Source organism: bacterium, assembly GCA_016124905.1.
Classification (GTDB): Bacteria; Pseudomonadota; Alphaproteobacteria; order Rickettsiales; family RI-342; genus RI-342.
In genome coordinates this window covers 56563-111960 of sequence record WGMV01000006.1, presented here as the reverse complement: position 1 = coordinate 111960, position 55398 = coordinate 56563, and the positions used below count along the sequence as shown (strand labels likewise).

The 55398-nt window shown below is 58.2% G+C and carries 59 protein-coding genes and 2 tRNA genes (2 of these 61 cut by a window edge); 24 read left to right on the top strand and 37 right to left on the bottom strand.

What is annotated here, in order from left to right:
• The 4 genes in view from ispH to GC177_01825 are tightly spaced (at most 1 nt apart) and all read left to right on the top strand, a layout consistent with a single transcriptional unit that may run on beyond the window.
• A protein-coding gene (gene ispH / locus GC177_01840) for a 4-hydroxy-3-methylbut-2-enyl diphosphate reductase (GenBank protein MBI1274695.1) crosses the window boundary here: on the top strand, positions 1–664 show its 3' portion. The gene continues 329 nt to the left of window position 1, outside the view; 664 of the gene's 993 nt are visible here — the last part of the coding sequence; its start codon lies off the left edge, out of view; its stop codon occupies positions 662–664.
• A complete protein-coding gene (locus GC177_01835) occupies positions 661–1209 on the top strand; it encodes a DsbE family thiol:disulfide interchange protein (protein MBI1274694.1) in 549 nt (182 codons plus the stop codon). The genes ispH and GC177_01835 overlap by 4 nt, the downstream gene beginning before the upstream one ends.
• 1 nt (position 1210) lies before the next feature.
• Positions 1211–1585, top strand: a complete 375-nt coding sequence (locus GC177_01830; GenBank protein MBI1274693.1) for a cytochrome c-type biogenesis protein CcmH — start codon at positions 1211–1213, stop codon at positions 1583–1585.
• A complete protein-coding gene (locus tag GC177_01825; protein MBI1274692.1) occupies positions 1582–2193 on the top strand; it encodes a hypothetical protein in 612 nt (203 codons plus the stop codon). Before GC177_01830 ends, GC177_01825 begins: the two co-directional genes overlap by 4 nt.
• Before the next feature lie 9 nt (positions 2194–2202).
• On the opposite strand, the gene GC177_01820 is transcribed toward GC177_01825, so the two are convergent.
• The 9 genes from GC177_01820 to gatC form a co-directional block, all read right to left on the bottom strand.
• A complete protein-coding gene (locus GC177_01820; protein MBI1274691.1) occupies positions 2203–2787 on the bottom strand; it encodes a DUF2441 domain-containing protein in 585 nt (194 codons plus the stop codon).
• Between the two features lie 217 nt (positions 2788–3004).
• A tRNA-Val gene (locus tag GC177_01815) sits at positions 3005–3081 on the bottom strand.
• 319 nt (positions 3082–3400) lie between these two features.
• Positions 3401–3700: a DNA-binding protein HU gene (locus GC177_01810; protein ID MBI1274690.1), complete on the bottom strand. Its 300-nt coding sequence runs from the start codon at positions 3698–3700 to the stop codon at positions 3401–3403.
• Positions 3701–4082: 382 nt separating this feature from the next.
• Complete coding sequence (locus tag GC177_01805; protein MBI1274689.1) at positions 4083–6485, bottom strand: endopeptidase La; 2403 nt, start codon at positions 6483–6485, stop codon at positions 4083–4085.
• A 210-nt stretch (positions 6486–6695) separates the two neighbouring features.
• A complete protein-coding gene (clpX, locus tag GC177_01800; protein MBI1274688.1) occupies positions 6696–7964 on the bottom strand; it encodes an ATP-dependent Clp protease ATP-binding subunit ClpX in 1269 nt (422 codons plus the stop codon).
• A 65-nt stretch (positions 7965–8029) separates the two neighbouring features.
• Positions 8030–8668, bottom strand: coding sequence for an ATP-dependent Clp endopeptidase proteolytic subunit ClpP (gene clpP, locus GC177_01795; GenBank protein ID MBI1274687.1), 639 nt, complete (start codon positions 8666–8668; stop codon positions 8030–8032).
• A gap of 308 nt (positions 8669–8976) precedes the next feature.
• Entirely contained in the window at positions 8977–10455 is a 1479-nt protein-coding gene (gene gatB, locus GC177_01790; GenBank protein ID MBI1274686.1) for an Asp-tRNA(Asn)/Glu-tRNA(Gln) amidotransferase subunit GatB, read from the bottom strand.
• Positions 10452–11954, bottom strand: a complete 1503-nt coding sequence (gene gatA, locus GC177_01785) for an Asp-tRNA(Asn)/Glu-tRNA(Gln) amidotransferase subunit GatA (protein MBI1274685.1) — start codon at positions 11952–11954, stop codon at positions 10452–10454. The genes gatB and gatA overlap by 4 nt, the downstream gene beginning before the upstream one ends.
• Before the next feature lie 11 nt (positions 11955–11965).
• Positions 11966–12247 carry an Asp-tRNA(Asn)/Glu-tRNA(Gln) amidotransferase subunit GatC gene (gene gatC / locus GC177_01780; GenBank protein MBI1274684.1) on the bottom strand — a complete coding sequence of 94 codons (282 nt, stop codon included), beginning with the start codon at positions 12245–12247 and terminating at the stop codon, positions 11966–11968.
• A gap of 72 nt (positions 12248–12319) precedes the next feature.
• On the opposite strand from gatC, the gene ruvX reads away from it, so the two are divergent.
• On the top strand, positions 12320–12781 hold the full coding sequence (gene ruvX, locus GC177_01775) for a Holliday junction resolvase RuvX (GenBank protein ID MBI1274683.1): 462 nt from the start codon (positions 12320–12322) through the stop codon (positions 12779–12781).
• A gap of 40 nt (positions 12782–12821) precedes the next feature.
• Here ruvX and nadA read toward each other — a convergent pair whose 3' ends face one another.
• A complete protein-coding gene (gene nadA, locus GC177_01770) occupies positions 12822–13850 on the bottom strand; it encodes a quinolinate synthase NadA (GenBank protein ID MBI1274682.1) in 1029 nt (342 codons plus the stop codon).
• 210 nt (positions 13851–14060) lie between these two features.
• On the opposite strand from nadA, the gene GC177_01765 reads away from it, so the two are divergent.
• Positions 14061–15977, top strand: coding sequence for a HAMP domain-containing protein (locus GC177_01765; protein MBI1274681.1), 1917 nt, complete (start codon positions 14061–14063; stop codon positions 15975–15977).
• 1 nt (position 15978) lies between these two features.
• On the opposite strand, the gene GC177_01760 is transcribed toward GC177_01765, so the two are convergent.
• The 6 genes from GC177_01760 to sdhC all read right to left on the bottom strand — a co-directional run bounded on the left by GC177_01760 (position 15979) and on the right by sdhC (position 20163).
• Complete coding sequence (locus tag GC177_01760; protein MBI1274680.1) at positions 15979–16293, bottom strand: hypothetical protein; 315 nt, start codon at positions 16291–16293, stop codon at positions 15979–15981.
• Entirely contained in the window at positions 16290–16688 is a 399-nt protein-coding gene (locus GC177_01755; GenBank protein ID MBI1274679.1) for a hypothetical protein, read from the bottom strand. The genes GC177_01760 and GC177_01755 overlap by 4 nt, the downstream gene beginning before the upstream one ends.
• Positions 16689–16763: 75 nt before the next feature.
• Entirely contained in the window at positions 16764–17549 is a 786-nt protein-coding gene (gene sdhB, locus GC177_01750) for a succinate dehydrogenase iron-sulfur subunit (protein ID MBI1274678.1), read from the bottom strand.
• Between the two features lie 11 nt (positions 17550–17560).
• A complete protein-coding gene (locus GC177_01745) occupies positions 17561–19354 on the bottom strand; it encodes a succinate dehydrogenase flavoprotein subunit (protein MBI1274677.1) in 1794 nt (597 codons plus the stop codon).
• 3 nt (positions 19355–19357) lie between these two features.
• Positions 19358–19741, bottom strand: a complete 384-nt coding sequence (gene sdhD / locus GC177_01740; protein MBI1274676.1) for a succinate dehydrogenase, hydrophobic membrane anchor protein — start codon at positions 19739–19741, stop codon at positions 19358–19360.
• Positions 19741–20163 (bottom strand): succinate dehydrogenase, cytochrome b556 subunit, encoded by a 423-nt coding sequence (sdhC, locus tag GC177_01735; protein MBI1274675.1) that lies wholly within the window; start codon positions 20161–20163, stop codon positions 19741–19743. Before sdhC ends, sdhD begins: the two co-directional genes overlap by 1 nt.
• 196 nt (positions 20164–20359) lie before the next feature.
• On the opposite strand from sdhC, the gene GC177_01730 reads away from it, so the two are divergent.
• Positions 20360–21355 (top strand): AAA family ATPase, encoded by a 996-nt coding sequence (locus GC177_01730; GenBank protein ID MBI1274674.1) that lies wholly within the window; start codon positions 20360–20362, stop codon positions 21353–21355.
• Positions 21356–21382: 27 nt separating this feature from the next.
• Positions 21383–22051 carry a hypothetical protein gene (locus GC177_01725; GenBank protein MBI1274673.1) on the top strand — a complete coding sequence of 223 codons (669 nt, stop codon included), beginning with the start codon at positions 21383–21385 and terminating at the stop codon, positions 22049–22051.
• Here the strand turns inward: GC177_01725 and GC177_01720 are convergent.
• Positions 22048–22680 carry a glutathione S-transferase family protein gene (locus tag GC177_01720; GenBank protein ID MBI1274672.1) on the bottom strand — a complete coding sequence of 211 codons (633 nt, stop codon included), beginning with the start codon at positions 22678–22680 and terminating at the stop codon, positions 22048–22050. The genes GC177_01725 and GC177_01720 overlap by 4 nt on opposite strands.
• A gap of 298 nt (positions 22681–22978) precedes the next feature.
• Here GC177_01720 and GC177_01715 point away from each other — a divergent pair, with 298 nt between their 5' ends.
• The 3 genes from GC177_01715 to GC177_01705 all read left to right on the top strand — a co-directional run bounded on the left by GC177_01715 (position 22979) and on the right by GC177_01705 (position 25411).
• On the top strand, positions 22979–23230 hold the full coding sequence (locus GC177_01715) for a hypothetical protein (protein ID MBI1274671.1): 252 nt from the start codon (positions 22979–22981) through the stop codon (positions 23228–23230).
• Between the two features lie 116 nt (positions 23231–23346).
• Positions 23347–24024, top strand: coding sequence for a response regulator (locus tag GC177_01710; GenBank protein ID MBI1274670.1), 678 nt, complete (start codon positions 23347–23349; stop codon positions 24022–24024).
• On the top strand, positions 24017–25411 hold the full coding sequence (locus GC177_01705) for a HAMP domain-containing protein (GenBank protein ID MBI1274669.1): 1395 nt from the start codon (positions 24017–24019) through the stop codon (positions 25409–25411). The genes GC177_01710 and GC177_01705 overlap by 8 nt, the downstream gene beginning before the upstream one ends.
• Before the next feature lie 66 nt (positions 25412–25477).
• On the opposite strand, the gene GC177_01700 is transcribed toward GC177_01705, so the two are convergent.
• Positions 25478–25927: a hypothetical protein gene (locus GC177_01700; GenBank protein ID MBI1274668.1), complete on the bottom strand. Its 450-nt coding sequence runs from the start codon at positions 25925–25927 to the stop codon at positions 25478–25480.
• Positions 25928–26123: 196 nt separating this feature from the next.
• On the opposite strand from GC177_01700, the gene GC177_01695 reads away from it, so the two are divergent.
• The gene (locus GC177_01695) at positions 26124–26342 is read left to right on the top strand and encodes a hypothetical protein (GenBank protein MBI1274667.1); all 219 of its coding nucleotides are present in this window, start codon (positions 26124–26126) and stop codon (positions 26340–26342) included.
• A 96-nt stretch (positions 26343–26438) separates the two neighbouring features.
• Here the strand turns inward: GC177_01695 and GC177_01690 are convergent, their stop codons facing one another.
• The gene (locus GC177_01690) at positions 26439–28694 is read right to left on the bottom strand and encodes a DUF3520 domain-containing protein (GenBank protein MBI1274666.1); all 2256 of its coding nucleotides are present in this window, start codon (positions 28692–28694) and stop codon (positions 26439–26441) included.
• Positions 28684–29256, bottom strand: coding sequence for a sigma-70 family RNA polymerase sigma factor (locus GC177_01685; GenBank protein ID MBI1274665.1), 573 nt, complete (start codon positions 29254–29256; stop codon positions 28684–28686). Before GC177_01685 ends, GC177_01690 begins: the two co-directional genes overlap by 11 nt.
• A gap of 198 nt (positions 29257–29454) precedes the next feature.
• Here GC177_01685 and GC177_01680 point away from each other — a divergent pair, with 198 nt between their 5' ends.
• Complete coding sequence (locus GC177_01680) at positions 29455–30123, top strand: DUF2238 domain-containing protein (GenBank protein MBI1274664.1); 669 nt, start codon at positions 29455–29457, stop codon at positions 30121–30123.
• 82 nt (positions 30124–30205) lie between these two features.
• On the opposite strand, the gene GC177_01675 is transcribed toward GC177_01680, so the two are convergent.
• The 4 genes from GC177_01675 to petA form a co-directional block, all read right to left on the bottom strand.
• A tRNA-Thr gene (locus GC177_01675) sits at positions 30206–30281 on the bottom strand.
• A gap of 45 nt (positions 30282–30326) precedes the next feature.
• Positions 30327–31073, bottom strand: coding sequence for a cytochrome c1 (locus tag GC177_01670; protein ID MBI1274663.1), 747 nt, complete (start codon positions 31071–31073; stop codon positions 30327–30329).
• Between the two features lie 51 nt (positions 31074–31124).
• Positions 31125–32438, bottom strand: a complete 1314-nt coding sequence (locus GC177_01665) for a cytochrome b (GenBank protein ID MBI1274662.1) — start codon at positions 32436–32438, stop codon at positions 31125–31127.
• Between the two features lie 11 nt (positions 32439–32449).
• On the bottom strand, positions 32450–33010 hold the full coding sequence (petA, locus tag GC177_01660; GenBank protein MBI1274661.1) for a ubiquinol-cytochrome c reductase iron-sulfur subunit: 561 nt from the start codon (positions 33008–33010) through the stop codon (positions 32450–32452).
• A 161-nt stretch (positions 33011–33171) separates the two neighbouring features.
• Between petA and GC177_01655 the strand changes: the two genes are divergently transcribed.
• Both GC177_01655 and hemF read left to right on the top strand, forming a co-directional pair.
• Positions 33172–33630 (top strand): tRNA methyltransferase, encoded by a 459-nt coding sequence (locus GC177_01655; GenBank protein ID MBI1274660.1) that lies wholly within the window; start codon positions 33172–33174, stop codon positions 33628–33630.
• 50 nt (positions 33631–33680) lie between these two features.
• Positions 33681–34544 (top strand): oxygen-dependent coproporphyrinogen oxidase, encoded by an 864-nt coding sequence (hemF, locus tag GC177_01650; GenBank protein ID MBI1274659.1) that lies wholly within the window; start codon positions 33681–33683, stop codon positions 34542–34544.
• A 1-nt stretch (position 34545) separates the two neighbouring features.
• Here the strand turns inward: hemF and GC177_01645 are convergent, their stop codons facing one another.
• Genes GC177_01645 through GC177_01630 form a run of 4 tightly spaced genes read right to left on the bottom strand, consistent with a single transcriptional unit; the run spans position 34546 to position 37200 of the window.
• Positions 34546–35508: a TonB family protein gene (locus GC177_01645; GenBank protein ID MBI1274658.1), complete on the bottom strand. Its 963-nt coding sequence runs from the start codon at positions 35506–35508 to the stop codon at positions 34546–34548.
• The gene (locus GC177_01640) at positions 35505–36008 is read right to left on the bottom strand and encodes a hypothetical protein (protein MBI1274657.1); all 504 of its coding nucleotides are present in this window, start codon (positions 36006–36008) and stop codon (positions 35505–35507) included. The genes GC177_01645 and GC177_01640 overlap by 4 nt, the downstream gene beginning before the upstream one ends.
• On the bottom strand, positions 35953–36357 hold the full coding sequence (locus GC177_01635; protein MBI1274656.1) for a hypothetical protein: 405 nt from the start codon (positions 36355–36357) through the stop codon (positions 35953–35955). Before GC177_01635 ends, GC177_01640 begins: the two co-directional genes overlap by 56 nt.
• Positions 36358–36372: 15 nt before the next feature.
• Positions 36373–37200, bottom strand: a complete 828-nt coding sequence (locus tag GC177_01630; protein MBI1274655.1) for a MotA/TolQ/ExbB proton channel family protein — start codon at positions 37198–37200, stop codon at positions 36373–36375.
• 133 nt (positions 37201–37333) lie between these two features.
• Here GC177_01630 and folE point away from each other — a divergent pair, with 133 nt between their 5' ends.
• Positions 37334–37960 carry a GTP cyclohydrolase I FolE gene (gene folE, locus GC177_01625; protein MBI1274654.1) on the top strand — a complete coding sequence of 209 codons (627 nt, stop codon included), beginning with the start codon at positions 37334–37336 and terminating at the stop codon, positions 37958–37960.
• A 34-nt stretch (positions 37961–37994) separates the two neighbouring features.
• The gene (locus tag GC177_01620; protein ID MBI1274653.1) at positions 37995–38273 is read left to right on the top strand and encodes a hypothetical protein; all 279 of its coding nucleotides are present in this window, start codon (positions 37995–37997) and stop codon (positions 38271–38273) included.
• Here the strand turns inward: GC177_01620 and GC177_01615 are convergent.
• The 4 genes from GC177_01615 to GC177_01600 are packed head-to-tail and all read right to left on the bottom strand — an operon-like array spanning position 38270 to position 41051.
• Positions 38270–38518, bottom strand: coding sequence for a DUF1272 domain-containing protein (locus GC177_01615; GenBank protein MBI1274652.1), 249 nt, complete (start codon positions 38516–38518; stop codon positions 38270–38272). The genes GC177_01620 and GC177_01615 overlap by 4 nt on opposite strands.
• A gap of 1 nt (position 38519) precedes the next feature.
• Positions 38520–38894: a hypothetical protein gene (locus GC177_01610; GenBank protein ID MBI1274651.1), complete on the bottom strand. Its 375-nt coding sequence runs from the start codon at positions 38892–38894 to the stop codon at positions 38520–38522.
• Positions 38891–39937: a diguanylate cyclase gene (locus tag GC177_01605; GenBank protein ID MBI1274650.1), complete on the bottom strand. Its 1047-nt coding sequence runs from the start codon at positions 39935–39937 to the stop codon at positions 38891–38893. Before GC177_01605 ends, GC177_01610 begins: the two co-directional genes overlap by 4 nt.
• A 4-nt stretch (positions 39938–39941) precedes the next feature.
• On the bottom strand, positions 39942–41051 hold the full coding sequence (locus GC177_01600; GenBank protein ID MBI1274649.1) for a hypothetical protein: 1110 nt from the start codon (positions 41049–41051) through the stop codon (positions 39942–39944).
• On the opposite strand from GC177_01600, the gene GC177_01595 reads away from it, so the two are divergent.
• Both GC177_01595 and GC177_01590 read left to right on the top strand, forming a co-directional pair.
• Entirely contained in the window at positions 40833–43841 is a 3009-nt protein-coding gene (locus GC177_01595; protein ID MBI1274648.1) for a phosphoribosylformylglycinamidine synthase, read from the top strand. The two genes, GC177_01600 and GC177_01595, sit on opposite strands and share 219 nt — an antisense overlap.
• 9 nt (positions 43842–43850) lie before the next feature.
• Positions 43851–44657 (top strand): phosphoribosylformylglycinamidine synthase subunit PurQ, encoded by an 807-nt coding sequence (locus GC177_01590; protein MBI1274647.1) that lies wholly within the window; start codon positions 43851–43853, stop codon positions 44655–44657.
• 95 nt (positions 44658–44752) lie between these two features.
• On the opposite strand, the gene msrB is transcribed toward GC177_01590, so the two are convergent.
• The 4 genes from msrB to GC177_01570 are packed head-to-tail and all read right to left on the bottom strand — an operon-like array spanning position 44753 to position 47648.
• Entirely contained in the window at positions 44753–45127 is a 375-nt protein-coding gene (gene msrB, locus GC177_01585) for a peptide-methionine (R)-S-oxide reductase MsrB (protein ID MBI1274646.1), read from the bottom strand.
• Entirely contained in the window at positions 45127–45972 is an 846-nt protein-coding gene (locus tag GC177_01580; protein ID MBI1274645.1) for an NAD(P)H-hydrate dehydratase, read from the bottom strand. Before GC177_01580 ends, msrB begins: the two co-directional genes overlap by 1 nt.
• Positions 45973–45983: 11 nt before the next feature.
• Complete coding sequence (gene maiA / locus GC177_01575; GenBank protein MBI1274644.1) at positions 45984–46634, bottom strand: maleylacetoacetate isomerase; 651 nt, start codon at positions 46632–46634, stop codon at positions 45984–45986.
• Positions 46635–46637: 3 nt separating this feature from the next.
• Positions 46638–47648, bottom strand: a complete 1011-nt coding sequence (locus GC177_01570; GenBank protein ID MBI1274643.1) for a 2-keto-4-pentenoate hydratase — start codon at positions 47646–47648, stop codon at positions 46638–46640.
• 102 nt (positions 47649–47750) lie between these two features.
• Here GC177_01570 and GC177_01565 point away from each other — a divergent pair, with 102 nt between their 5' ends.
• A complete protein-coding gene (locus tag GC177_01565) occupies positions 47751–49253 on the top strand; it encodes a leucyl aminopeptidase (protein MBI1274642.1) in 1503 nt (500 codons plus the stop codon).
• Between the two features lie 428 nt (positions 49254–49681).
• Positions 49682–50557: a hypothetical protein gene (locus GC177_01560; protein ID MBI1274641.1), complete on the top strand. Its 876-nt coding sequence runs from the start codon at positions 49682–49684 to the stop codon at positions 50555–50557.
• An 8-nt stretch (positions 50558–50565) separates the two neighbouring features.
• On the opposite strand, the gene GC177_01555 is transcribed toward GC177_01560, so the two are convergent.
• Entirely contained in the window at positions 50566–51330 is a 765-nt protein-coding gene (locus tag GC177_01555; protein MBI1274640.1) for an alpha/beta fold hydrolase, read from the bottom strand.
• Positions 51331–51527: 197 nt separating this feature from the next.
• On the opposite strand from GC177_01555, the gene GC177_01550 reads away from it, so the two are divergent.
• The 3 genes from GC177_01550 to thrS all read left to right on the top strand — a co-directional run.
• Positions 51528–52799, top strand: coding sequence for a glycosyltransferase (locus GC177_01550; protein ID MBI1274639.1), 1272 nt, complete (start codon positions 51528–51530; stop codon positions 52797–52799).
• 62 nt (positions 52800–52861) lie between these two features.
• Positions 52862–53644, top strand: coding sequence for a glycosyltransferase (locus tag GC177_01545; GenBank protein ID MBI1274638.1), 783 nt, complete (start codon positions 52862–52864; stop codon positions 53642–53644).
• A gap of 269 nt (positions 53645–53913) precedes the next feature.
• Positions 53914–55398 carry the 5' portion of a threonine--tRNA ligase gene (thrS, locus tag GC177_01540; protein ID MBI1274637.1) on the top strand. 477 nt of this gene lie beyond the right edge of the window, so 1485 of the gene's 1962 nt are visible here — the first part of the coding sequence; it begins with the start codon at positions 53914–53916; its stop codon lies beyond the right edge, outside the window.

The window sequence follows — 55398 nt, the reverse complement described above, 5'->3', positions numbered from 1 at the left end:
TTACGAAGCCAAGCATTATGAGAAGGATGGACGCGAGATCGTCCTGATCGGCCATCAGGGCCACCCGGAGGTGGAAGGCACGAGCGGCCGCGTGAAGCAGACCGTGCATGTGATCGGCACGCCCGAGGAAGCCGAGAAGCTGGAGGTGAACAACCCCGATATGCTGGCCTATGTCACGCAGACGACCCTTAGTCTGGATGAAACGCGCGATGTGATCGCCGTGCTGACGCGTCGTTTTCCCAGCATCAAGGGGCCGGGTGAGAAGGATATCTGCTACGCCACGCAGAACCGCCAGAACGCCGTGCGCATGATGGCGCCGCATGTGCAGTTGCTGCTGGTGATCGGCGCGCCGAACAGCTCCAACTCCAACCGGCTGCGCGATCTGGGCGCGGAAATGGGCGTGAGGGCATTCCTGGTGCAAGGGGCACAGGAGGTTCAGCAGGAATGGCTTGCCGGTGTGACGCAGGTGGGCATCACTGCCGGGGCCAGCGCGCCGGAGCTGCTGGTGCAGCAGGTGATCGACCGGTTGAAGGAATGGTGCCCGGCGGCTGTGGTGGAAGGATTTGAGGGCATTGTGGAATCGGTGCATTTTAAATTGCCGCGCGAGGTGCGCAGCCCTATACTGCGCCCATCCACCGATAATGTAACCCAGGGAGCCGCATGATGAGCAAAACATCCGCCCTGTCCTTTTCCATCAACTGGCGCATGATGCCCGCCATGCTGTTTGTAGCGTTCGCCGTGCTGCTGGTGGTGGCCACCTACACACCCAAGGGCAAGCTCTTCGCTGCCTCCACCATGGAAGGCAAAACCATGCCGGCAATCACCGCCATGGCGGTGGATTTCGGCAAGCCGGTGGACCAGGCCGCACTCAAGGGCAAGCCTTATGTGGTGAACATGTTTGCCAGCTGGTGCACCCCCTGCCGCGAGGAACACGGCATCATCAAGCAAATGGCGGCATCGGGTATTCCGGTGGTGGGGCTCGCCTGGCAGGACAAGCCGGAAGAAGTGGAAAAATGGTTTTCCAAGGACGGCAATCCCTACAGCATGCTCGGCATGGATAATGAAGGCAAGGCCGCGACCGACCTCGGCATCACCGGCGTGCCGGAAACATTTGTAGTGGACGCCAATGGCGTGATCGTGTTCCATCTGGCCGGGCCGCTGGATGAGAAATGGGTCAGGCAGCATGTGGCCCCTTATTTCAAAAAATAACATGGGCCGTTTCTCCGCGCTGCTGATGGCAGCCTTGTGGTTATGCCTTTCACCCGCATTCGCCGACCAGTCCGCCGATGAGCAACGCGCGCAGAACCTGTTTCTTCAGGTGCGCTGTGTCACGTGCCAGAGTCAGTCCATCGCGGATTCCGGCGCGGCGATTGCGCATGACATGCGCGAGATGATTCGCGGTGAGATCGCCCAGGGAAAAAGCGATGAGGATATTCTCGCGCAGCTGCATGGCCGCTATGGTGACGCGGTGCTGATGAAGCCGCCCTTCTCGCCGCATACGGCATTGCTGTGGCTGGCGCCGCTGCTGGTGATGGCCATTGGAATCCTCATCATCGCACGAAGCCGAAAGGCGCAGCATTCATGATGACCTACGGCATGGTGACCCTGGTGTTGCTTGCGGCCACGGCGCTGCTGTGGGCGCTGCTGCGCCGGGCACGGCTTTCCACAACATCATGCGCGGGGCTTTGCCTGGTTTTTGCCCTGATGGCGGGTGGAAGCTACGCGATGCTGGGCAACCATGGAGTGATTGAACGCGAGCGGCAACAGGCCGCGCAGGCGGACGAAGAAGAGCGCCTGCTGAAGCTGGTGAATGACGAGCCGGGCAATGTGCAGGCCATGCTGGAACTTGGCGCGCTTTATCAGGGGCAAGAGCAGCATGCGCGGGCCACGCCGCTGTTTCGGCAGGCCGTGGTGTTGAGTAACGGCGACCCGGAAATCATTTCCCTTTATGGCGAATCGCTGGTGCTGGAAGCGGGTGGCAAAGTGACGGAGGATGCGAAGAAAGCCTTCGACATGGCCTTGCTGCAGGACCCCAAACAACCGCAGGGGCGCTTTTTCGAAGCGCTTTATGTGATGCAGCATGGCGAACCGATGAAGGCCATGCAGGTGTTCAAGCAATTGCGGAAGGAGCTGCCGGAAGGGCACCCGATGAAGGAGTGGCTGGATGGGATGGCGGCGAGTGTGGGGAGGTGATGAGGAGGATTAAGTAATAATCCTGATTACTTCTGCAACTCCAGAGAATAATAATTCAGGCTCCGGTTTGCTGCTTACCTCGCTAAGCCAGTATTTTCTGGCTCTATCATATGTTACCGAGAGGGGTTCGCTATCCCCTAACAAATGTCCAGCATCTGCTTCATGAATTTTTCCATCAACTTTAAATTCAATAATTTTTGATGGACCATTTAATTTTGCTTGCCATACTCTGGCATCATCCACAGTGCGTGCCATCCACATGCATGACTGGCGGGATGGTGCATCTGGAGCAGTATCTTTTCGCACCTCTTCCATAATTAATTCGCGAGCAAGCATAAGGTAATGACTTGCTACTTCGCACGCTATTTGAGGCAAATTTGGACACTGAACCTCACCATTTTTTACAGCATTTAAAAAACGTATCGCTTTACAGGGAATTTTTCCACTAGGTGTGTCCACCTCATAAACTCGCTCACCATTATAAAACCCAAAAAATGGATTTTGGCTTTTACCAACTGTTATTTGGCTTCCAACTATTAATTCAGGATGAGGGCTATAAGGAAGTTTTCGAGTTACGTGATACAGCTTTTTCATATGACTACTACTTTTGTCATTGGTATGCCCTTAGTCAGCACGAGGGATTGATTCGCGTCGTTTTGACGACGCTCACCCTCAAGGGGCGTCTCGCTGCGCTGCGACGTCCTCGGTTTGTCAGGCTTCGCCTGCAAACTCGAGTCGAACCCCAGCGGTGGTTAGACTCGACTCGTCACTCACCAAATAACAAAGGCCGCACGAGGCGGCCTTTGTTATTTGGTGGGCGACGAGGGATTCGAACCCCCGACCCTCTCGGTGTAAACGAGATGCTCTAACCAGCTGAGCTAGACGCCCTCCCAAAAGAGGTGCTTTCAATAACAGATTTTCGCCGAGAAGAAAGTGTTTTTTGTAAGAAGCCCCCTCACCCCAGCCCTCTCCCGCAAGGGGAGAGGGGGTAGCGCTCAGTGCTTCTGTTTGGGTAGAGAATGGATAACAGCTCCCTCTCCCCTTGTGGGAGAGGGCTGGGGTGAGGGGTTCCTGCGGATTCGCAGGGATTGCGGCTTGCATTCCTGCCCTATGGCAAACACTCGCTGGAATGACGATTTGGCGAAAGGCCGAAAAAAACAAGGCCCGCTTGCGCGGGCCTTGCATCTTCAGCAATGGCTGTCTGCAATTAAGCAGCGCGGCGCTTGCCAGCCGGAGCGTTGATGGCGTCTTTCAGAGCTTTACCAGCTTTGAATTTCGGCTGCTTGGAAGCCGGGATCTTGATCACGGCGCCGGTGCGCGGGTTGCGACCTTCGGTAGCAGCGCGCTGGGACACGGAGTAGGTGCCGAAGCCAACGATGCGTACTTCATCGCCATGGGACAGGGCGGAAACGATTGCTTGCTGAACCGCATCCACTGCTTTGGCAGCATCGGTTTTGGTGAAGCCGGTCAGTTGAGCAACTTTAGCTACGAGTTCGTTCTTGTTCACGGTAGTAACCTTTCTCTTGGGTGAAACCATTGACAAGGCGGAGACTAGCTAGCGTTTTTCGCTAAATCAAGCGGCGAATTGTCATAAAACCGCAAAAATGTGCAAAAAAACGCTGTTTTCTGCGCTTTTGAGTGATTCTAAGCGCAGCATGAACCTCTGCACCCCTTCATTTCCGTGCCTTTCGCCGTTTTTTATCTCGGACCAGAGACAAATTTATCACACAGGAAAAAATGCATTTCATATCACGCGCTTTGTGCATAACGCGCATATGTTTCCGCTTACACCGTGATGAATATGCATGATGAGAGAATGCGCTGTAACATGATGCAAAAAACCCACCGGCAAAAGCCGGTGGGTTCTCTGGAGAGTCACTCGATTTCTCTTAGTGCTTGATGAGCGAATCATCGTCCGTGCCATCGACGGCGGCTGCGGCGGCGAGCACTTCAGGGTCGGTCCATTGGCGGCGCTCGGGCTGGCGTTCCAGCGCATGCACCAGCACCTCATCCACGTTGGAAACGGGGATGATCTTCAGGCCCTTTTTCACCACATCCGGCAGCTCCTCAAGATCCTTCTCGTTCTCTTTGGGAATCACCACCGTTTCAATGCCACCGCGCAAGGCGGCAAGAAGTTTCTCCTTCAACCCGCCGATGGGCAGCACGTTGCCGCGCAGCGTCACCTCGCCCGTCATGGCAATGGTCTTTTTCACCGGGATGCCCGTGAGCACGGAGACGATGGTGGTCACCATGGCGATACCGGCAGAGGGGCCATCCTTAGGCGTGGCGCCTTCGGGCACGTGCACGTGGATGTCCTTGTTCTGATAGTCCGGCGGGATGATGCCGAAATCCAAGCAGCGGGAGCGCACGAAGCTCGATGCGGTCTGGATGGATTCCTTCATCACATCACCGAGCTTGCCGGTCACCGTCATTTTGCCCTTGCCGGGAATGGTGACGGCTTCGATCGACAGCAGGTCGCCGCCGACTTCGGTATAGGCAAGGCCGGTGGTGACGCCGATCTGGTTCTCCTCTTCGGCACGGCCGAAATCGAACTTGCGAACGCCGGCATATTCACCCAGATTTTTTGCCGTGATCTTGATCTTCTTTTTCTTGCCGGAGACAATGTCCTTCACCGCTTTGCGGGCCAGATTGGCCAGCTCGCGCTCAAGGTTACGCACACCGGACTCGCGGGTGTAATAGCGAATCAGATCGCGCAGCGCGGCATCGTCTATCTGCCATTCACCGGCCTGGATGCCGTGATGCTTGAGCTGCTTATCAATGAGATGCTGACGCGCGATGCCGATTTTCTCCTCTTCCGTGTAACCGGAAAGGCGGATGATCACCATACGGTCCAGCAGCGGGCGCGGCATGTTCATGCTGTTGGCGGTGGCGATGAACATCACCTGGGAGAGATCATAATCCACTTCCAGATAGTGATCGTTGAAGGTGGCGTTCTGTTCGGGGTCCAGCACCTCCAGCAATGCAGCAGCGGGGTCGCCACGGAAGTCGTTGCCCATCTTGTCGATCTCGTCGAGAAGGAAAAGCGGGTTGGAGGATTTGGCCTTTTTCATCGACTGGATGATTTTGCCGGGCATGGAGCCGATATAGGTGCGGCGGTGGCCGCGGATCTCGGCTTCATCGCGCACCCCACCCAGGGAGACGCGCACATAGTTGCGGCCGGTGGAACGGGCGATAGAACGCGCCAGCGAGGTTTTACCCACGCCGGGAGGGCCGACGAGGCAAAGGATCGGCCCCTTGAGGCTTTTGGTACGCTGCTGCACGGCGAGGTATTCCAGAATACGCTCTTTTACCTTCTCCAGCCCGAAGTGATCCTCATCAAGGATTTCCTCAGCCTGATTGACGTCGAGCTTCACCTGGGTGTTTTTCTTCCAGGGGATGTTGACGATCCAGTCCAGGTAATTGCGCAGCACGGTGGCCTCGGCGGACATGGGGCTCATGTTTTTGAGCTTTTTTAGTTCGGCGAAGGCTTTTTCTTTCGCTTCCTTGGACAGGCGGGTGCGCTTGATGCGTTTTTCCAGCTCGGCCAGTTCGTCCTGGCCTTCGTTGATGTCGCCCAATTCCTTCTGGATAGCCTTCATTTGCTCGTTCAGATAATACTCGCGCTGGGTTTTTTCCATCTGGCGCTTCACGCGGCTGCGGATGCGCTTTTCGGTGGCCAGCACGCCAATCTCGCCTTCCATCAGGCCGTAGACACGCTCAAGGCGCTCGGCCACGCTGGTGATCTCGAGTATCTGCTGCTTCTCGGCGATTTTTAGCATCATGTGGGAGGTGACAGTATCCGCCAGGCGTGCGCCTTCCTCAATCTGCGCGAGGGAGCCGAGGATCTCGGTCGGGATTTTGCGGTTGAGTTTGACATATTCCTCAAACTTAGCGACCACGGTGCGCATCAGAGCGCGCACATCGGCATCCTTGCCGTGGTCCTCTTCGATTTCGGTCACGCTGGCGCGGTAGAATTCATCATCCGTCACCAGCTCTTTAAGCTTGGCACGGCGCGCGCCTTCCACCAGCACCTTCACGGTGCCGTCGGGCAGTTTCAGCATCTGCAGGATGCTGGCAATGGTGCCGACCTGGTAAAGGTCCTTCTGGGTGGGATTATCCTTGCTGGCATCCTTCTGGGTCACCAGGAAGACTTTTTTCGTGCCCGCCACCACATGTTCCAGCGCCTTGACCGAACGGTCGCGCCCAACGAACAGGGGCACAATCATGCTGGGGAACACCACAATATCGCGCAGGGGGAGCACGGCGTATTGATTATCGTCGAAATCGCTCATAAAAGCCGCCTTTGTTATTCACTACCAATATAGGCCTGTGGCGGGCATGTTGCAATGCACCGCCCCAAAATAACAGAAAAACCTATGTATAACAGTTGCCTCCAGGCCAACTGACGCGGCAAAACGCAGAAATCCGTCGTTTCTTTATGACTATCACGTCAACAGCAGGATTTCCGCGCCTTTGGCGCCAATCCTAAAGATCAGTAAAAACTATGCCGTTTTGCGGTTGGGCACAAAGGCTTCTTTTTTGCCATTGCGGACCAGGCTCGCGGGGGATTTGCCGGTGATGGCGCCCTCGTCGATGATGACCTCGCTGATGTCGGTGTCGCCGGGGACTTCGTACATCAGGTCCATCAAGGAGCCTTCCACGATGGCGCGGAGGCCGCGGGCACCGGTTTTGCGCTTGATGGCTTCCTTGGCGATGGCGTCCAGCGCCTTCTCGGTGAAGGTGAGCTTGACGTTTTCCATGGAAAACAGGGCCTGGAACTGCTTGGTCAGCGCGTTTTTCGGCTCGGTCAGGATTTGTTTCAGCGCATCCTCGTTGAGGTCCGTCAGGGTGGCGATCACCGGCAGACGGCCTACGAATTCGGGGATCAGACCGAATTTCACCAGATCGTCCGGCTCGACATCCTTCAGGATATCGCCCGTGCGGCGGGTTTCCTCGCCACGCACGTCGGCACCGAACCCGATGGAGGTACCGCGGCCGCGGGCGGAGATAACTTTTTCAAGGCCGGCAAAGGCGCCGCCGCATACGAAAAGGATGTTGGAAGTGTCCACCTGCAGGAATTCCTGCTGGGGATGTTTGCGACCGCCCTGCGGGGGCACGGAGGCAACGGTGCCTTCCATGATTTTCAGCAAGGCCTGTTGAACGCCCTCGCCCGATACGTCGCGGGTGATGGAGGGATTCTCGGATTTGCGGGAGATTTTGTCGATCTCGTCGATATAGACGATGCCGCGCTGGGCTTTCTCCACGTTGTAATCCGCCGCCTGGAGAAGGCGCAGGATGATGTTTTCCACATCCTCGCCCACATAGCCGGCTTCGGTCAGCGTGGTGGCATCGGCCATGGTGAAGGGTACATCGATGATGCGGGCCAGCGTCTGGGCCAGCAGCGTTTTACCGCAGCCGGTCGGGCCGATGAGCAGGATGTTGGATTTGGCCAGCTCAACGTCCTTGTTGGTCTCCATGTGCGCCACGCGCTTGTAGTGGTTGTGAACAGCAACCGAGAGCGTGCGCTTGGCGGATTCCTGGCCGATGACGTAGTCGTCCAGCACCTTGAAGATGGTGTTGGGCTTCGGGATGCCGCCATCGGGGTTGAGGGTGCTTTTGCTTTCTTCCTTGATGATATCGACGCAGAGCTCCACGCATTCGTCGCAGATGAACACCGTTGGCCCTGCGATGAGCTTTTTCACCTCATGCTGGCTTTTACCGCAAAAAGAGCAGTAAAGGGTGCTTTTGGAGTCTTTTCCGGTGCGGGTCATGCGCTATCGCCTTTTGTAGCTTTCATTCCTATTTTAACAAGAAATCGTAAATAAACCTGCGCGGATTATTTGGATTTCTTCACTTCCTTGATTTCACCGCGCTTGTGCACGATTTCGTCGATCAGGCCGAATTTTTTGGCCTCTTCTGCGGACATGAAGTTATCACGCTCCATGGCACGCTCAATGGTCGCCAGTTTCTGGCCGGTATGCTTGACGTACATATCGTTCAGGCGCTTGCGGAGATTGAGTATCTCGCGGGCGTGAATTTCAATGTCGGTCGCCTGCCCGCGGGCGCCGCCGGAAGGCTGGTGAATCATCACGCGGGAGTTCGGCAGCGAAAAGCGCATGCCCGGCTCACCGGCCGTCAGCAGCAGCGAGCCCATGCTGGCCGCCTGCCCCACCACCAGGGTTGCCACTTTCGGCTTGATGTATTGCATTGTGTCGTAAATCGACAGGCCGGAGGTAACCACACCGCCCGGGCTGTTGATGTACATGTAAATCTCTTTATCGGGGTTTTCCGCTTCCAGGAACAGAAGCTGCGCCACGATGAGGGAAGCCATGCCGTCTTCCACACCGCCGGTAAGGAAGATGATACGCTCCTTCAGCAGGCGGGAGTAGATGTCGAACGCGCGCTCGCCGCGGGCGGTCTGCTCAACCACCATCGGCACGAGGTTATCGGTGATATCGTCAATGCGGCGTTCCATGCTCATCATGGGGGAATCTCCAAAAGTTATAGCCAAGCTATAGGGCAATAATTCTTAACCAATGATTAGCGCATGGCATTGTTTTGTGGAAGGGGGTTTTCGCCATATCTATGCATTATTGCCGTTTTGCATCGCAACATGTTGATATGCGAAGTGCCAAGCGGTTGAGTTTATTAAGGATGCCTCATTTGGCTTCATATAGGTGGCAACGCCCGCGTTGACGAGGGGCTGCCACGAATATTTTATCTACCCGGTTTTACTGGCCGGTTTTACTGGCCGGTTTTACTGGCCGGTTTTACTGGCCGGTTTTACTGGCCGAGCTTCTGCTTCAGCAGGTCGTTCACCGCACCCGGGTTGGCCTTGCCGCCGGAGAGCTTCATCACCTGGCCGACGAAAAAGCCGAAGAGCTTATCCTTGCCGCTGCGGTATTCGGCGACCTTGTCGGCATTCTCGGCAATAACCTGGTCGATGACGGCGGCAATGGCGCCGGTGTCGGTTACCTGCTTCAGGCCGCGCTCTTCCACGATGGCGGCGGCGTCCTGCCCGGTTTCCCACATGATGTCGAACACATCCTTGGCGATTTTGCCGGAGATGGTGTTGTCGGAAATCAGCTTGATGAGGCCGGCCAGCTTTTCCGGCGCGATCGGGCTTTGGTCGATTTCCACGCCTGCCTTGTTGAGGCGCGCGAAAAGCTCGGCAGTCATCCAGTTAGCGGCGAGTTTGGCATCGCTGGCCTGTTTCACCAGTTGCTCGAAATAATCGGCCGTGGCTTTTTCGGCCACCAGCACGCTGGCGTCGTAGGCGGTGAGGCCGTATTCGCTCATGTAGCGTTTCTTTTTCTGGTCGGGCAGTTCGGGCAGGCTGACGCGGATCGCATCGACGTAATCCTGCTTCAGGATAAGCGGCAGAAGGTCGGGGTCGGGGAAGTAGCGGTAATCATGCGCATCTTCCTTGCTGCGCATGGAGCGGGTCTCGCCCTTGCCGGAATCGAACAGGCGGGTTTCCTGAATGATGGTGCCGCCGGATTCCAGTATCTCCACCTGGCGCTGAGCTTCGAACTCGATGGCGCGCTGCAGGAAGCGCATGGAATTGAGGTTCTTGATCTCGCAGCGCGTGCCGAATTCCGCGCCCGGTTTGCGGACGGAGACGTTGGCATCGCAGCGCATGTTGCCTTTTTCCATGTCGGCTTCGCAGGTGCCGAGGTAGCGCAGGATGGCGCGGAGCTTTTTCATGAAGGCGGCGGCTTCCTGCGGGCTGCGCATATCCGGCTCGGTGACGATCTCCATCAGGGCGACGCCGCTGCGGTTCAGGTCGATATAGGTATAGCGGGGGCTGTGCTCGTGCAGGCTTTTGCCGGCATCCTGCTCCATGTGCAGACGGGTAATGCGTACCTGCTTGGTGGTGCCGTCTTCCATGTCGATGTCAATAAGCCCCTCGCCTACGATCGGCTGCTTGTACTGGGAGATCTGGTAGCCTTGCGGAAGATCGGCGTAGAAATAATTCTTGCGGTCGAACACGGATTGCAGGTTGATGACCGAGTTGAGGCCGAGGCCGGTTTTCACCGCCTGCTCGATGCAGAATTCGTTGATAACGGGGAGCATGCCGGGCATGGCGGCATCCACCAGCGACACATGCTGGTTGGGGTCGGCGCCGAAATCCGCCGCCGCGCCGGAAAAGAGCTTGGAGTTGGAAGCGATCTGCGCATGGACTTCCAGGCCGATGATGACTTCCCAGTCACCCGTGTTGCCTTTGACGATCATGCCTGTACTGGTGGTGGCGGTGTTCATGCTGCCATTCCTTTTGCCTTGTTGCCTGCCATGATGGCGGGGAGCGCGTTGAAGTCCGCGGCCTGTTCCATGATGCTGGCGATGTTGAGGATGCCGGCTTCGTCAAACGCGCGGCCAATCAATTGAAGGCCGAGCGGCAGGCCGCTGGGCGACAGACCGGCGGGGATGGAAATGCCCGGCAGGCCTGCGAGGCTTGCGGGCACGGTGAAGACGTCGTTGAGGTACATGGCGATAGGATCGTTCATTTTCTCACCGAGGGCGAACGCCGGGGATGGCGCCGTGGGAGCCAGGATAGCGTCCACCTTGGCATAGGCTTCGTGGAAGTCGCGGGCGATCAGCGCGCGCACCTTCTGCGCCTTGGTGTAGTAGGCGTCGTAATAACCGGCGGAAAGCACATAGGTACCGATCATCAGACGGCGTTTCACCTCGTAACCGAAGCCTGCGCCGCGGGTTTTCTCGTACATGTCGTTGAGGCCGTCGCCCTGATCCATCACACGCAGGCCGTAGCGGACGCCATCATAACGCGCGAGGTTGGAGGAGGCCTCGGCCGGGGCGATGATGTAATAGGTCGGAAGCGCGTAATGGGTGTGCGGCAAGGAGATATCGACGATCTCCGCCCCGGCATCCTTCAGCCAGGCGATGCCCTGCTGCCAGAGTTTTTCGATATCCTCGGGCATGCCATCCACGCGGTATTCCTTGGGAATGCCGATTTTCTTGCCTTTGATGCTGCCGGTGAGCTGGGCCTGCATATCCGGCACGGGCTGGGTGGCGGAGGTGGAATCTTTCGCATCGTGGCCGCACATGGCCTCCAGCATGATGGCGGCATCGCGCACGCTGCGGGTGATGACGCCTGCCTGGTCGAGCGAGCTGGCAAATGCCACCATGCCCCAGCGGGAGCAGCGGCCATAGGTCGGCTTGATGCCGACCGTACCGGTGAAAGCGGCGGGCTGGCGGATGGAGCCGCCGGTGTCGGAGGCAGTTGCACCCATGCAGAGGCGCGCGGCCACGGCGGCGGCGGAACCGCCGGAGGAACCGCCCGGGACGTAATCCTTGTTATCATCTTTGGATTTCCACGGACTTTTCACTGGGCCGTAGTAGCTGGTGCTGCTGGCGCTGCCCATGCCGAATTCGTCCATGTTGGTCTTGCCGAGCATCACGGCGCCGCTGTCGAACAGTTTGGCGGTGACGGTGGATTCGTAGGTCGGCTTGAAGCCGTCGAGAATGTGTGAGCAGGCAGTGGTAAGCACGCCCTTGGTGCAGAAGAGATCCTTGATGCCGACGGGGATGCCGAGCATCAGGGCTTTGTCGCCCTTGGCGATGCGGGCATCGGCGGCCTTGGCCTGCTGGATGGCAAGGTCGGCGGTGTCGGTGACGAAGGCGTTGAGGTCCTTATGCTCGGCGATGGCATCCAGGTGCGCACTCGTGAGTTCGACCGAGGTGATCTCTTTATTCGCCAGTTTTGTGCGGGCGTCGGCAATGGTGAGGTTGGTGAGGCTCATCTGGCTGTTTCCTATTCGATCACTTTGGGCACGGCGAAGCAGTTATGTTCCTTCGCGGGGGCGTTGGCGAGTACTGGCTCGGGGTTTTCGCCGTCGTTCACCACGTCTTTACGCAGCGGCAGCGACGTATCCACCACGCTGGCCAGCGGCTCCACGCCATCGGTATTGACCTGCGAGAGCTGCTCGATCCATTGCATGATGCCGCCGAGTTCTTTCACCAGCGATTGTTTTTCGTCATCCTTGAAGCGGATACGCGCGAGCTTCGCGATTTTTTCTACGGTTGCCAAATCCATGCGGGGACCTTTATTCGTAATAATACGGAAAACATGTCATAAACCGCCGATTCCCGATACGCAAGGTGCCTGATGCCGTTAGAACTCGCCGAATTTGCCAAGGCCATACGCCCAAACAGCCGTTTGATTGCGCTGGATGTGGGCACCAAGACCATCGGCGTGGCCTTAAGCGACCGCGCTTGGCAGATCGGCAGCCCGCTGAAAACCATCGAGCGTGGCAAGCTGAGCGTGGCGCTGGCGGAGCTTCAGGCCATCATCAAGGAGCAGGATGTGAGCGGCATTGCGGTGGGCTGGCCGCTGAACATGGATGGCAGCGAGGGCCCGCGATGCCAGGCGACGCGGGCGTTTGTGCGGGAATCCGAAGCGGTGTTGAAATTGCCGTTTTTGTTTTGGGATGAGCGGCTTTCCACCGTGGCGGTGGAACGGACGATGCTGGATGCGGACCTTTCGCGCGCGCGGCGGAAAGAGGTGGTGGATAAGATGGCGGCATCCTTCATGCTGCAGGGTGTGTTGGATAGATTGAGGAATTTATGAAGGAACTGGATTCCGGCCTTCGCCGGAATGACGTGGTTACTTATGCGACTTTGGCCGCTTCAGCGGAAACGCCGCCCAGGGCAATGCCCGATGACATGTCCAGCATGCGCTGGAGGGAGGCGGCGGCTTTGACGCGCACGGGCTCGGGCACAATGATTTCGGGGCCGCGGTTCTTCATGCAGAGGTAGAGTTTCTGCATGGTGTTGAGCTTCATGTAGGGGCAGTTGTTGCAATTGCAGTTGCCGTCCGCGCCGGGCACGGGGTGGAAGATGCTGCCGGCGGAGGCTTTCTGCATCTGGTGGATGATGCCCGGCTCGGTAAGGACGATGAATGCCTGCCCTGCCCGCTCGGCGGTGAAGCGCAGCAGCGAGGAGGTGGAGCCGATGTGGTGGGCGTGTTTCAGCAGCGCTTCCGGGCATTCCGGGTGGGCGATGACGTGGGCGTTCGGGTGGAGCGTGATGAGCTTCACCAGTTCTTTTTCGGAGAATTGCTCGTGCACGATGCAGGCGCCGTCCCACAGCAGCATGTCGCGGCCGGTTTTCTGGGAAAGATATCGGCCAAGATGACGGTCCGGGGCGAAGATAATGGGCTGGTTTTCGGGAATCTGGCGGATGATGGCCTCGGCGTTGGTGGAGGTCACGATGATGTCCGACAGGGCTTTTACTTCGGCCGAGCAGTTGATGTAGGTGAGCGCGATATGGTCCGGGTGGGCCTCGCGGAAGGCGCGGAAGGCATCCGGCGGGCAGCCGTGCTCAAGGGAGCAGCCGGCATTTAAATCGGGCAGAAGGACGGTTTTTTGAGGGCTGACGATCTTGGCGACCTCGGCCATGAAGCGCACACCGCAGAAGACAATGACCTCGGCATCCGTAGCCGCGGCCTTGCGCGAGAGATCCAGCGAATCGCCGATGAAATCCGCCATGTCCTGAATATCGCCCTCCTGGTAATAATGGGCCAGGATGACGGCGTTCATTTCTTTTTTCAGGTGGTGGATAGCGGATGCCACATCAAAGGAAGCATCGAATGTTTCATTCGGCGCGCCGGATGGTATTTCACCTGTAAAATCAAGCATTTCAGCTATTTCACCCGTAAAATGCGCGGCACGCGTTGAAAAGTTACACAGGCGAATTTGCCTGTAAAGTTGTGGCTATTACAGCATCCTAATGTTGCAAACCAGTAAAAACCATCGTGATTTATATGCATGGCTGCCATTCATGGGCTTTAGGAACTCCTTAACCGCACATTCCCTATATAGGTAGCCTGTCCTTTTATTTAAAGAAGCATGCAACACCGTTTCAAACGTTATCTGCCGCAAAGCTGGCTCAGGTCGGAATCGTCCCTGGCGCAGGATTTCGCGCTGGTTTCGGGCATTATTCTGTTTGTGGTGTTTTTTCTGGCCACCTGGATTGCCTGGGATGCGCGGCAGAACCTGGCGCATCAGGAGATCAGCCAGCTGGAGACCAACGCCAAACATATCAACCAACAGCTTGACGGGCTGGTGGATTCCACCGGTTACATCCTGCAATCGCTGGCGCGGCAGGTGGAGCTGTTCGGCGAGACGGACCACACGCAAATTGCCCGTCTGCTGACATCCTTCGACACCCGGCCGGATGTTTACGGGCTGTTCGCCTGGATCAACAAAAGCCAGATGATCAAAATCAGCAGCAATATGGGGGTGATCGAAATCCCGACCGTGGATGTTTCCGACGAGGAATATCAGCGCGAGGCGATGACATCGCCCTGGAAACCGCATGTGGGCCACCCGATCGGCAGTCGTCACGACCACCGCGATTTGCCGCTGGTGATCGGCCTGACGGACGATACGGGGCTTTATATCGGCACGCTCATCATGAGCCTGGATATCGACCGGCTGGTGCAGAATATCAGCAACAGCCAAGACCTTAGCCATTACAGCTTTGCCGTTTACAGCGCCATCAACAACGAGCTGCTGGGCGAGACCTCCGCCAATGAGCAGCTTGGCATCAAAAGCGTCTCCCAATTGCTGACGGCCAATACGGATATCGATATCGGAAAGGCGGCGGAGACCGGGGTAAGCCTGCACCGCGACAAGGATAGCGGCATGAAGATGCTGGTCTATCACCGCAAGGATGCGCCCTATATCGTGGCCATCGCCGAAAAGGACAGCATCAACATCGCAGGCATTATCCGCGCCATTGCGCCGCGCCTGCTGCAGATCGCTATTCCGGCGGGCTTTCTGCTGGGTGTGCTCTGGCTGATCCGCAAACGCCTGATACGTCCGGTCATCGCCCTTTCGGAGGCGGCCTCCTCGCTTGCCCGCGGGAATCAGCAGATCGATATTCCCATCGACGGGCCGGTGGAAATTACCCATCTTGCGCTCCAGCTTCAGCGCATCAAGGAATATATCCTTGAGCGCAAGATGATTGAGGAAGAGCTGAGGCGCAAAACGATTGCGCTGAAACATGCCAAGGAGGAATCCGAACTGGCGGACCGCACCAAGTCGGAATTCCTTGCCTGCATGAGCCATGAACTGCGCACGCCGCTGAACGCCATCATCGGGTTTTCGGACGTGATTCTGAAGCAATATTACGGCGACCTGAAGAACGCCAAATACGAGCAATATGTCACGGATATCCGCAATTCCGGCCAGCATCTGCTGGAGATCATCAACGACATTCTCGACCTGGCGAAGGTGGAAGCCGGCGCCATGGCGCTTTCGCAAAGCGAGACGGAACTGAAGCCGCTGGTGGAAAAAACCATGCGCCTGCTTTCCGAACGCGCCATGCATGCGGATTTGAAGATCGATACCGTCTATCCGGACAGCCCGCTGCCCAAGCTGCTGGTGGACCCGCTTCGCATCAAGCAGATCCTTATCAACCTGCTTTCCAACGCCATCAAGTTCACGCCCAAGGGTGGGCATATCGAGGTGAAGGTGGAATATCGCCCGCATCATCCGTTCCCGATTGCCATTCACATCAAGGATACGGGCATCGGCATGGCGCCGGAGGAGATCCCCATCGCGCTCAGTAAATTCGGCCAGGTGGAACGCGGCGGCGGAGGGCAAGGCTCCACCATGCCCCTGCCCGGCACCGGCCTCGGCCTGCCGCTTTCGCGTGAATTGATTCATCTGCACCAAGGTGAATTGACGATCCAGAGCGAGCCGAACAAAGGCACCACCGTGACGGTGACCCTGCCTGCGGCGCGCATCATCAGCGGCTAGATCAGGCCTGTTTGAGCAGCTTCAGTTTTTCACTCAGGCGCACTTCGTAATCATGGTCGAAACCGTGGCGAGCCTTCATGACTGCCTGCACTTCCTCCGGCGGCGTGACGCCGAAATTCCAGTAGAGAATGGTGGCGTGGTCTTCCAGTTCGATGGCATCGCCCTGATTGATGGCGGTTACGAAACCCAGCATGTTTTCGCACGGAATGGAAAGATAGGCATAGATATCCCGCGCCTGGGCATCCTTGCCGGAAAACAACAGATAAACGGGGGTGCCTTTTACATCCTGCCATTGTTTGAGCAGGTCGTCGCTCATGGGAGGAGCTTGTCTTTCGCCTGGTTGGCAAGCTCCGCGGCTTCGGCGGTGATGTTGTGGTCGGTAAAGCGGCGGTTGAAGAAGTCGGCCGCGCCGGAAATCATTTTCTCGGCGGATTTGAACGCGCCGGTATCCTTGAAGCGGTCATAGCCATCGTAATAGGAAACAAAGGCGATCATGGAGGCCACGGCGCCGGTTACGCCTGCAACCACCAGGCCCAGGGCCTTGCCGAATTCCTTGCGCTCATCCTTGAAGCCCAGCTGCGTGGCCACCACGAGCGGAATATCGTTCAGCAGGCTGATGACGCGGGCAGCGGCGCCAAGGCCGACGATGCGCGTCCAGCTTGGCTGGACCTTACCGGGTGATGCAGCGGGTTGCTTTGGCAGGTCGGACATGGGTTTCCCTTCAGAGCCTATACTCTAAGGTTTCCATGTGACAAGTCCATGACAATCAGGCTTTACAGGCAGGCTTTACAGGCCTTTACGCACCGCGATCATCTTTTTGAGTTCCGCAATGGCCTTGGCCGGGTTGAGGCCCTTGGGGCAGGTTTTCGCGCAGTTCATGATGGTGTGGCAACGGTAGAGGCGGAACGGGTCCTCAAGATTATCAAGACGTTCGCCGGTTTTCTCGTCGCGGCTGTCCACCGCCCAGCGGTAGGCATGCAGCAGGGCTGCCGGGCCGAGGTATTTGTCGCCGTTCCACCAATAGCTCGGGCAGCTGGTGGAGCAGCAGGCGCAGAGGATGCATTCGTAGGAACCGTCTAGTTTCTCGCGGTCTTCCGGCGATTGCAGGCGCTCGCGGCCAGAAGGCGGCGGGGTGTCGGCCTGAAGCCATGGCTCAACGGACTGATATTGCGCGTAGAAATGGGTCAGGTCGGGCACGAGGTCCTTGATGACTTCCATGTGCGGCAGCGGGTTGATGTTCACATCGCCCTTCACGTCCTCGATGGCCTTGGTGCAGGCCAGCGTGTTGGTGCCGTCGATGTTCATGGCGCAACTGCCGCAGATGCCTTCGCGGCAAGAGCGGCGGAAGGTGACGGTGGAATCCATCTCGCCTTTGATCTTAATCAGCGCATCCAGCACCATGGGGCCGCAATCGGCGGTATCGACCTCGAAGGAATCGATCTGCGGGTTGCCGCCTTCCTCGGGGTTCCAGCGGTAGATATTGAATTTTTTGACGCTTTTCGCGCCCGTTCTGGCTTTGACGGTTTTGCCTTTAACGGGGCGGGAGGCGCGGGGCAGACGGAGTTCAGCCATTCTATTTACTCCTAGTAAACGCGAGCTTTGGGCGGCACCGGTTTCACCTCGTTGCTGAGGGTATAGAGGTGCACGGGGCGGTAATCGATCTTCACCTTGCCCTTGTCACTGAGCCAGGCAATGGTGTGTTTCATCCAGTTTTTGTCGTCGCGGTCGGGGTAATCCTCCCGCGCATGGGCGCCACGGCTCTCCTTGCGGTTGGCGGCGCCGTGCATGGTGACGACGGCCTGAACCAGCAGGTTTTCCAGCTCAAGCGCTTCCACCAGGTCGCTGTTCCAGATGAGGCCGCGGTCTTTGATGCCGAGGTCCTGATAGGATTGCATGACGTTGTCGATGTGGGTGACGCCCTCTTTCAGCACGGCTTCCTCGCGGAACACGGCGGCGTGGTTCTGCATCACGCGCTGCATGTTGAGGCGGATCTCGGCGGTGGAGGATTTGCCGTTGGCCTGGCGGATGCGATCAAGCCGGGCGATGGCTTCCTCGCCCAGGTTGGCGGGTGCGGGCTTGTGCGATGCGCCGGGCTGGACCAGTTCCACCGCACGCTTGGCGGCGGCACGGCCGAACACGACGAGGTCGAGCAGCGAGTTGGAGCCCAGGCGGTTGGCGCCGTGCACGGACACGCAGGCAGCCTCGCCGATGGCCATCAGGCCGGGTACCACCGTATCGGGGTTGCCTTTTTTCAGCGTCACCACTTCGCCCTTATAATTGGTCGGGATGCCGCCCATGTTGTAGTGCACGGTCGGCAGCACGGGGATGGGCTGACGGGTCACGTCCACCCCGGCGAAGACTTTCGCCGTCTCGGCAATGCCGGGCAGACGGGCATGGATGATCTCCGGATCGAGGTGATCCAGGTGCAGGTAGATATGGTCCTTATTGGGGCCGACGCCGCGACCTTCGCGGATCTCAATCGTCATGGCACGAGAGACCACGTCACGCGAGGCAAGGTCTTTGGCGTGGGGAGCATAACGCTCCATGAAACGTTCGCCTTCGGAATTGACCAGGTAGCCGCCCTCGCCGCGCACGCCCTCGGTGATGAGGCAGCCTGCGCCGTAAACGCCGGTCGGGTGGAACTGAACGAATTCCATGTCCTGAAGCGGAATGCCCGCGCGCAGCGCCATGGCATTGCCATCGCCCGTGCAGGTGTGGGCAGACGTGCAGGAGAAATAGGCACGGCCATAGCCGCCGGTGGCCAGCACCACCTGGTGCGAGCGGAAGCGGTGAAGCGTGCCGTCTTCCAGGCAAAGGGCGATGACGCCGATGCAGGTGCCGTCGCTGTCCATCAGCAGGTCGAGCGCGAAATATTCCACGAAGAACTGCGCGTTGTATTTCAGCGACTGGGTGTAGAGCGTGTGCAGGATGGCGTGACCGGTGCGGTCGGCCGCGGCGCAGGTGCGCTGGGCGGCGGGGCCTTCGCCGTAATGGGTGGTCATGCCGCCAAAGGGGCGCTGGTAGATCTTGCCAGCCTCGGTACGGGAGAAAGGCACGCCGTAATGTTCAAGCTCGATCACCGAATCCACCGCGTTGCGGCACATGTATTCGATGGCGTCCTGATCGCCCAACCAGTCGGACCCTTTGATGGTGTCATACATGTGCCAGCGCCAGTCATCCTCGCCCATGTTGGCGAGCGCGGCGCTGATGCCACCCTGCGCTGCCACCGTATGGCTGCGGGTGGGAAATACCTTGGTGATGCAGGCCGTGTTCAGGCCTTCTGCCGCCATGCCGAGCGTGGCGCGCAAACCTGCGCCGCCCGCGCCAATCACCACAACGTCGTATTCATGATCGATAATTTTGTAGCTCATGATGATTCCCTATGCGCCGAGCAGATGCATTTTGATGATGGAGAGAACGCTGACCGCAGCCAGCAGGAAGGAAACGAACTTGATGAGGATGATGGAGGCCGTCTGCGTGAGATGGCAATGGACGTAATCCTCCACAATCACCTGAAGGCCGAGAAAGGCATGGTAGCACATGGTCCACATCAGCAGCGCCATGCCAATGGCGTTAAAGGGGGAAGCGAACCAGCCGATCATGGCTGCATGGCCGCCGCCGACCATGTGCAGCAGCGAATAGATAAACCAAAGGCCGAGCGGCACGATAGCCAGCGCGCTGATGCGCTGCACCCACCAGTGATGAACGCCGGATTTTGCCGAACCTAGGCCGCGAACGCGGGCGAGCGGGGTCATCAGGTGCATTACATCGCTCCCGTGTTTGCATGGTTGAAAACGCACCACCAGGTGCCGATGGTCATGAGCAGCGCCACCAGCACCGCCGCCACGCCGGATTTGGTCATGACAGGGATGGAAAAGCCCTTGCCCGCATCCCAAAAAAGGTGACGGATGCCGTTGCATAGGTGGTAATAGAAAGCCAGCGTCCAGCCCAGCAGGCAAAGACGGCCGACGGGATGCGCGAAAGCCGCCACGAGATTGTTATAGCAATCGGGCGAATAGGCGGCCGACCAGAGCCAGATGGTTAGCGGAATCAGCCCCACAGCCAGCGCAACGCCGGAAATGCGGTGAAGGATGGAAAGGGTCATGCTGATCTGCCAGCGGTAGATACCTATGTGCGGGGAAAGCGGTCTCGGTGATTTCCCGGCGCTGGTGGATGGCTGGCCCATGCATGTCCTCGCAGTTGTTTAGAATGATACTAAAACTTAGAATGGCTCTAAGCTGCCTGCGCGGAACTTACGCATGCGGCATGTGTTTTTCCAGCAAAAAAATTTATGAATCACTAACGCGGATGGTTTGACTCGAAAGTCGATTCATGCCATGTTTGCCGTGCGTTTCATTTTCAGTCAAAAACAGGGCAAATCAATGCTTACCACACGGGAAGGCATCAAGTCGCATATCATTGTAATTGGTAATGAAAAAGGCGGCTGCGGCAAGACGACCACCTCCGTGCACCTGGTTGCCGCCCTGCTTGACCTTGGTTTTCGCGTCGGTACGGTGGACTTGGATTCCCGACAGAAGAGCCTTTCCCGCTATTTCGAGAATCGCCGCCAGCATGTGTTCAAAAACGGCGTAAAACTGCCCATCCCGCAGCATCTGGTGATTGCCCGTTCGCCCTTCAACCATCTGGACGACGCCGAGGAGGACGAGCGCAACCGCCTGACGGAAGCCCTCACCCAGCTGGCGCTCGATAATGATTTTATCATCGTGGATTGCCCCGGCTCGGACCAGTATATGTCGCGCCTGGTGCACAGCATGGCCGACACGGTGATCACCCCTATCAATGACAGTTTCATCGATATGGATGTGCTGGCGCAGGTGAACCCGGAGACGTTTGAGATCGTCAAGCCGAGCATCTACAGCGAAATGCTGTGGGAGCAGAAGCTGATGAAAGCCAAGAACCAGGGCGGCGGCGTGGACTGGATCGTGATGCGCAACCGCCTGAGCAACCTGGATGCCAAGAACAAGCGCCGCGTGATGGATGTGCTGGAGCGCCTCTCGCGCCGCATCGGCTTTCGCCTGGCGCCGGGCTTCAGCGAGCGGGTGATCTTCCGCGAATTGTTTTTGCAGGGCCTGACGGTGATCGACGTGGTGCGCGCCGAGTCCGGCGTTTCCCTCAACCTGTCGCACATCGCCGCGCGTGAAGAAGTGCGCGAGCTGCTGCGCAGCCTGAAGATCGAGCGCGTGAATGAAGCGCTCCGCAAGCAGCTGGAAGAGGACATGAACAAAAAGAACATGGCCTACCAGAGCAGCGAATCGCTTCAGCAGACAGCCAATAGCGTGGGCGCGGCGGTGGAGGATACGGATGTGTCCACGAAGATTTCGCCGGCGCGGTTTTCCAGTGTTAGCGGCGCCGCTTAAAGCTAAATCTCACGCATATGAGCCATTATGCTCGAGTATTTTAGTGCCAGCTTCCTGTATAGCGCCCTCAAAGACTTTCTAAAAAATACAAAAATATCTGAAAGACTCATAGGTTCGAGTCCATTAGAAATTCTTGATAAACGCAATAAATGGCAAGCAGAGATCACCGAAAAGCTAAGAGAATTCCGCAAGCGCAAATTAGGTTGCGACGTCATTATTCATGATCTTAAGAGATTAGACGAATACCCAGACTCTTCTAATAGAGGTAAGAAAATTTCCCCTTGGTTCCGCGCGGGCTTAATGGACACCTACCATCGAGGGATACTTTTAGGTTTAAGCTGGGTTTCACTAATTCACGATCCAGTCACCCAAACATGGAGATATGCATCTTCAAATGAAGAAGGGAAAGTATTTTGTCTTGCAGGAAAAGTACCTTACGAAAACATTGCTTCAATTAATTGGGACGGCGATGATTACTATGGCATGCCTCACATATACTGTCATTTTAATCGCAGCAAAGGCCAACCTTATGAAGATATCGTTATTTGCGAAGGTATAGAAATAACCCACGTTCCTGATATGCCAGTATATAAGCACTACTCGGAAGTGGTGTCAGAGAAGGATGTGATAAAACTTAAAAAAGGGAAATCCGCGAACTTTTTTCAAGCTCGCAGATCCCATAACAAACAAACTTAAGCCGCAGCCTTATATTCCATTTTCTCCTCCGCCAATGCCTTCTGGAAGGAAGGACGGCTGCTGACTTCTTTCAGCAGGCGTTTGGTGTTGGGGCCGAAGGTGAAGCTTGTGTTGAGCCAGCCGGACCAGTTGGCGATGACGGTGATGAGGATGTCGGCGGCGGTGAGCTGGTCACCGGCGAGGTATGTGGTTTTGCCGAGCTGGGCTTCCATTTCATCCCAATAGCTCTGGATGGTTTTGAAGCTGGCTTCGGCAAAGGCTTTGGCGACTTCTTCCTGCAGGTTTTTGCGTGCCCAGAAGACCTTGCCATAGGCCGGGTGCACGGTGGCATTGGCATAGGCCAGCCATTCCAGCGCTTTGGCGCGGGCTTCGCCGTTGCCGGGCAGCAGCGGGCTCTGGTGCTTGTCCATCAGGTAGGTCATGATGGCCGCGCCTTCGCGGATGATAAGGCCGTCGTCGGACAGCACCGGCACGGCGCCACGTGGGTTTACTTTCAGCAATTCGGGGCTCTTGGTCTTACCGCCATCGTTGGTGGCGACGTTCTTGAGTTCCACGGGCTGGTTAATCTCGTTCAGCAGCACATGCACCGCCATGGAGCAGGCGCCGGGCATATAATAAAGCGTGTACATGGTGGGTCTCCTTTATGGGTTTGGCTGCATCATAGCGTGTGGTTATAAGAAAGCCATGCCCGACACTCCTCTCTTTTCTTTTGTCATTCCGGCGAAGGCCGGAACCCAGGCCCTTTGTTCAACCGCTTCCGTCTGTGAGGATGCACGGCCTGCTGGATTCCAGCTTTCGCTGGAATGACGGTTTTTTAGAACCGATCTCAGGTTGCAAAGAATTAATCTTGCGATGAAGCATCTCCAAGATGGGGGGGCGCATATGTTGCGCGTGTTGCAAATCAACCCCTCTATCAGGAGACTTACCATGAATGCACGTATCCTCGCTTCCGCCCTCGTTGGCGCTGCCGTTCTGGCCACCGGTGCTTTCGCTGCCGATGCTTCCCCCAAGATGAGCAAAGAGCAGATGAAATCCATCCAGTCCGAGTGCCATAAAGAGCATGGCAAAGACAAAACCGCTTACCGCGCTTGCGTCAAAGAGAAGCAAAAAGACGCCGCTGCCGCTTCCTCCACGGCTCCTGCCGCTGGTGAAGCTCCGGCTACCGGCACCGCTCAGTAAGCTCAGCCTTACGCGTGAACAGAACCGTGCATGGAACTTCCATGCACGGTTTTTGTTTTTACGGATGCCGTTAGCGTATAAAAACATGGTGTTCACCACAGACCAAGGGGCTGTTTATGCGCATTCTGGTGATTGAAGACGATGCCAGCCATGCGGGCTTTATCGTCACCGGGCTGAAACAGGCAGGCTACAATGTGGACCTTGCCAGGGACGGCATGGAAGGCCTCTACATGGCGACTGAAGAACATTACGACGCCATCATCGTGGACCGCATGCTGCCCAAGCTGGACGGGCTGGCGGTGATTCAAGCACTCAGGACATCGGGCAAGCAAACACCGGCGCTCATCCTGAGTTCGCTCAGCAAGGTGGAGGAGCGCATCAAGGGGTTGCGCCAGGGCGGGGACGATTACCTGACCAAGCCGTTTGAATTCGGCGAATTGCTGGCGCGCATCGAAACGCTGATCCGCCGGGGTGGCAACCAACAGCCCAACGAGCAGACCGTGCTTCTGGCCGACGATCTGGAAATGAACCTGCTGAAACGGGAAGTCACCCGCGCCAACAGGAAAATCGACCTGCAGAACAAGGAATTCCGCCTACTGGAATTCCTCATGCGCCGCCGCGGACAGGTGGTGACGCGCACCATGCTGCTGGAAGGCGTGTGGGATTTTCACTTCAGCCCGAGCACCAACATCATCGACGCGCAAATGAGCAAGCTGCGTCAGAAAATCGACAAGGGCCACACGCGGCCGCTTATCCAGACCGTGCGCGGCGCGGGATATAAACTCGATGCTTAGGCGCATCCAGCGCGAGCTGCGCTCCTTCTCCTTTCAGGCGGGGATGCTGTTCTTCGTGGTGCTGTGGGCGGCCATCCTCAGCCTGCGGCTGGTGAGCTATTACCAGTGGGTGAACACCACCACGCAGGATATCCGCGCCATTGTGCATGCGCATATGGTGGAGATGGACGAGGCCATGAAAAAATACGGGCTGAGTTATGTCAAGGAACTCGTTCCCGCCATTCTGGAAGACAGCGACGACCCGCACCTGTATCTGGCACTGAAGCTGCCGCCGGGCGGCAAAACCGCCGTCATCGGCAATATTCCCACCTGGCCCGCCTTACCGGCCATGCACCGCGAATGGCTGAATATTCCCTTGCCCACCGCCAGCGGCGACCAGACGCGGCACCTGCTGGGCAATATCGAGCATTTTAACAACGGCGCCAGCTTCATTGCTGCTTATGACACGGCACGCCTGAACGCGCTGCGGCAAAGCCTGCTGAAAGTGCTGGTGAGCGATGTGGTGTTCGCGCTGATCGCATCCCTGCTGGTGAGCATCGGCCTGGTGTGGCTGGTGAGCAGGCCGATTGCGCGCATCAACCGCGTGTGCGAGGAAGTGATGCTCGGGCATCTGGATTGCCGGGTGTCGGTGCGGGAACTGGATGACGAGGCGGATGATCAGTTCGGCAGGCTGGCGCACCATATCAACCGCATGCTGGACTGGATCGGCACTCTGCTGCGCAGCGTGCAGGATTCCAGCAACGCCATTGCGCACGACATGCGCACGCCGCTTAGCCGCCACCGGCTGGAACTGGTGGCGCTTTCACAAACCCCTTCCCTGCCAAAGGATGTCAAAGCAGGCATCCACCGTGCCATTGCGCGGGTGGATGGGCTGGTGGAAATGTTCGACCACATCCTGCGCATCGCGCAGGCGGAATCCCGCAGTTCCGGCGAAACATTCGAATTGCTTGACCTGTGCGCGCTCACGCGCGATGTGGCGGAATTCTACGCTTCGCTGATGGAAGAGCGCGGGCTTTCCTTGTCCATCGACGTGGCGGAAGAGGTAATGCCCATTAAAGGCGATCGGCAGTTTCTGAGCCAGGCCATCGTGAATTTGCTTGATAATGCCGCCAAATATTGCCCTGCAGGCGGGCATGTGGAAGTGGCGCTGGAAAAGAAGGCGAATGAAGCCATCATTACGGTGGCCGATAACGGGCCCGGTATTCCGCCGGAATGGCGCGAGCGCGCGAAGGAACGCTTCACACGGCTGGATGAGAGCCGCCATACGGAAGGCAGCGGTCTCGGCCTGAGCCTGGTGAACGCCGTTGCCGCCATGCATGGCGGCACGCTCAGCCTGACGGATAATGGACCAGGCTTAAGGGCGGAGCTGCGCTTGAAACGTGAATAGTATAACAAAAACGGGCATGGCTTTCGCCATGCCCGTGTCGTTCAATTCACCAAGCCGTTGCTGCGTTTAGCGAGCTGGCTGCGTGTTGGCATTGACAGCTGTGCGGCCATCACGGTTGGTGTTGAACTTGTTGAGGCGGTCGTAAGCATCCTTCACAGCCGGGCGAGCCTGCTCCCAGGTGAGCGTGGTGTTGCTGTGGGCCTTCATCCAGCCGGCGCGCAGCTCTTCGTCGCTGATCTGGTCGATCGGGCGGCCATTATAGGTGGTGTAAACATCGTAACCATAGCGGTAGGCGGGCTCGTAGGTCGTGTAGGTCGTGGTGGTGGTGGCATAGGGGCGCGTGTTATAGTTGCTGCGCCAGTAAGCCTCTTCCGCAGCCCAGTCAGCCGGGGTAACGGCGCGGGTGGTGGTCGTAGTGGTTTTAGCCACGACATCGACGGCCAGAGCGGGAACGGCGGCCGTGCCAAGCAGCGCGGTCACGAGGGCGGCATAGGTCATGTTTTTGGGGTTCAGCATGGGTAGCTCCTGTTGAATTGTTGTATGCGGGCATGGCCTGCATGTGTTGTAGGGAAAACTAAGCGCATGCCTATAAAGAGGAAATAAGCAGAGCGGCCTCTGCCGCTTAAAAAGCGATAAACAGGATTTGTTAACCTTTGGGCTTTAGCATGATTTCCTGGGCTTGTTTCATGCCCGCCATGCTTCAGGGGTTTTCATGAGCGTTTCATCCTGCACACCCAATCCTGCCGCTTACGCACAATTGCTGCGCGGCTTTCAGCAAAGCGGTGGCATGACGGCGGAAAACGGTCCATCTCCCCAACAAGGCGCGCCAGCAGCGCTTGCCACCTCCGCCCCAACAGGCGGCGCGGTATCACCGGCTGCACCGGTCACCTTTAGCCCGGCTGCGGGTAAGGTGCTGGATATCATGGTGTAGATCCCAGGCCGTCCATTAACATCAATAGCCCGGTGGACCTGCCACCGGGCTATTTTTATGAATGAATCTTTTCGGCATTCGCCGCCTTGCAGCCACTTAATCAGCGGGAGCAGACCGGCCCATTTCGCTTTCCGTTTTGGCGAGCCGGACCAGGTTTACGAATTCCGCCCGGTAACCAAAAGCATCCTTGCCACGGGCTCCGTCCGCCAATGCCACCACATCATCATAGCCGTAATGTGCCAGATGCGTATCGCCGCGCAGCAGTTGGCCAAAGCCCGCCACTGCTGTTGAAAAGCGCACATCGTCAGAGGCCTTGCTGATGTCGCCGATCTCCTGGGAGGCCGTAATGGGTGTGGTCATCAGCTTGCTTTCCTGGGCATCCGGCAATTTATAGCGGATCTTGAGGAAGGCATATTCTGCACCATGCTCGCGGTTGCTTTCATCCGCGTTGGTTTCGGGCGATTCCTTTTTGCCATAGCGCAGTTCATCCACTTGTGATTTGGCGCCTACCGGCGTGATTTCATAGATGGCTGTCACCGCGTGGCCAGAGCCAACATCCCCTGCATCCACCTTGTCGTTGTTGAAATCCTCGCGTTTGAGCTGGCGCGATTCGTAGCCAACCAACCGGTATGTCGACACCATGTTTGGGTTAAACTCCACCTGCAGCTTCACGTCTTTGGCGATGGTGAAGAGGGTGGAGCTGGCTTCTTCCACCAGCAGTTTGCGTGCCTCGCTGAGGTTGCTGATGTAGGACGCCGTACCGTTTCCATTTTGCGCCAGTTTTTGCATGAGGGCATCGTTGTAGTTGCCCGTCCCTACCCCAAGGATGGAAAGGAAAATGCCAGACTCGCGCTTTTTCGTGATGAAGTCCTGCAACTGGTTGGGATCGGTGATGCCGACATTGAAATCGCCATCCGTCGAGAGAATAACGCGGTTGACGGCTTTTTTATCGAAATGCGCCTGGGCCAGCTCGTAAGCCTGACGAATCCCCTCGCCTCCGGCCGTGCCACCGCCTGCGCCAAGGCTGTCGATCGCCTGGATGATTTTTGCCTTCTCGGAAATGTTTGTGGGCTCCAGCGCAATGCCGGTTCCATTCGCGTAGGTCACTATGCCCACTGTATCTTCAGGCTTGAGCTGATCCACCAGCATATGCAGCGCTGTTTTGACCAGCGGCAGACGGTCGGCACCGCTCATGGAGCCGGAGACATCTATCAGGAATACCAGGTTGGAGCGCGGCTTTTGCGTGGTGTTGATATCATATCCCTTGATGCCGATATGCAGCAGCTTGGAATCCTTGTTCCAGGGCGATGGGTATAGTGTGACCGTCGGCTTGAAGGGCTCTGCCTTGCTGCCCGGCAGTGGGTACTGATAGTCAAAATAATTGATCATTTCTTCGATACGTACGGCGTCCTTTGGTGGCAACTGGCCCGCATTGATGAGGCGGCGCACGAAGCTGTAAGAAGCGGTGTCCACATCCAGCGAAAAGGTTGATACGGGCTCCTCTTTGGCGATTTTCAGCGCATTGTCGTTGAAATGTTCAAAATTGCCGGTGCCGACTGCCGCTTGCGGGTATTGTTCCTGGTCACCCGCATCAAACCGCTGGCTGATGCCCGGGTTCATTGCAGGAACAGCGTATGAAGCTGCCCCACGCCCCTGTACCGACCCTGCCCCACCACTCGCATCTTTAGCCATTCGGTATTGGACCGCGGGTGCGGCGGATGGCAGCGGTGCAGGCGCAGGCATGGTGTTTATGGCAGCTTCAGCGATTTCCAAGGGAGCGTCAGCACGTTTTTCCTTCTGCAGGGCCTCCGTTTTCTGCTCTGTTGACGGGATGGTAGATTGGACCAGGGCAGAATCCGGCTCTGGTTTTGCGGTTGGCGCCTGGTATGCAACGATTGCCCCATCCGCCTTTTGGGCCGTTTTATCATCCACCGGAGGTGGTGGCGGCGGTGCGACCGCAGGCACGGGGTCAACCGTGGCCGTGGCTATTTCGATGGTTTCATCCGATGGTTTTTCCTGCTGCGCGACCACCCGTTGTGGCTCTGCCGACGTTGTTTCAGGCGATTTATTGACGGAATAATGGGTGGTGGCAACCGCCAGCACCGCGACGACGGCGGCGAATGAAACGGCTGGTATATATGCCTTTTTCATGGATAGACTCCTTATCATGTGTTCCCACACATTGGTGGGGTTAATGATAGGACGATCTATTTTGGTGGATCCTTGGGTCTTTTTTTCATGCTGGACGGAAAAAGCCTGCACGGCAGCGTCAATCGATTGCTTTTTAACGCTTTCATCCGGCAAGGGCACGTCCAACGACTGTAGCCTGTGTTTTAAATCCTTATCCTGCATGGCTATTCCCTGTCCTGGGTGACTCCGGCCTTGCGGTCATGAGTGGTTTGAGAAGTTTGCGGGCCTGAAAGATGCGCCACGAAATGGTCGTTTCCGCGCAACCCAATATGGCGGCCGCCTGTTTGTGGTTCATGTTTTCACCGAACACCAGGAGCACCGCATCGCGTATGCCTTCAGGCAGGCCATGGATGTGGCGGTAGGATTCGGCGGCAAGCAGTCTCTGTTCGGCATTTACCTCATCGGAGGCTGCATCGAACCCTTCGCTGAAGGCTATTTCACGGTTATTTACCCTCTCTCTGGCACGGCAATAATCCTTAGCCGCATTGATGGTGACGCGGTAAAGCCAGCTGGTGAATTTCGCTTCGCCACGATAACCGGAAAGCTTGGCAGCCAGAGCCATGCAAACCTCCTGCGCTATGTCCTGTGCATCATCACGGCGACCGCACCATTTGTACGCCACCTTGTAAATCAGCATGTAATTCTCTTCGATAAGGCGCGCGAATGCCTTGGCATCTCCCGCGGCGGCCAGCCTTACCAAATGCTCGTTATCCATTACTTCCATCTAAGGTATGACGGTGGCCGGATCGGAATCCTTTGAAACCTATTTAAGTCTTTGAAACCTAATTTAGGAAAGCGCCCGTGTAAATCACGATGCGGATCATATAGCGACATATGTGTCTATGAATGTAACGAGGGGAAAGGGCATGGCTAAGCGATGCATCGCCATCTATGATGGTGCAATCTTATTGCGTTGGGTCCCGTGAATATTGCTGCAAGTCCCTTTCACTTTATCGTTATCAGCCTGCTGCTGTTTACGGCATGGTCGGGCTATCATGCGTATGAGCCGGATGTATGGCTCATGGAGGCTGCGCCTGTGCTGATTGCTTTTGCGGTCTTCGCGCTGACGCAAAAACGGTTTCCATTCACCCCAATGACCTACTGGCTTTTATGGATTGGCGCGGTGTTTGTGCTGATAGGCGCGCATTATACCTATGCGCGGATGCCTTTGTTTGAATGGTTGAGGGAAAGCTGGCAGCTTCAGCGCAACCCTTATGACAGGGTCGGCCATTTTGTGCAGGGCTTCGTGCCGGCGATTTTCATCCGCGAGCTGATCATCCGCACCAGCCCGCTGAAAAAAGGCTGCTGGGTGTGGTTTCTCGCGCTCTGCTTCAGCATGGCGAAAAGCGCGACCTACGAATTGGCGGAATGGGCGGCGGCCATCACCTATGGAAAGGGCGCCGATGATTTTCTCGCCCTGCAGGGCGATCCCTGGGATGCGCAGCAGGACATGCTGATGGCCACCCTCGGTGCAGGCATGGCCCTGCTATTGCTTAGCCGCCGGCATGACCAGCAACTGGAGAAGCTGGCGAAGCCGAAAAAAGTTCCGCAGGGCAAAAGGATTGCGCCTTCGAAAAGCCGGCGGCCTTAGAAGAAATTTGCCGAAACTACGTGTTGGATGGATTCGCAGCGTTTAACGCTGCTACCCGAGCATCGAGTCGAACTGTATGAGATGGTGCCGACTATAGGATTCGAACCTACGACCCCCTCATTACGAATGAGGTGCTCTACCAGCTGAGCTAAGTCGGCACATACCCACGTGGACGGGCCAAATTGGGCGGCTGCTATAGCAGCTTATTTCACATCGCGCCAGACGATACGTTTGGCGATGTAGAAAAACACCGTGGCCAAAGCCAGGAAGACCATGATCTTCAGGCCCATCTGCTTGCGCTGCTCCATTTCCGGTTCAGCGGCCCATTGCAGGAAGTTGACCACGTCATGCGCCATCTGGTCAGGCGTGGCGGCGGTGCCATCCTGATACTCCAGCGCACCTTCGGCCAGCGGCGGTGGCATGCCGATGTTGTGACCCGGGAAATAGGGATTGTAATATTTTCCCTCGGGCACTTCCACACCGGCGGGAGCCTCGGCATAGCCGGTGATCAGCGAATAAACATAATTGGCACCGTCATGACGGGCCTTGACGATCAGCGACAGATCCGGCGGCAGGGCGCCGCCGTTGGAAGCGCGTGCGGCCTGGTCGTTGGCGAAGGGGGATTTGAACGCATCGGACGGGCGGCCCGGACGGTCGGCCGCTTCGCCATCGTCATTCAGCTCGGAATAGGTATATTCCGCCGCGATGGACTTGATCTCGCCTTCGGAAAACCCGATGGCGGCCAGATTGCGGAAATGCACACGCTTCATGGAATGGCAGGAAGCGCAGACCTGCTTATACACCTGATAACCACGCTGGACGGACGGCAGGTCGAAATGACCGGTAACGCCGTCGAACGCCCATTCCATCTGTTTTGGATGTTCGACATCGGAAGATGCGGCGGCGGGTTGCACGGCCATCAGCAGGCTTGCCACTGCGGCGGTGAACATCCCTTTTCTGGCCCATTTCATCGTCTGGTTGCTCCTCATGAGGCAATTCTCTTATTTGTAGGCTGCGCTGATGGAAACCGGCAGGGGCTTCGGCGTTTCACGCTTCGCCACCATCGGCATCACCACCAGGAAATGCGCGAAGTAATACAAGGTCGCCAGGCGCGCCACCGTGATATCCGGCAGGTAGGCGGATGCGTCTCCCGTCGGGATGACCAGAAGCCAGGCATGGATGCTCTGGCAGGCATCGCCTTTGCAGAAGGCGATCAGCGTGCCCCAATCCGGCGTTTGGGAACCGGCATAACCCAGAACCAGGCCAGTGACGACCAGCAGCCAGAAGAAGATGCGGTACATCGGGCGGTAGCTGCTGCTGCGAACCGGAGAGCGATCCAACCAGGGAATCACAAAGAGGATCAGGATGGCGGAGATCATCGCCACCACGCCGCCCAGCTTGTTGGGGATGGCGCGCAGGATGGCGTAGAACGGCAGGAAGTACCATTCCGGCACGATGTGCGCGGGGGTTACCATCGGGTCGGCCGGGATGTAGTTATCCGGGTGGCCGAGCACGTTGGGGTAGTAGAAAACAAAGGCCATAAACACCAGGAAGAAGATGCCGAAGCCGAACAGATCTTTCACCGTGTAATAAGGGTGAAAGGGGATGCTGTCCTTGTTACTTTTGATCTCCACGCCCGTGGGGTTGCTGGAACCGTGGATGTGCAGCGCCACAACATGCAGCGCCACCAGGGCGAAAATGATGAAGGGCAGCAGGTAATGCAGCGAGAAGAAGCGGTTGAGCGTGGGGTTATCCACGGAGAAGCCGCCCCACAGCCAGGTGACGATATGCTCGCCCACAAGCGGCACGGCAGAGAAGAGATTGGTGATCACGGTTGCGCCCCAGAAGCTCATCTGGCCCCATGGCAGTACATAACCCATGAAGGCGGTGGCCATCATGAGCAGGAAGATGACGATGCCGAACCACCAGATAAGCTCACGCGGTGCCTTGTAGGAACCGTAATAGAGCCCGCGGAGAATGTGGATGTAGACCACGGCGAAGAACATCGACGCGCCGACGGCATGTGTGTAACGCAGCAGCCAGCCGTAATTCACGTCGCGCATGATGCGTTCGACGGAGTCGAAGGCGAAGCTGACATGGGGGGTATATTGCATGGCCAGTACGATGCCGGTGATGATCTGCATCACCAGGCAGATGCCGGCGAGCGAGCCGAAATTCCACATGTAGCTGAGGTTTTTCGGGGCGCGGTATTCAGCGCTGTGGCGCAGGAAGGAGAAAATCGGCAGGCGGTATTCGATCCAGTCGCAAATGCCCTGCTTGGGCGTGGCGTCGGAAGCGTGTTTAGGAGTGGCCATTGCGTTAACCCTTAACCGATCTTGATTTTCGTATCGTTCAGAAATGCGTATTCCGGCACGGCCAGATTAGCGGGAGCCGGGCCCTTGCGGATGCGGCCGGAGGTGTCGTAATGTGAGCCGTGGCAGGGGCAGAGCCAGCCGCCGAAATCGCCGGATTCGCCAATCGGCACGCAACCCAGGTGGGTGCAGACGCCGACCAGAACCAGCCAGGCTTCCTTGCCGGGCTTCACGCGGTCGGAATCCTGCTGCGGGTCGCGAAGCTCGCCGAGGTTCACGGCGCGCGCCTCTTCAATCTCCTTGGCCGTACGGTGACGGATGAAGACCGGCTTGCCACGCCACATCACGCGGATGGACTGGCCTTCGGCTACTTTGGAAATATCCACCTCGGTGGAGGCCATGGCCAATACATCCTGCGAAGGATTGAGGCTGTCGATCAACGGCCAGGCAGCGGTGGCTGCGGCCAGACCGCCCATGGCGGTTGCGGTGAGGACCAGAAAATCGCGGCGTTTGCCATCCGTCTGGTCGGCAGAGTGTGCGGTGTTTGCCGCGGTCGGGCTTTTGCTTGCAGCCATAAATCCAGCTATAACAATAGATTGCTTTTTACCGTGCCGGGCGTAGTTCGCCAAGCGGCTGCAACATAGCGATTCATGCGCGTCGCTGCAACATCTTGTTGCCATTTTCCCTTTTTACACACTACGCTGTGGCTCCATCGTTGCAGGAATGCTTCACTTACATGGTCGCCCTCGCCCTTTATCAGCCAGATATCGCCGCCAATACCGGCACCATCGCACGTTTGTGCGCCTGCATGGGAGTGACGCTGCATGTGATTGAACCCTGCGGCTTTCCCTTTAATGATGCCAAGTTCAAACGCGCCGCCATGGATTACTGGAGCCGGGTGAAGCTGGTGCGGCATCCGCACTGGTCGTCTTTCATTGAGCAGGTTAAACGTGAGGGGGCGCGGCTGGTGCTGATGGAGACGGGGCACGAGACGGAGCTCTATGACTTCGCCTTTCAGCCCGATGACATTATCTTATTAGGGCGCGAAAGCGCTGGCACACCGCCGGAGATTGCCGAACAGACCGATGCCTGGGTGGGGTTGAGCATGGCGGGTGGAGAACGCTCGCTCAACGTGGCCATTGCGGCGGGCATGGCGCTGGGAGAAGCGATGCGGCAGGTGCGGCATAAGGCTTGACGCAGGCAAGCGCTTTGTGGCAAGCCCTCCTTACTTATAAGGACAGCATCATGACCGCCCTCGCCCATTCGCCGACCCATTCCCTGGAAGAGAAGCAGACACGCGCACGCGCGTGGTTCCGCGATTTGCGGGACCAGATCTGCACGGCGTTCGAGGCGTTGGAAGATGAACTGAGCGAAAGCGACAAGCCAGCCGGACGCTTTGTGCGTACGCCGTGGGACCGCCCGGCAGGCGGTGGCGGTGAAATGAGCGTCATGAAAGGCCGGGTATTTGAGAAGGTGGGCGTGAACATCTCCACCGTCTATGGTGAGTTTTCGGAGCAGTTCCGCAAGGAAATCCCCGGTGCGGCGGAGGACCCGCGCTTCTGGGCCAGCGGCATTTCGCTGGTGGCGCATATGTGTTCGCCCAAGGTACCGGCGGTGCATATGAACACGCGCTTCATCTGCACCACCAAAACCTGGTTCGGCGGGGGCATGGACCTGACGCCGATGCGCGAGAATGCGCATGACACGGAATTTTTCCACGGGCAGATCAAAAGCATGTGCGACCGGCACAGCACGGCTTACTATCCGAAATTCAAGCAATGGTGCGATGAGTATTTCTACCTCAAGCACCGCAAGGAGCCGCGCGGCGTGGGAGGCATTTTTTATGATTATGTGGATAGCGGCGACTGGGAGGCGGACCTCGCCTTCACGCAGGATGTGGGGCGCTGCTTCAAGGAAACCTATGTGGAACTGGTGAAGCGCCACCTGCACGAAGGCTGGACAGCGGAAGACCGCGAGCATCAGTTGCAGCGGCGCGGGCGCTATGTGGAGTTCAACCTGCTCTATGACAGGGGCACGAAATTCGGCCTAATGACGGACGGCAATGTGGATGCGATTCTGATGTCCATGCCGCCAGAGGCGAAGTGGTAGATTACTGCTTTGCCGCAGTGAAATTGACCGGAATGCGGAAGGCAAGCTGGTCGCCCGGCGGGTAATCGGTCGGTACGGGCGGCACCGGGTTGGCGCGGCGGATCATGTCCATCACGGCCTTATCGAGGATGGATTGACCGGTGCGTTTTTCAAGGCGGCTGAAGAGGATATTCCCGCCACGATCAATACGGATATAGACCAAGGCACGGCCGCTCATGCCTTTGTTCAGGGCTTCCTCCGGCATGCGGCGATGCTGCTCGATCCAGCCGGAGAGCAGTTGTTCATAGCGCGACACCACGAGGGCCGCGGCTTTTTGCTGTTCGGTGGTGACGCCGGGCTGACCGCGCACCATGCGGATGCCCTGCCCGCTCCCCGCACCGGATGCCGCATCGGCATTGCCCTGCACAGCGGCAGACATTTTTACACGTTTTTCCTGCACGGTTTCCACCTTGCCGAGGGAGGCGCTGGTATTGCCGGTTTGCGTATCGGCCGCGGCATTTTCAAGCGCGGGGGCTTCCGGCTTGGGTACGGGAACGGCATTGACGCCATGCGCGGGTTTCGCCAGAGGGGTCGGCTCGGATGCAGGCTTTTGCGATTCGTCCATCTCACGCGCCATGGCCATGGCGTTTTCCATATGGCTTCCAGCCGACGCGGGCTCTTCATTCGCCTCAGGCGTGGCGGCCATTTCCATGCCATTGCCGGGTGCGGCTTCCTCCGGCAAAGCGACGGTCGCATTGGCTGGCGGCGGTGTGTTGACGAGAATCTCTCCGCCCTGGCTCAGGCGCATCTGGATGGTTTGCACCGTCACCTTGTTCACGGCCTGCAGCAGGGAGGATATCCACGGGCTGAAGGCAAGGATGTGCATGATGACCAGCACCCCGACGATGATGCCCCACTGGCGCAGGGTAATGGTGGGGTTGTCGAGCTCGGTCCAGTTTGGCTGCGTGCCGGAGCGGGTGGTCATAACGCCCCTCCCGCCTGCACCGGCGCAGAGACGGGTTTGCCGTCCTTGCCTTTGGTAGTGATGGAAATATTCACCGCGCCGGAGCGCTTGATGGCCTGCATGGCTTCAATCATCTTATTGGCATCCAGCCGGGCATCGGCTTTAATGGAGACGGCGGCCCCGGGATTTTTACGCATCATCTGGGTGAGGACGGATTCCAGCGCCGTGGCGGTGACAGGCTCGTAATTGACGGTAATCATGCCGTCATACGCAAGGGACACCATGATTTCACCCGGCTGGACCAGCACCGTGCTTTGCGCCTGCGGCAGTTGAACATCAACCGGATCGTATGGCTCGAAACGGCCCGCGATAATAAAGAAGGAAAGCAGCAGGAAGATCACGTTGATGAGTGTGATCATCTGAGGGATGCGTTTGCCGCGATGGTTGTTGCGGGCGAATTCCATCTTAATAGCTCCAGGATGAGAGCGAGACGTTCTGGCCGCCCGCCTTGTAAACGGCATCCATCACGCTGATGAGCTCCTGCACCGTGGTGCCTTGGGTGTTCATCACCACGATATGACGGCTTTTGTCGGCAGCCAGGCTTTGCGTGACGGCGGAGCCCAGCTCGCTGATGTCGATCTTGCGGTCGTCGAAGAAAATGCGCCCACGCTCGGCGGCCACCACCACGAGGGGATTATCATTCAACGGCACGGCGCTGGCGCTGCCCGCGGCAGGCAGGGTGATCTCCATGGATTCCGCCCGTTCGAAGCTGGCGGTCAGCATGAAGAATATCACCAGCAGAATCATCACATCCACAAGCGATGTGATGATGATGCCTTGCTGATAGCGTTTGGCGCGGACGAACTCCATGATCCCCTGCCCTGCTTAACCGGCGGCGCGCGCAGGATATCCATAAGCGGCAACCGGCTGGCCAACGGGTTGAGCATGGGCCGGCTGGGATTGTTGCGCCTGCGGCTGACGCAGCGGCGGCATGGACTGATAGGTCGGCTGCTCCACCGCAGCGGACTGCGGCACGGAATACGGCGCAGCCTGAACGCCGGTGTTGCCTGCGTGTTGGGCGATCATGACGTCTTTTTCAATAATACGGGTCACCACGTCGCGCATTTGCGTGCGGAAGCGCTCGATGAAGCCGTCCAGCCAATAAAAGGCTGCCATGGCGGGAATGGCGATCATCAGGCCGCCTGCCGTGGTGAGCAGCGCTTCCCAGATGCCACCAGCGAGAACGGACGGGTCCACCCTGCTGCCAGCGCCCTGGAGTGTGGCGAAGGCCTTGACCATGCCAATGACCGTGCCGAGCAGGCCGAGGAGCGGGGCGATGTTGGAGGCCATTTCCAGGCCTTTCATGTGCGTTTCCAGATTATGGAGCGCGGCATTGCCCACGCGCTGAATTTCCGCGTAGCGCTTGGCGGGCGTGAGGTCCGGCTTTTGAATGGCGGCGAAGGTGGCGGCGATTACCTGCCCCATCGGCGTGGCGTCGTTGCGGGCATGGCGCTTGGCCTTGGTGACTTCTTCGGCTTCGAGCAGCAGCATCACCTCATCGGCAATCGGGTTGCCGCCAAACAGGCGCGCGTTGTAAAACTGATAAGCTTTCAGCGAGATGAGGGCGAGGCTGTAGACCGAAAGGCCCATCAGCAGCACCATGACAAACCCGCCTTTATCAAAGAGTAATCCTATTGAATCGGCCAGTGACATGATGCCTCCCTACATTTAGTCGTCACGATTTCCATGCATGCATATTAGCTGAACTCACGCAGGTTGCAACGGTGGGTATGTGACTATTGAATCATTTTTCATTGCGGCGTAATCATGTGGCTGATTTGCACCAGTGAAAGATCAGGCTTTGCCAAAGAAAACAGTTTTGAAACGCCCCAGCCAGACGGAAGCCGAAGACGCCGTGCGCACCCTGCTCGCCTGGGCGGGGGACGACCCCAGCCGTGAAGGATTGATCGACACGCCCAAGCGCGTGGCGAAATCCTATGCCGACCTGTTCATGGGATACGGCATGGACCCGGCCGAGATTCTGGCGCGTACCTTTGAGGAAATTGACGGGTATGACGAGATGGTGGTGCTGCGCGATATCGAGTTCGAATCGCATTGCGAGCATCACATGCTGCCCATCATCGGCAAAGCGCATGTGGCCTATCTGCCAGATAAGCGCGTGGTCGGCATCAGCAAGCTGGCGCGCGTGGTGGATGCCTTCGCACGCCGTTTGCAGATTCAGGAAAAAATGACCGCGCAGATCGCCACCGTCATCAATGACGTGCTGAAGCCCAAGGGCGTGGGCGTGGTGGTGGAAGCCACGCACCAGTGCATGTCCATCCGAGGGGTGCATAAAACGGGCGTGAGCATGATCACCAGCCACATGGTGGGGCGGTTTCGCAGCGATGCGCGCACGCGTCAGGAATTCTTAAGCCTTATCGGGCAGGATGCCGGCAGGCATGGCGCCAGGTAATGCTTATTTTACCGCATAACAGGGAGAAGCATCCATGAACCCTATCGTGTATCTGGCCTACCAGATCATTAATCTCTACAGTTTTATCGTCTTCATCTGGCTGCTTATCAGTATGCTGGTGAGCTTTCGCGTGCTGCGGCTGACGCACCCGATCGTGCATGCCATCTATGACGGTCTTGGCCGCATTGTAGAACCGGCCATTGCCTATATCCGGCGCTATGTGCCACCTTATAACGGGTTCGATCTGGCATCGCTGGTGCTGCTGCTCGGCCTGAACTTCATCAGCTATTGTCTGGTTTATTTCTTCGGCTAGGCCAGTTGCATACAGCCGCCCGGCTTCACCACCCGTTTGATGGAAGACGGATATTGCGTGAGCTTGCTGGCCGGGCGGATGGGGCGCGGGGCGAAGCCACCGCCGCAATTGGGGCAGACGCCGTTTAACACTGTATCCACGCAACGGGCGCAGAAGGTGCACTCAAAGCTGCAGATGCGCGCCTCGGCGGAATCGGGCGGGAGGTCCCTGTCGCAGCATTCGCAGTTGGGGCGGATCTCCAGCATATCAATAGACGAACAGGTGTACCTCGGGCGAGGTGACATAAGGGCTGGTCTGGGATGACAGGCGCATGCGGCTGTCGGGCATGCCCATCTGCTTCATGCTAGCCATTACCTGCTGGCCGTATTTACGGGTGTTTTCGATCAACTGGGTGTTTTGCATCTGGTCGATGCCTTCCGGCGCGACCGCCACCACGTCGAACTGCATGTTGGGGTTGGCTTCCAGCGCCTTGCTCATGACCATGTAAAGCGACTGCTCGTAATGCACCACGGGCTGCTGGAAACGCACCACCAGCAGGGGCTTGCCCATCGTCTCCTCCGCCAGGGCGGGAGCGGCCAGCAAGGATAAGGCCAAACAGCATGCGGCGATGACGCGCTTCATTTCACACTCTCCTGCGTTACCTTGTTACGTCCACCCTTCTTGGAACGGTATAAGGCATCATCGGCGCGGGTGACAAACAGATTGGCCGTATCATCCGGCTTGAGGGACGCCACGCCGAGCGAGATGGTCACCTCCTGCAGCTTCTCATTATTATCCTTACGGATAAAGCGTTTATTGGCGACCGATTTACGCAGGTTTTCCGCCACGGCAAGCCCGCCCGCCAGCGGCGTGTTGGGCAACAGAATGGCGAATTCCTCCCCGCCGAAACGGGCCACCACATCCTTGCCGCGCACGGATTCCACCAGCACGCGCGCCACGCCTTTGAGCACCTCGTCGCCCACCATGTGGCCGTATTTATCGTTGAAATCCTTGAAATTATCGATATCGAGCATCAGCAGGCACATTTCCTGTCCATCCGCCCGGGTGATGGCCATCATGTCGTCCAGCTTACGGTCGAACGCCTTGCGGTTATCGACGCTGGTGAGGAAATCCTTCTGCGCCTCGGCGGTGATTTTTTCCAGGTCGCGCCGCAGCGACTGCACTTCCTTGGAGGAGGCCTGCAGCCTGGTGGACAGGTTCTGGCTATGGCTTTGCAGCTCCTTGGTCTTGTTGATGATGGCATCGGCCACCTCGCGCAGCTCCTTTATATGGAGATGGCCGGAAAGATCCTTGACCGTCTCATCCATGTCGCGGCTGTAATTGCTGGTGTTCTGCGTCATGCCGTCCATCAGGGCGATGGCGTGCTGCATCAGCGCATGGGCATCGCGCCGGGCCTGCTCCACCACGGCATGGTCGATGTTCTCTGCCACAAAACGGCTGTTGAGGTAATCGCAGAAAGCGTCGTCGATTTTACGTTTGTTCTGAAGCGCCTGATTAATTTCAACGGCCAGGGCCTTGTTGCTGCCTTCGCTGTAATAAAACCAGACCGCGTAATGCTCAGGCGTCGGCGTGATGCCGTGGGTTGCCATCATGGCCAGCGCCATCTTGGCAATTTCGGTGGTGTCGAGCGGTTTCACGGCGGGCTTTGTACTCATATGAGCCATTAAACTAGCGCGTGGGCGTATCAGAGACAAGCAGTTCCATCTGCTGTGGATGGGTGAGTTCGATCATCGGGCCGTTTTTGGGGAATATCCAGCCGTGGATGCGGATGCGGCGGCCTTCCCAATCCTGGGGGTGGAGGTCTGAAGATGAGAATCGTTTTACGTTCTTGCGGTCGATGAAGATGGTGAAATCCGTTTTCCAGTCCTCACCGAAATTGAGGTACCAGTGGCCCTTTACCTTGGCCACATGACGAATGACGCCTTCCACCACGCGGTACTGGCCGTCGCCCTGCCCTGCGGTTTCGGCTGTCAATGGCCGGTAGGCGGGCAATTGCCAGAGGCCTTTTCCGGCGGCGCGGGCAGCCGCTTCGGCCTTGAGGAATTCCGAGATATGGGCGGTGTTGTTGGGAAAGCTGTAGACCATCGCCGCGCCGGATTTCACCATGGCCAGCTGCAGCATGTCCCCCTTTTCCGGGTAGAGATAGGCCAGCAGGCGGCCATGACGGTCGCGCGGTTCGGCGGCAGGCTCCACGCGGATTCTGCTTTGACCGATGAGTTTTTTCAGCGCCTCGGTGGCTTCCGGCCCGTAAGGCTGGCCGGGGGAATCCTTATGTGCAATCTCGGGGGCCTGGATGCCGACCAGCCGCACATGCTCGCCGTCATCCAGCACGATCGTGTCACCGTCGATGACGTGCTTCACCGCATGCAAGGGGCTTTTTTCCGCCGTTTGCGCCGGGGCGCAGCCCCAGGCCAGCGTGGCCGCAAATATGACGGTTCCAAGTAATCGTTGCAAGCGAGGCCCCATTTGCATAGATACAGCTACATTCCCAGATGGATGGTCAGCGGGTGCCATTTGTAAAGGCATTCTCCGTAGCCGCCAGATTAATTTCAGGCCCGAATGGTTTTCATGGCGACACGTATTGAGATTCATCCGCTCCATCCCTTCCCGGCCAACCTGCCGCCAGATGCGCGGGGGCATGCGCTGCTCGGGCGCTTCAAGCGCGGCATGAAGCTGCAATCGGTCCGCGTGGTGGATGTTTATACGGTCGATAAGGCGATGACGACCGACCATCTTTATGCCAGCGCCCAGGCGCTGACCCATCCGGTGACGCACCATTACATTGTGCGGCAGGAGCCGGGGCTGCACGTCTATGACGAAGGGTTCGACTGGGCGCTCGAAATCGGCTTTCTGCCGGGGGTGACGGACAATGTGGCCTCCACCGCGCAGGAGACGATTGCTGATAAGTTCGGCAGCCCGGGAAAGTTTTATTTCGTGGAAGGCGAAAAGGTTTATTATTCCACGCTTTACCTGCTGAAAGGTAAACTCACCCTCAGCGATGTGGAAGCCGTTGCACGTGAGCTGGCCAACCCGCTGATCCAGCGCATCCACGTCAAAGATTTCGTCACCTACAAGCAGGATAAGGGCATGGCCTTCATCGTGCCCAAGGTGAAGCTGACGGCCAAACCGGTGGCCGATGAGGTGAACCTGGAAGTGCCGGAGCAGAAGCTCAAGGAAATCGGCGACCGGGGCATTCCCAATGCCGACGGCACCTTTCGCGGGCCGCTTGGGCTGAACCTGAACGAGCTGAAAGCCATCCGCGATTATTTCAAAAATCAGGAAGGCCGCAGGCCGCGCGATATTGAGCTGGAAACGCTGGCGCAGACCTGGTCGGAACATTGCAAGCACACGATCTTTGCCTCGCCCATTGATGAGATTGGCGAAGGGATTTACCGCCATTATATCCGCCGGGCGACGGAGACCATCCGCGCGCGCCGGGGCAACCAGGATATCTGCGTGTCGGTGTTTAAGGATAATTCCGGCGCGATCGCGTTTGATGACGAGTATCTCATCACCGACAAGGCGGAGACGCATAACAGCCCATCCGCGCTGGACCCGTTCGGCGGGGCCATCACGGGCATTGTGGGCGTGAACCGCGATACGCTGGGTTTTGGGTTAGGCGCGAAGCCCATCATCAACCGCTACGGCTTCTGTTTTGCCGATCCGTTCTATGACCCGAAATTCTACCGCGGGCCGAACCAGTCCATGCCGCTGCTGCCGCCGGTGGCCATCATGCAGGGCGTGGTGAGTGGCGTGAATGCGGGCGGGAATTGCTCGGGCATCCCCACGCCGCAGGGATTTGTGTATTTCGATGATCGCTATGCGGGCAAACCGCTGGTGTTCGTGGGCACGGTGGGGCTGATTCCGCGTGAACTGAACGGCCAGCCGTCGCATGTTAAATCCGCCCGTCCGGGCGATTGCATCGTGATGCTTGGCGGCCGTGTGGGTAAGGACGGCATCCATGGCGCGACCTTCTCCTCCGTGGCATTGGACGAGGGCAGCCCGTCGACTGCCGTGCAGATCGGCGATCCTATCACGCAGAAAAAACTTTCAGACACGATCGTGCGCGAAGCGCGGCATATGAACCTGTATCACGCTATTACCGACAATGGCGCAGGCGGGCTTTCCTCCTCCATCGGCGAGATGGCGGAAGGGAGCGGCGGCTTCCATGTGGAGCTGGAGAAGGTGCCCTTGAAATATCCCGGCATGGCGCCGTGGGAGATCTGGATCTCCGAATCGCAGGAACGTATGAGCATGGCCGTGCCGCCGGAGAAGGTGCAAGCCCTGATCGAGCTGATGAAGCGGCGCGGGGTGGAAGCCACCGTGATTGGAACCTTCACCGACGACGGCCGCGCGCGCATTACCATGAACGGCCGTGTGATCATGGATATGAGCATGGAATTCCTGCATGACGGGCAGCCGAAATTCGAGCAGGTAACAAAGGCCGTCCGCCCGCGTTTGATGGAGCCCACGCTGGACCAGCCCGCCAACCTGGCCAGCACGCTGGAAGCGATGATGGGGCGGCTGAACATCTGCAGCCGCGAGTTCATCGCCACGCAATATGACCATGAGGTGCAGGGCACCTCCGTGCTCAAACCGCTGCAGGGGCCGGGGCGCGTGTATGCGGAGGCCACCGTCTCCCGCCCATTGCTGGACCGTAACCGCGGCGTGGTGACCTCGCAGGGCGTGGGGCCGCGTTACAGTGACATCGATTGCTACGCCATGGCGGCGGCCAGCATCGACATGGCCGTGCGCAGCGCCGTGGCGGCAGGGGGGCATCTGGACCATCTGGCCATCATGGATAATTTCTGCTGGTGCGATTCCACGAATCCCGAGCGGCTGGCGCAGCTGAAGGACGCGGCGCGGGCCTGCTACGATGTGGCGGTGGCCTATGGCACGCCGTACATTTCCGGCAAGGACAGCATGTTCAACGATTTCAAAGGCTATGACGAGGAAGGCAACCCGATCAAGCTTTCGGTACCGCCTACCCTGCTGATTTCCGCCCTTGGCGTGGTGGAGGACGTGCATCAGTCCGTTTCGCTGGATGTGAAGATGCCGGGCGATTTGATTTATGTGATCGGTGAAACGAAGAATGAGCTGGGTGGCTCGGAATATTATGCCCTGCATAACCAGGTGGGCGCGAATGTGCCGGTGCTGGATGTGGCCACCTGCGAGGCGACGTATCGCGCCTATCATGAGGCGGTGAAGAAGGACCTGGTGCAATCCGCTATCGCGGTGGGTTTTGGGGGTTTGGGCGTGGCGCTGGCCAAAAGCCTGATCGGCGGCAGGCTCGGTGCGAATGTCGACCTGCGCAAGGTACCTAAAGCCAATGAGGTGACGCGCGACGACACGGTGCTTTTCTCCGAATCGCTGGGGCGCATGGTGGTGACGGTCGCGCCGCGCGACAAAGCCGCCTTTGAGGCTGCGCTGGACCCGTTCATCCTAGGCTGCATCGGCACCGTGGAAGAAGACGGCCTTGTATGTATCACCGGCCTTAACGGCCATTCGTTTGATTGTTCCATCGCTACGCTGGAAGCTGCTTACAAAAAGCCGCTTCAGCAGTTTTAGGAGGCCATCATGCCCGCCCCGAAAGCCATCGTCCTTTCCGGTTACGGCCTTAATTGCGAGGATGAAAGCGAGTTCGCCCTCAAGCATAATGGCGCCGAGGTAACGATTAAGCATATCAATGACCTGATCGAGAACCCTAAGGCTCTGGATGAATTCCAGATCATGCTGATTCCAGGCGGTTTTTCCTTCGGGGATGATACGGGCTCGGGCAATGCCTATGCGCATAAGCTGCGCAACCATCTGCTGGAGGCGGTGCTCGGTTTCGTGGCGCGTGACACCTTGACCATCGGCATCTGCAACGGCTGCCAGATCCTGGCGCGGCTTGGTTTGGTGCCGGGTTATGAGGAAGCCGAAAAGGGCAAGAAGATCGCCGTGCTGCACAACAGCAGCAACCGCTATCAGTGCCGGTGGGTGGATGTGGCTGTCAGCGGGTCAACCTCCCCCTGGCTGCGCGGCATCCAGCGCATGCACATCCCCGTGGCGCATGGCGAGGGCAATATGGTGATGACGCCGGAGACGCTGGCTTTCATGAATGACAACAAGCTGGTCGGGTTGCGTTACATCAACAGCGATGGCACGCCCGCGAATGGCGCGTTCCCCGCCAACCCGAACGGCGCGACGGAAGACATCGCCGCCGTGACAGACGTAACCGGCCGCGTAATCGCCATGATGCCGCACCCGGAGCGCGGGATGTTTTTCACCCAGCGGGATGACTGGACGAAGCTGAAACGCCAGTATCATGATGCGGGCAAGAAGCTGCCGGTGGAGAGTGACGGGATGGCGATTTTCCGGAATGCGGTGAGTTATTTCGGTTAATGGTCATTCACGCGAAGCGTGAACCGAGAATCCATACATGGCGGCACGATAGATCCCCGGTTGCCGCTTCGCGGCCCCGAGGATGACGATAATGGTTAGTTTTTCTCAAAATCCAGCGAGACGGAATTGATGCAGAAGCGCGCGCCGGTAGGTTGCGGGCCGTCGGGGAAGACGTGGCCGAGATGGGCATCGCAGGCGGCACAGCGGGTTTCGACGCGTTTCATGCCGTGGCTGGTATCTTCGATGTAGCGGATGGCTTTGTCGTTGACGGGTTGCCAGAAACTCGGCCAGCCGGAGCCGGAATCGTATTTATGTTCCGATGAGAAAAGCGGTGCGTCGCAGCAGAGGCAATGGTAGGTGCCGGTATCCTTGTGGTGGTTGTATTTGCCGCTAAAGGGGGCTTCGGTTCCGCCCTGGTGGCAGACATATTGGGCCTCGGGCGAGAGGGGTTTTTTCGCTGATTTCGACATTACGCTTCCTCCTGAAGATAGGCGAGCACATCGGGTAATATGGGTGGCAGATCGTCGGCAATCAAGCCCGGGCCGTGCAGGCGCGCGGCCTCGCTGTGCAGCCAGACGCCCGCGCAGGCGGCATGAAAGGCGGAGATGCCGCTGGCGGGCATGGTGGAAAGCAAACCCGCGATGATGCCGACCAGCACATCGCCGCTGCCGGCGGTCGCAAGCCAGGCGGGGGCATGCTCCTGCACGGCCAATTCGCCGCTCGGCGAAGCAATGAGCGTATCCGGCCCTTTCAGCACCACCACCGCGCCGGAAGCCTTGGCGGCGGCCATGGCTCGGTGCGGACGGTCGCCGCTGATATCCTTGAAGAGACGGGCGAATTCGCCTTCATGCGGGGTGAGCACCAGCGGGGCGTGGGCAACGTCTTTCATCATGCCGGCCTGCCCGGCAAGGCATGTCAGGCCGTCGGCATCCACCACCATCGGCAGCCCCTGCTCCATCAGCGTGCGAAGCTGGGTTTTCGTATGGTCGGACACGCCGTTGCCGGGGCCGATGAGCAAGGCCGTGAAGGGACGCGAGGAAAGCGCCTCCTGCCATTCGGCGGGTGCTTCGTATGGCGCATACACAAGGGCGCGCGGGCCCATGGCGGCCATCATGGCGTGATGCTGTTTCGGGCAGGCGAGCATGACATAACCGGCGGCGGCGCGCATGGCGGCCTCGGCAGCCAGCAATGGCGCGCCGGCGGCGCCTTTTCCGGCCATGATGAACAGGGTGCCGCGGCTGTATTTATGCGCATCGTCACGCGGCCAGGGAAAATGGGTTTTCCAGAGGGCGGGGCTGTTTTTCAGTATCGGCATGTCCGTCTCCGCTATGCGGCAACCGCATCCTTCTGGCTGTCCGGATGGGCGACCATGAAGGGCGGCAATGCCAGGCAATATTTCTCGATACGCTGAAGCGTCGGGTATGCATCCAGCGATACGCCGAAACGGCGGGCATTGTAGATTTGCGGAATCAGGCAGACATCCGCCAGGCTCGGCTGGTTGCCGTGGCAGCATTCGCCCGCCAGGCCGGAATGCTCGATGAGGGTTTCCATAGCCTCGAACCCGCTTTGGATCCAGTGGGCGATCCAGGCCTTTTTCTGCTCTTCTGTTACTTTAAGATTGTCTTTCAAATAATTGAGAACACGTAAATTATTTAAAGGGTGAATATCGGAGCAGACGAGGTTGGCAAGCTGGCGCACATAGGCCCGGTGCTCCTGCGCGGCGGGCAGCAGATGTGGGGTGGGATAGGTCTCTTCCAGATAGTCGATGATGGCGAGCGACTGGCCGATGATCTGGCCGCTATCGAGCTGAAGCGCCGGAACAAAACCCTGCGGGTTGACGCCCTTGAAGGCCTTGCCGTTCTGCACCCCCTGGGCCAGGTTCACCGGCAATTGCTCAATGGTGAGGCCTTTCAGCGCAAGGGCGATGCGCACGCGGTAGCTTGCGGAGGAACGCCAGTAGGAATAGAGCTGCATCATGGGCTAGGCCGCCTTTCCGGAGATGTATTTTTCCTTTTGATATTGCCTGACTTTCTGATCAATGGCACCGAAAATCGACCGGCCCTTGTCATCGAACATCTCGATGCGCACCTGATCGCCGAAGGTGAGGAAAGGCGTGGAGGGTTTGCCCTGATCGATGATTTCTAGCATGCGCTTTTCGGCCAGGCAGGAAGAGCCGCTGGAACGATCCACGTTGGAGACGGTGCCGGAACCCACGATGGTGCCTGCGGCAAGGTGGCGGGTTTTGGCAGCATGGGCGATGAGGGTCGGGAAATCGAAGGTCATGTCCACCCCGGCATCGGGCTTGCCGAAGAGCTTGCCGTTGATGTGGGAGACGAGCGGCAGATGCAGCTTGCCGCCATCCCATGCATCGCCCAGGCTTTCGGGCGTCACCGCTACGGGGGAGAAGCTGGAGGCAGGTTTGCTCTGAAAAAAGCCGAAGCCCTTGGCGAGTTCGTTCGGGATGAGATTGCGCAGGCTGACATCGTTCACCAGCAGAATGAGGCGGATGTATTTCCCTGCTTCTTCAGGTGTGGTGCCCATCGGCACGTCGCCGGTGATGACGGCGATCTCGGCTTCCAGGTCGATGCCCCATTCGTCGCTGGCCATGTCGATAGGGTCCTGCGGGCCGAGAAAGCTATCAGAGCAGCCCTGATACATGAGCGGGTCGGTCCAGAAGCTTGGTGGCATTTCCGCGCCCCGCGCCTTGCGGACGAGCTCCACGTGATTGACGTAGGCGGAGCCGTCCACCCACTGGTAGGCGCGCGGAAGCGGTGCTGCGAGTTTGGCGGTATCCAGCGCAAAGGCGCCCTGCCCTTTGCCTGCGTTGAGCTCGTCACTTAATTTTTGAAGTTGGGGCGCGGTTTTTTCCCAATCATCCAGCGCCTGTTGCAAGGTGGCGCAGATGCTTTCGGCCGATAGGGCGTTTTTCAGGTCGTCGCTCACGATAATGAGCCTGCCATCGCGGCCATGTTTGAGGCTTGCCAGTTTCATGCTTGTCACCCCGCACGTTTTAATCAATTATTCAGTGGTTGCTCATTATCACCTTGGGCACTGATAGCCAAATACAAACGATGCCCGGCAAGGAGACACACCATGGCGCATGAATACATCAAAACCCCCTTTATCAATGAAGATGTCCACAAGGCCGATGTGCTGGTGGTGGGCGTGTTCGAGGACGGCACGCTAACCAAGCAGGCCAAAGCGGTGGACGAAGGCACCAAGGGGTTTTTGAGCCGTGCGTTGAAGACGGCTGAGTTTAAAGGCAAGAAAGGCAAATTCTTTCATGCCGTGATGCCGCATGGCTGGGAACGCGTGATCGTGGCCGGGCTGGGCTCGATGGATAAGTTCGAACCGCTGGATGCGCAAAACCTTGGCGGCGACCTGGTGGCCTTCCTCAACGGCCAGCGCGTGAAAGAAGCCGCCGTGGCGCTGTGCGGCAACAAGCTGCTGGTGTCGGACCATGACCTGGCGGCGGAAGTGGCCTATGGCGCGCAGCTGCGCAGCTACCGTTTCGATAAATACCGCACCAAGGAGCCGGAAGAGAAAAAACCGACGCTGAAGAAACTCACCATCATGGCCGCCGACAAGAACGAAGCGGGCCGTCAGTATGAGCGCCTGGAAGCCGTGATCGAGGGCGTGTTCCTTACGCGCGACCTGGTGAGTGAGCCCGCCAATATCGTGCATCCAGACAGTTTCCCCGCCTATTGCAAGGAACTTGCCGCGCTCGGCGTGGAAGTGGAAGTGCTGGGCGAGAAAGAAATGAAGAAGCTCGGCATGAATGCCCTGCTCGGCGTGGGCCAGGGCAGCGACAAGGAATCCAAGCTCATCGTCATGCAATGGAACGGCGGCAAGAAGAACGACGCGCCGGTGGCCTTCATCGGCAAGGGCGTGTGCTTCGACACGGGCGGCATTTCCATCAAGCCCGCTGCCAATATGGAAGAGATGAAATGGGACATGGCCGGCGCCGGTGTGGTGACGGGCCTGATGAAAACGCTGGCCACCCGCAAGGCCAAGGTAAATGTGGTGTGCGTGGCGGGCGTGGTGGAAAACATGCCCGACGGCAACGCCCAGCGCCCGGGGGATGTGGTGACCTCCATGTCCGGCCAGACGATCGAGGTAATCAATACCGATGCCGAAGGCCGCCTGGTGCTGGCCGATGCGCTGTGGTACACGCAGGACCGTTTCAAGCCCAAATTCATGGTGAACCTGGCCACCTTGACAGGCGCCATCATCGTGGCGCTGGCCGATGTGCATGCTGGGCTGTTCTCCAATAACGACGTGCTTTCCACCCGCTTGACCGAGTCCGGCATCGCCGTGGGCGAGCCACTGTGGCGCCTGCCGCTCGGCAAGGAATATGACGAGAAGATCAATTGCGACATCGCCGATGTGAAGAATGTGGGCGATGGCAGCGGGGCGGGTTCCATCACGGCGGCGCAGTTTTTACAGCGCTTCGTCAATGATGTGCCCTGGGCGCACCTGGACATCGCAGGCACGGCCTGGACGAAGAAAGACAAGTCCATCTGCCCGAAAGGCGGCACGGCCTTCGGCGTGCGGCTGCTCGATCACCTCGTGGAGCATTTCTACGAAGGGAAATAACCGTTACTGGCTCGCGCCGCTCGCTTTACGCGCCCATTAGGGCGCGGGCCCTCTCAGTAAAAGCATGGGGGCCAGTCGCTGCGCAAACCTGTTACTGGCTCGCGCCGCTCGCTTTACGCGCCCATTAGGGCCGGGCCCTCAATGGGCCAGTCGCTGCGCTCCGGGGTTACTGTTATGAATAATGATACTTGAGGGGGCGGTTTTGCCCCCTTTTTCTTGCCTTGTTTCAAAGGGCTGTGACATTTTGCAACAATGCTTATGTATTTTTTACAGCGGCTTAGATTATTATTGTGCTCCTTAAAAATCACCTGTTGTATTTTAGCAACATCGCGTGGCTTTCGCTAAACGACACATGTTTGCGTCTTGGCTTTTTGCTGACAATCGCTTATGTATTTTATCCACAGGCTGCGTGATTGGGGAGATGGCACATGCGCGTTATATTCTGCACCAATGAAGACATTGTCGGTAACGTCGCAGCCAACCTTTTTCTGCCGATTTTGAGAAAGCACGAAGTGAAGATGGTGCTTTCGCGCAAGGCCATGTTGCCCAAAAGCGACATCCACCCGGCCATGCAACAATTGCATGAGCTGGAGCAGAGCCAACCGATCCAGCGTTTATTTCCCCTGCTTGAGCGCAACCACGACGAGGGCGAATACCTCACCTTCAACCAGCTGAGCGAATTCTACGGCTGCGAGATGGAACATGTGGAAAGCCTGAAGGATGACAGCAGCGTGGACGTGTTCGCCGATTTTGAGCCGGATGTGATCCTTTCCGCCCGCTTCGCCTGCATCTTCCGCGAGCCGCACATCGCCACCGCCAAACAGGGCGTGTGGAATTTCCATTCCGGCCTGCTGCCGCAATATCGCGGCGTGATGCCCACCTTCCGCGCCATGATGAATGGCGACAAGGATATCGGCATCACCCTGCACAAAGTGACGGATGCCTCCATCGATGTGGGCGAGCTGGTGGACGAGCGCAAGCTGCGTGTGGCGAAACATCGCTCGATGATGTGGCACGTGCTGAAGCTCTACCCGCTGGCGCGCAACATGGCGGCCGATCTGCTGGAGCGGCTGGACGAGGACGATATGCCCGAAGCCATCCCCTATGCGGGCAAGGCGCATTACTACTCCGCCCCGACGGCCGAGGAAGTGGACGCATTTGAGGCAAAGGGGCTGCGCCTGTTCGATATGGATGAGTATCGCGAGCTGCTGCTTTCCTACGGCGATGCCGGGCTTGGCTTCCGCCCACTGATGCGCATGGGTAACGGCACGGTGGTGGAAGCGGAATACGCGGTGGCGGCCTAACCCCTCTCTTACAGCAATGGCTGGATGATGCGCTTGAGCGCGTTCAGCGCTTCCGGGCTGCTCATGCGGTGATCGCCTGACTTCAGGAACTCCACACACACATCCGTGCTTTGAAGTTTTTCCGCGAGGCGGATGGAGGTGAGGTACGGCACATCCTCATCCCGCATGCCGTGCAGCAGACGCACGGGCATGGTGAGTGGGATGGCATCGCGCAGCAGGAGGTGACTTTGACCCTCCGTCAGCAAGGTTTGCGTAATGGCATAGGGCTCCGTGCCGTAGCAATCGGGTATCATCACTCTGCCCGTTTGCCGCATTTCCTGCTGCTGGGCGGAGGTGAAGGCTTTGGCAAGCAGGTCTTCCGTAAAATCCGGCGCGGCGGCAATGCCGATGAGGGCACTCACTCTCTCCGGCCGGGCAAGCGCGGCGAGCAGCATCATCCAGCCGCCCATGCTGGAGCCGACGAGAATGGCTTTCTCGTTTTTTGGCAACAGCTCATCGAGGATGCGGATGGAATCCTCCTTCCACTGGCCGATGGTGCCCTCTTCAAACCGGCCGGAGGATTCGCCATGGCCGCGATAATCGAAGCGGATGAGGCCTAAGCCTTCCTGCCCTGCCCATTCATCCAGAAACAGCGCTTTGCTGCCTGCCTTGTCCGACCGAAAGCCGCTGAAAAACACGAGCCAGGGCCTGCCTTGTTTCGCTTCGCGCCGTATAAAGGCAAGGCGATGTTCGGCCCCGTTTTCTTTCCAGCTTACATGTTGTACTTCTTGCATGATGCTTCAAACCCCATTACTCATCAGGGCGCTTCGGTAAACAGATTCCAGCGGCAAACTTACTTGGGGTTGGTCCCCGTCGCAATCCTCACGTAGCGCTGCTACGCTGCGGTTGCGCCACCCACCCCCCGCGCATTTTGCTCGCCGCAATCCGTTTACCGAAGCGCCCAGCCGACATTACCTGTAGAAAAGCGACCATGGAAGAGATTGTCTTGGACCACCCTGTTGAATCCACCCAGGCAGCACAGCCTCTTTCCAACACAGACCCGCAATTTCACCAAGCCGTTTACGCCAGCTACGAACCCCTGCCCGATGGGTGGCCGCAAGGCAATGCACGCGGCATTTTGCAGGTGGTGCCGAAACTGCGCAGCGGCGGCGTGGAGCGCGGCACCATCGATATTTCCGAGGCATTGCAGAATAACGGGTTTCGTTCCTTTGTGGCATCCGAAGGCGGCGGGCTGGTCTCGCGCCTGACACGCCACGGCGCCACGCATGTGGAACTGCCGGTGGCGAGCAAGAACCCGCTGGTGATGTGGCAGAATGTCTCCCGCCTGGTGCATGTCATCCGCAAATACGATATCGACCTGATCCATGCGCGTTCCCGCGCACCGGCGTGGAGCGCCTATTATGCCGCCAAGCAGGCGGGCATTCCGTTTGTGACGACCTTTCACGGGCATTATTCCATTCAGGGCAAGATGAAGCATGCCTATAACCGCATCATGACGCGGGGCGACCATGTAATCGCCATTTCCGATTTCACCATGCGCCATATCCGCGACAATTACGACGGGCTGCCGGAGCATCTGCATGTGATCCCGCGTGGGGTGGATCTCGGCTCGTTTTCGCCGGAGGCGGTCTCCCGTAGCCGGATCATCGCGCTGGCGGAAGCCTGGAGGCTGCCGGACGACAAGCCCATCATCTTCATGCCCGCGCGCTTCACGCAATGGAAGGGCCATGAATGGCTCATCAAATCGCTGGCGCAGATGCGCGCAATGGAATTCTGCTGCGTGATGGCGGGCGATGATGACGGGCATGACGGCTATCGTCAGCGGCTTGAAGACCTGGTGATGAAGCTCGGCCTCGGCGGCATGGTGCGCATTGTGGAGCCCACCAACGACATGCCCGCGGCCTATATGCTGGCCGACGTGGTGGTGTGCCCCTCCATTCAGCCGGAAGCTTTCGGCCGCGTGCCGGTGGAAGCCGCGGCGATGAACAAGGTGGTGGTGGCCGCCCAGCATGGTGGCGTGCTGGAAACGGTGGTAAACGGCATCACCGGCTGGCTGGTGCCGCCGGGCGATGAGGACCAGCTCGCCACCGCGCTTTCCACGGTGATTTCCATGCCGACGGACCAGCGCTCGCGCTTCGGCGCGAAAGGCCGGCAACATGTGACGCAGCACTTCACGCTGCCGCATATGCAGGCAAGAACGCTTGCGGTGTATGACAAGGCGATTCGCGAGAAACGCGGCTAGGCGGTTGCCATTTGGGCCGTCCAAACCTATGGTGAGCCTTTGTTATTCGTTGAGCATGTTTCATGGCCGCGCTGCCGCTATCCGTATTCATCATCGCCAAAAATGAGGAAGACCGCATTGTGCATGCGTTGAATTCCGTCGTCGGCTGGGCGGATGAGGTGATCGTGGTGGATTCCGGCAGTGACGACGGCACGGTCGCCATCAGCGACAAGATGGGCGCCAAGGTGATGCACCATGCCTGGCAAGGATACGGGCCGCAAAAGCGCTTTGCCGAAAGCCAGTGCCGCAATGCATGGCTGCTGAATATTGATGCCGATGAAGCCTTGAGCCCGGAGCTGAAGCGGGAGATCGAGGCGCTGTTTGCCCAGGGCGAACCGCCGCTGGCGGGGTATCACATCCCCATTTGCATCGTCTTTCCCGGGGATGAAAAGCCGCGCCGGTTTGCGCCTTCCAACAGCCCTGTACGGCTGTATGACCACCGCCGTGCAGGGTTTGCGGATGCGCTGGTGCATGATTCGGTGCTGCTTGGGCCGGGCGAGCAGGCTGGGCGTTTGAAGGGCTGCATGTACCACCGGTGCTTCCGCAGCCACCGCCATGCGATTGACAAAATCAACTATTACAGCAGCATGCAGGCGGAAGACATGGTGGCCAAGGGGCGCATCCCCGGCCCGCTGCGCCTGGTGGCGGAGCCATGGGTGGCGTTTTTCAAGGCCTATTTCCTGCGGCGCTATGCGTTGTTTGGCCTGCCGGGCTTCACGGAAAGCGTGATGTATGCGTTTGCGCGGTTCATCCGCCTGGCAAAAGCACGTGAACTGGCCCGTGACACATCCTCTAACAAACGTTAGAGGATTTTACCTTTTACAGCATTCGCTACGCGAACGACACGCCCGCATTAGCGGGCGGGGCCTCAATGGCCCAACTCGCTGCGCTCGCGAAACATTCCATCGGTTAGCTAGACCGTGACAAAGGGCGAACTAGCCGTTAGAAACGTTTTTTCAGCCAGGCCGGATGCACGGCGGGCTGGATTTCCGCCTTGGCGGTAATGACACCATACATTGTTTCACCACCTTTAGCGAAGAATCCTATGCAAGCCGCACCTGCCACAAACAACGCCATGATCACCCTCACCCTGCCCGATGGCAGCAAGCGGGAATATGCGGCAGGCACTACCGGGCTGCAGGTGGCGCAATCCATCGGCGCGGGGCTTGCCAAAGCGGCCCTTGCCATTGAGCTGGATGGTGAGCAGCGCGATCTTTCCCGCCCGATTGAGGCGAGCGCGAAACTCCGCATCATCACGGGCGACAGCCCGGAAGGACTGGAGCTTATCCGCCACGATACGGCGCATATCATGGCGCAAGCGGTGAAGCAGCTTTACCCCGATACGCAGGTGACCATCGGCCCGGCGATCGAGGACGGGTTCTATTACGATTTCGCGCGGGCTACGCCTTTCTCCACGGAAGATCTGGAGAAGATCGAGGCGAAGATGCGGGAGATTACGGAAAAGGATATTCCCTTTGAGCGTGAAGTGTGGAGCCGCGACGAGGCGGTGGCTTTCTTCAAGAAACAGGGCGAGGCCTACAAAGCGGAGATCATCGCCTCCATCCCGGCCAATGAGGATGTGACGCTGTATCGTCAGGGTGATTTCATCGACCTGTGCCGCGGGCCGCATGCGCCTTCCACGGGTAAAATCCGTCATTACAAGCTGATGAAGGTAGCCGGGGCCTATTGGCGCGGGGATAGCAAAAACGCCATGCTTCAGCGCATTTATGGTACGGCCTGGGGTAGCGAAAAGCAGCTCAAGGAATATCTGACGCGGCTGGAAGAAGCCGAGAAACGCGACCACCGTCGCCTTGGCCGCGAGATGGGGCTGTTCCATATTCAGGAAGAAGCCGTTGGGCAGGTGTTCTGGCATAACCGGGGCTGGACGCTGTACACGGCATTGCAGGATTATATCCGCCGTCGGCTGCGCTCCACGGGTTATGTGGAAATCAAGACGCCGATGATTCTGGACCGCGTGCTCTGGGAGAAATCCGGCCACTGGGAAAAATACCGCGAGAACATGTTCACCATCGAGGATGAGGACAAGGAACTCTGCCTCAAGCCGATGAACTGCCCGGGGCATGTGCAGGTATTCAACCAGTCGCTGAAAAGCTATCGCGAGCTGCCGCTGCGCCTGGCGGAATTCGGCAGCTGCCACCGCAACGAATCCTCCGGCTCCATGCACGGGCTGATGCGCGTGCGCGGCTTTGTGCAGGATGACGCGCATATCTTCTGCACCGAGGAGCAGATCACCTCGGAGACGATCGCCTTCTGCGAATTGCTGCGTTCGGTCTATCAGGACCTCGGCTTTCCGGATTTCCATGTGAAATTCTCCGACCGGCCGGAAAAACGGGCGGGTGACGATGCCATCTGGGACCGTGCCGAAGGCGCGCTGAAAGCCGCCTGCGCGGCAGCAGGGCTGGAAACGGAGCTGAACCCCGGCGAAGGCGCGTTCTATGGGCCGAAGCTGGAATTCGTGCTGCGCGACGCCATCGGGCGCGACTGGCAGTGCGGCACGCTACAGGTGGATTTCGTGCTGCCCGAGCGTTTGGACGCCAAT

Excerpts from the sequence above, each read along its gene's own strand:
- GC177_01835 (MBI1274694.1), top strand. The coding sequence starts at position 661 with ATGATGAGCAAAACATCCGCCCTGTCCTTTTCCATCAACTGGCGCATG.
- GC177_01830 (MBI1274693.1), top strand. The coding sequence starts at position 1,211 with ATGGGCCGTTTCTCCGCGCTGCTGATGGCAGCCTTGTGGTTATGCCTT.
- GC177_01825 (MBI1274692.1), top strand. The coding sequence starts at position 1,582 with ATGATGACCTACGGCATGGTGACCCTGGTGTTGCTTGCGGCCACGGCG.
- GC177_01820 (MBI1274691.1), bottom strand. The coding sequence starts at position 2,787 with ATGAAAAAGCTGTATCACGTAACTCGAAAACTTCCTTATAGCCCTCAT.
- GC177_01805 (MBI1274689.1), bottom strand. The coding sequence starts at position 6,485 with ATGAGCGATTTCGACGATAATCAATACGCCGTGCTCCCCCTGCGCGAT.
- clpX (MBI1274688.1), bottom strand. The coding sequence starts at position 7,964 with ATGACCCGCACCGGAAAAGACTCCAAAAGCACCCTTTACTGCTCTTTT.
- clpP (MBI1274687.1), bottom strand. The coding sequence starts at position 8,668 with ATGGAACGCCGCATTGACGATATCACCGATAACCTCGTGCCGATGGTG.
- gatB (MBI1274686.1), bottom strand. The coding sequence starts at position 10,455 with ATGAACACCGCCACCACCAGTACAGGCATGATCGTCAAAGGCAACACG.
- gatA (MBI1274685.1), bottom strand. The coding sequence starts at position 11,954 with ATGAGCCTCACCAACCTCACCATTGCCGACGCCCGCACAAAACTGGCG.
- gatC (MBI1274684.1), bottom strand. The coding sequence starts at position 12,247 with ATGGATTTGGCAACCGTAGAAAAAATCGCGAAGCTCGCGCGTATCCGC.
- ruvX (MBI1274683.1), top strand. The coding sequence starts at position 12,320 with ATGCCGTTAGAACTCGCCGAATTTGCCAAGGCCATACGCCCAAACAGC.
- nadA (MBI1274682.1), bottom strand. The coding sequence starts at position 13,850 with ATGCTTGATTTTACAGGTGAAATACCATCCGGCGCGCCGAATGAAACA.
- GC177_01765 (MBI1274681.1), top strand. The coding sequence starts at position 14,061 with ATGCAACACCGTTTCAAACGTTATCTGCCGCAAAGCTGGCTCAGGTCG.
- GC177_01760 (MBI1274680.1), bottom strand. The coding sequence starts at position 16,293 with ATGAGCGACGACCTGCTCAAACAATGGCAGGATGTAAAAGGCACCCCC.
- GC177_01755 (MBI1274679.1), bottom strand. The coding sequence starts at position 16,688 with ATGTCCGACCTGCCAAAGCAACCCGCTGCATCACCCGGTAAGGTCCAG.
- sdhB (MBI1274678.1), bottom strand. The coding sequence starts at position 17,549 with ATGGCTGAACTCCGTCTGCCCCGCGCCTCCCGCCCCGTTAAAGGCAAA.
- sdhD (MBI1274676.1), bottom strand. The coding sequence starts at position 19,741 with ATGCACCTGATGACCCCGCTCGCCCGCGTTCGCGGCCTAGGTTCGGCA.
- sdhC (MBI1274675.1), bottom strand. The coding sequence starts at position 20,163 with ATGGGCCAGCCATCCACCAGCGCCGGGAAATCACCGAGACCGCTTTCC.
- GC177_01730 (MBI1274674.1), top strand. The coding sequence starts at position 20,360 with ATGCTTACCACACGGGAAGGCATCAAGTCGCATATCATTGTAATTGGT.
- GC177_01725 (MBI1274673.1), top strand. The coding sequence starts at position 21,383 with ATGCTCGAGTATTTTAGTGCCAGCTTCCTGTATAGCGCCCTCAAAGAC.
- GC177_01720 (MBI1274672.1), bottom strand. The coding sequence starts at position 22,680 with ATGTACACGCTTTATTATATGCCCGGCGCCTGCTCCATGGCGGTGCAT.
- GC177_01715 (MBI1274671.1), top strand. The coding sequence starts at position 22,979 with ATGAATGCACGTATCCTCGCTTCCGCCCTCGTTGGCGCTGCCGTTCTG.
- GC177_01710 (MBI1274670.1), top strand. The coding sequence starts at position 23,347 with ATGCGCATTCTGGTGATTGAAGACGATGCCAGCCATGCGGGCTTTATC.
- GC177_01705 (MBI1274669.1), top strand. The coding sequence starts at position 24,017 with ATGCTTAGGCGCATCCAGCGCGAGCTGCGCTCCTTCTCCTTTCAGGCG.
- GC177_01700 (MBI1274668.1), bottom strand. The coding sequence starts at position 25,927 with ATGCTGAACCCCAAAAACATGACCTATGCCGCCCTCGTGACCGCGCTG.
- GC177_01695 (MBI1274667.1), top strand. The coding sequence starts at position 26,124 with ATGAGCGTTTCATCCTGCACACCCAATCCTGCCGCTTACGCACAATTG.
- GC177_01690 (MBI1274666.1), bottom strand. The coding sequence starts at position 28,694 with ATGCAGGATAAGGATTTAAAACACAGGCTACAGTCGTTGGACGTGCCC.
- GC177_01685 (MBI1274665.1), bottom strand. The coding sequence starts at position 29,256 with ATGGAAGTAATGGATAACGAGCATTTGGTAAGGCTGGCCGCCGCGGGA.
- GC177_01670 (MBI1274663.1), bottom strand. The coding sequence starts at position 31,073 with ATGTTCACCGCCGCAGTGGCAAGCCTGCTGATGGCCGTGCAACCCGCC.
- GC177_01665 (MBI1274662.1), bottom strand. The coding sequence starts at position 32,438 with ATGGCCACTCCTAAACACGCTTCCGACGCCACGCCCAAGCAGGGCATT.
- petA (MBI1274661.1), bottom strand. The coding sequence starts at position 33,010 with ATGGCTGCAAGCAAAAGCCCGACCGCGGCAAACACCGCACACTCTGCC.
- GC177_01655 (MBI1274660.1), top strand. The coding sequence starts at position 33,172 with ATGGTCGCCCTCGCCCTTTATCAGCCAGATATCGCCGCCAATACCGGC.
- hemF (MBI1274659.1), top strand. The coding sequence starts at position 33,681 with ATGACCGCCCTCGCCCATTCGCCGACCCATTCCCTGGAAGAGAAGCAG.
- GC177_01645 (MBI1274658.1), bottom strand. The coding sequence starts at position 35,508 with ATGACCACCCGCTCCGGCACGCAGCCAAACTGGACCGAGCTCGACAAC.
- GC177_01640 (MBI1274657.1), bottom strand. The coding sequence starts at position 36,008 with ATGCCGTTTACAAGGCGGGCGGCCAGAACGTCTCGCTCTCATCCTGGA.
- GC177_01635 (MBI1274656.1), bottom strand. The coding sequence starts at position 36,357 with ATGGAGTTCGTCCGCGCCAAACGCTATCAGCAAGGCATCATCATCACA.
- GC177_01630 (MBI1274655.1), bottom strand. The coding sequence starts at position 37,200 with ATGTCACTGGCCGATTCAATAGGATTACTCTTTGATAAAGGCGGGTTT.
- GC177_01620 (MBI1274653.1), top strand. The coding sequence starts at position 37,995 with ATGAACCCTATCGTGTATCTGGCCTACCAGATCATTAATCTCTACAGT.
- GC177_01615 (MBI1274652.1), bottom strand. The coding sequence starts at position 38,518 with ATGCTGGAGATCCGCCCCAACTGCGAATGCTGCGACAGGGACCTCCCG.
- GC177_01610 (MBI1274651.1), bottom strand. The coding sequence starts at position 38,894 with ATGAAGCGCGTCATCGCCGCATGCTGTTTGGCCTTATCCTTGCTGGCC.
- GC177_01605 (MBI1274650.1), bottom strand. The coding sequence starts at position 39,937 with ATGGCTCATATGAGTACAAAGCCCGCCGTGAAACCGCTCGACACCACC.
- GC177_01595 (MBI1274648.1), top strand. The coding sequence starts at position 40,833 with ATGGTTTTCATGGCGACACGTATTGAGATTCATCCGCTCCATCCCTTC.
- GC177_01600 (MBI1274649.1), bottom strand. The coding sequence starts at position 41,051 with ATGGTGCGTCACCGGATGGGTCAGCGCCTGGGCGCTGGCATAAAGATG.
- GC177_01590 (MBI1274647.1), top strand. The coding sequence starts at position 43,851 with ATGCCCGCCCCGAAAGCCATCGTCCTTTCCGGTTACGGCCTTAATTGC.
- msrB (MBI1274646.1), bottom strand. The coding sequence starts at position 45,127 with ATGTCGAAATCAGCGAAAAAACCCCTCTCGCCCGAGGCCCAATATGTC.
- GC177_01580 (MBI1274645.1), bottom strand. The coding sequence starts at position 45,972 with ATGCCGATACTGAAAAACAGCCCCGCCCTCTGGAAAACCCATTTTCCC.
- maiA (MBI1274644.1), bottom strand. The coding sequence starts at position 46,634 with ATGATGCAGCTCTATTCCTACTGGCGTTCCTCCGCAAGCTACCGCGTG.
- GC177_01570 (MBI1274643.1), bottom strand. The coding sequence starts at position 47,648 with ATGAAACTGGCAAGCCTCAAACATGGCCGCGATGGCAGGCTCATTATC.
- GC177_01565 (MBI1274642.1), top strand. The coding sequence starts at position 47,751 with ATGGCGCATGAATACATCAAAACCCCCTTTATCAATGAAGATGTCCAC.
- GC177_01560 (MBI1274641.1), top strand. The coding sequence starts at position 49,682 with ATGCGCGTTATATTCTGCACCAATGAAGACATTGTCGGTAACGTCGCA.
- GC177_01555 (MBI1274640.1), bottom strand. The coding sequence starts at position 51,330 with ATGCAAGAAGTACAACATGTAAGCTGGAAAGAAAACGGGGCCGAACAT.
- GC177_01550 (MBI1274639.1), top strand. The coding sequence starts at position 51,528 with ATGGAAGAGATTGTCTTGGACCACCCTGTTGAATCCACCCAGGCAGCA.
- GC177_01545 (MBI1274638.1), top strand. The coding sequence starts at position 52,862 with ATGGCCGCGCTGCCGCTATCCGTATTCATCATCGCCAAAAATGAGGAA.